This window comes from Streptomyces sp. NPDC107550 (assembly GCF_055639095.1).
In genome coordinates this window covers 457,033-514,703 of record NZ_JBVKBC010000001.1, presented here as the reverse complement: position 1 = coordinate 514,703, position 57,671 = coordinate 457,033, and the positions used below count along the sequence as shown (strand labels likewise).

Here is a 57,671-nt window from a genome sequence, read left to right as displayed (position 1 = left end):
TGACATCAAAATCGAACATCTATTCTTATGGGGTGTGCAGGGGCCCTCTCCCCAGTGTTTGCAAGGGTTTCCGGGAGAGCGTCCCGGCGAGGAGCCTCGAGTTATCCACAGGCGGACCGGCGTCGAGGCCGATTGTCAGTGGCAGGCGCTAGCGTCATTGACGTGAAGCGATCGACTCAAGCAAACCGGGTGGAACCCATGGCAGGAACCGACCGCGAGAAGGCGCTCGACGCCGCACTCGCACAGATTGAACGGCAATTCGGCAAGGGCGCGGTCATGCGCATGGGCGAGCGGACCCAGGAGCCCATCGAGGTCATCTCGACCGGCTCCACCGCGCTCGACGTGGCCCTCGGCGTCGGCGGCATCCCCCGCGGCCGTGTGGTGGAGATCTACGGCCCCGAGTCCTCGGGTAAGACGACCCTGACCCTGCACGCCGTGGCCAACGCGCAGAAGGCGGGCGGCGCGGTGGCCTTCGTGGACGCCGAGCACGCGCTCGACCCCGAGTACGCCAAGAAGCTCGGCGTGGACATCGACAACCTCATCCTGTCCCAGCCGGACAACGGTGAGCAGGCCCTCGAGATCGTCGACATGCTGGTCCGTTCCGGCGCCCTCGACCTCATCGTCATCGACTCCGTCGCCGCGCTCGTCCCGCGCGCGGAGATCGAGGGCGAGATGGGTGACAGTCACGTGGGTCTCCAGGCCCGCTTGATGTCGCAGGCGCTCCGGAAGATCACCAGTGCGCTCAACCAGTCGAAGACCACGGCGATCTTCATCAACCAGCTCCGCGAGAAGATCGGCGTGATGTTCGGCTCGCCCGAGACCACGACCGGTGGCCGCGCGCTGAAGTTCTACGCCTCAGTCCGTATGGACATCCGCCGTATCGAGACCCTGAAGGACGGCACGGACGCGGTGGGCAACCGCACCCGCGTCAAGGTCGTCAAGAACAAGGTCGCGCCGCCCTTCAAGCAGGCGGAGTTCGACATCCTCTACGGCCAGGGCATCTCCCGCGAGGGCGGCCTGATCGACATGGGCGTGGAGCACGGCTTCGTCCGCAAGGCCGGCGCCTGGTACACGTACGAGGGCGACCAGCTCGGCCAGGGCAAGGAGAACGCGCGCAACTTCTTGAAGGACAACCCCGACCTCGCCAACGAGATCGAGCGGAAGATCAAGGAGAAGCTGGGCGTCGGTGTCCGCCCGGCGGCGGAGCCGGCGGCCGAGCCGGGTGCCGACGCGGTGGCGGCCGCTCCCGTCGCCGAGGACGCGGCGAAGGCGGTGCCCGCGCCCAAGACGGCCAAGTCCAAGGCCACGGCGGCCAAGAGCTAGCCCGTGACCCGACGCACCGACTGGGCAGAGTACGACGCCGGCCCCGCCGCCCCCGGCAGCCGGGGGCGCGGTGGAGCACGGGCGTACGACGACGCGCACGAAGCAGCCGGGCCCTTCGGGGACGAGGACGCCGGGGCGGGGGAGGGCGCGGCGGACGGGCCCCGGCGGGGCGGCCGTACGCGGGGCGGCGCCGGACCCCGCGGACGCCGGCGCCGGGGCGGGTTCGGCGACCCGCCCGGCGCCGCCCAGGACGACGGCCCCCCTGACCTGTCGAGGGCCGGGCAGGGGGAGCCGTCCACCGACCCGGCGGAGCGCGCACGGAACATCTGCCTGCGGCTGCTCACCGGATCACCGCGCACCCGCAAGCAGTTGGGTGACGCGCTGCGCAAGCGGGAGATCCCGGACGAGGTCGCGGAGGAGGTGCTGTCCCGGTTCGAGGAAGTCGGACTGATCAACGACAGCGCCTTCGCCGACGCCTGGGTGGAGTCCCGCCATCACGGCAGAGGGCTCGCCCGGCGGGCGCTCGCCCGTGAGCTGCGGACCAAGGGCGTGGACTCCAAGGTGATCGACGAGGCCGTCGGTCAACTCGACGCCGAGCGCGAGGAGGAGACCGCCCGCGACCTGGTCGCCCGCAAGCTCCGCTCCACGCGCGGCCTCGACCGGGACAAGCGGTTGAGGCGACTCGCGGGGATGCTGGCCCGCAAGGGCTACCCCGAGGGCATGGCCCTCCGCGTCGTCCGCCAGGCGCTGGAGGAAGAGGGGGAGGACACGGAAGGCCTGGGCTTCGAGGAGTGACGGGGCAGGTTTCGGCCGCGCCGGTGGCTTGCGCAGGGGGCGTCCTTCGCCGCTGACGTCGGCGGCGCGTTTGCCTCGCCCGGCCGTCACGGCTTGGCTCCCCGCCCCGGCTCGGCTCCTCGCCCCGCCCCGGGTCTTCGCCTGACCCCGGCCCGCCCCGGTCCCTCGTCCCGACCCGTCCGGGCTCGAGGCGGCCCGTCCGTGTGCACCCCCAACTCCCCGCCCCAGGGGAGGGACCCCGTGACGCTTCCTCAACCCCCCGCCCCAGAGTGGGGGCTTATGACGCACCCTCAACTCCCTCACCCAGGGTGGAGTGACCCCGCGCGCACTCTCAACTCCCCGCCCCAGGATGGAGAGAAACCCCGCGCGCTCCCTCAACTCCCCGCCCCAGGATGGAGAGACCCCGCGCACTCTCAACACCCCGCCCCCGGTGGGGTTTTCCCCCGGGTGAGGATGCCGGGTCGCCGCAATGACCCGGGCGGGGGCGAGGGGCGACCGTAAGGGCATGACCTCGACGATGAGTTCGGCCCGAGCGGGTGGCGCCGCGTGATGACGCGCTACGCACTCCAGACCGTCCGGGACCGCAAAGGCGGCTTCCTCGGCGCTTTCCTCGCCCTGATGTGCGCCGCCGCCCTGATATCGGCCTGCGGCTCGCTGCTGGAGACGGGACTGCGCGGCACGGTGCGACCCGAGAGGTACGCCGCCGCGCCCGTCCTCGTCTCCGCCGATCAGAACGTGCACCAGACCGTCGTCAAGCACAAGAAGGGCAAGACGAAGGTCAAGCACAAGGCCAAGCCGCTCGCCGAGCGGGCCTGGCTGCCCGCGGACGTCGTCGCGCGGATCGCCGCCGTGCCCGGAGTGCGACGCGCCGTCCCCGAACTCACCTTCCCCGCGCAACCGCAGGCACCCGGCGCGTACGATCCCGCGCGACCGGGATACGGGCACGCGTGGGAGTCGGCGGCCCTCACCCCGTTCGTCCTGACGGAAGGGCAGGCCCCCCGCGCTGGCCACGACGTGGTCATCGACCAGGACCTCGCCCGTCGCGCCCACCTCGCCCCCGGCGACCGGCTCACCGTGCAGTCCACGAAGGACCCCCGCCGCTACCGGGTCACCGGCATCGTGGCCCCCGGCAACGGCAACGGCAACGCCACCGCCGCCGTCCCGCCCGCCGGCCGGCAGACGCAGGCCGGTGCCGGAGTGCCCGGCGTGCTGCGGCACCAGAGCGCCCTGTTCTTCGCGCCCGGCGAAGCCGCACGGCTGGCCGGGCACCCCGGGAAGGTCACCGCTGTCGGCGTGCTGCCCCGACCCGGCCAGGACGTCGGCGCGTTGAAACAGCCCGTCACCGAAGCCGTCGCCGGGACGGGTGCACAGGTGACCAGCGGCGACGCACGCGGCCCTGTCGAGTTCCTCGACGCCGCCGGCGCCCGGGTCAAGCTCGTCAGCATGGGCGGAGCGATGGGCGGCACGTCGCTGCTGGTCGCCGTGCTCGTGGTCGTCGGCACCTTCGCGCTCTCCGTCCGCCAGCGTCACCGCGAACTCGCCCTGCTCCGCGCCGTCGCCGCCACACCCCGTCAGGTCCGCGCGCTGCTAGGCCGGGAGGCGCTGGTGGTCGGCGCACTCGCCGGAGGCATCGGGGCGCTGCTCGGGCTGCCGCTCGGCGGATGGCTGCACGGACGGTTCGTCGCGCTCGGTGCCGTGCCGTCCACGCTGGAGCGCACGGTGAGCTTCCTCCCCGTGGCCGCCGCCGTCCTCGCCACGCTGCTCGGCGCCTGGGCCGCCGCCCGGATCGCCGCGCGCCGCATCGCCCGTATCCGCCCCGCCGAAGCGCTGTCCGAGGCGAGCACCGACGCGCCCCGGCCCGCCGTGACGCGGACGGTCGCCGGGCTTGTCGCCCTTGCGGGCGGTACCGTACTCGTCGTCGTGCTCGGCGGGCTGCGTACCGAGGCCGCCTCGACCCCTGTCACCTTCCTCACCGTCGTCGTTCTCGCCGTCGCCGTCTCCCTTCTCGGCCCGCTGCTGGTCCGGGCCGCACTGGCCGTCATCGGCCACCCGATGCGGCTGGCCGGCCCCGGCGCCCGGCTCGCCGCCGCCAACCTGCGCGGCAACGCCGTACGGATGGCCGCCGTCGTCACGCCGCTCACCCTGCTCACCGGCATGACCTGCACCGTTTTGTTCGCGCAGCCCACGCTCGGTGACGCCGCCCGCGCCCAGGCCACCGCCGGGGTTCGCGCGGACTGGGTGCTCGCCGCCCAGGGCCCCGGCGTCCCGGAAGGCGCCGTGCACGCCGTGCGGGGCCGGCTGCGCGGCGACTCCGGCGCCGTCGTCACCGAAGTCGTCCGGTCCACCGCACGCGTCGGCCTCGACAAGTACCCGGTCCAAGGCGTCACCGCGCGCGGTCTCGCCCGTACCTGGGACCCGGACGTCACCGCCGGCTCACTCGACCGGTTCGGGGCGCGCTCCGTCGCGGTCAGTGAACTCGCCGCCGATCACCTGCACGTCAGGCCCGGCAGCACACTCAAGGTGACCCTCGGGGACGGCACACCGGTCACCCTCAACGTCGTCGCCGTCTACGCCCGGGGTCTCGGCTTCGGCGATCTCACCGTCGCCCACGCTCTGCTCTCACGCCACATCGACAACCCGCTCGCCTCCTCCGTGCTCGTCACCACCGGCGCCGCCGACGCATCGACCGGCCGCTCGCCCGGCCCGTCACAGGAACAACTCGCGGACTGCCTCCGTGAGTTCCCGGCCGTGCGAGTTCTTTCGCCGGACGCCGCCGACGCGCTGCAAGAAACCGGCCGGCGGGCGAACGCCGAGGTGAACCTGCTGGCAATGGCGCTCGTCCTGGCGTTCACCGCCATCGCCGTCGTCAACACCCTGGCGATGTCGGTGTCCGAACGGCTCCGCGAGTTCGCCCTGCTCCGGCTGGCCGGTGCCACCCGGCGCCAAGTCCTGCGCATGCTCAGGGTCGAGGCGCTGACCGTCGTCCTCATGGGCGTGGTCCTGGGCAGCGGCATCGCGCTCGCCGTCCTCACCGCGTTCAGCGTCGGCATGACCGGCAGGCCGGCCCCGGCGGTGCTGCCCCTGGTGTACGTGGCGGTCGTCGCGGGCGCCGCACTGCTCGCGCTCACGGCGACCTCGCTGCCGGGCCGCGCGGCGCTCCGTGCCAGGCCCGTCACGGTGGCGACCGCCAGGGAGTGAGACCGAAAGCCGAACGCAGGCCCCCGGGTGCCCCCTTCCGCTCCTCGGGAGGGGGCACCCGGCACTCACCGCGGACCAGGAAACGCAGGCAGCCGGCACTCACCGCGGACCAGGAAACGCACCCGTCCCACCAGAACCGGAGCCCAGGCTCACGAGGCGACCCGCGTCCTCACAATCCGGTGACCGGCAGGCCCGCCGCCCGCCACGCCTGGAAGCCGCCCACCAGGTCGGTCGCCCGGTGCAGGCCCAACTGGTGCAGTGAGGCCGCCGCGAGGCTGGAGGCGTAGCCCTCGTTGCAGATGACGACCACGCGCAGATCGTGGCCCGTGGCCTCGGGCGCGCGGTGACTGCCCTGCGGGTCGAGGCGCCACTCCAGTTCGTTGCGCTCGATGACGAGGGCGCCGGGAATCAGCCCGTCACGCGCGCGTAGTGACGCGTAACGGATGTCCACGAGCAGCGCGTCGCCGGACACGGCAGCCTCGTACGCCTGTCGCGCCTCGACGCGGTCGAGACCTTCCCGTACGCGCTCCAGGTGCTCGTCGATGCCGACAGGACGCGGCCGCGGAGCCGGCGCGCTCACTGCCAGTCCTCCGGACGCTCGACCGTCTCCAGGCGCAGCACCGGCCCCGTGCGGCTGTAGCGGCGGATCCGGGGGAGCGGCGGGTAGTAGGCGTGGACGGAGACGGCGTGCTCGGTGGGGGACTCGTTGAGTACCTCGTGCACGTGGTGGCGGCCGAAGGCGCGGCCCTTGCCGGGCGTCAACCGGCGTACGCGGTCGAGCCCTTCGGAGAGTTCGAGGGTGCGCCAGCCGTCGGCGGGCAGCCGCGCGGCCAGCGCGTTCTCGGTGAGGGACCCGGCGGCCGTGACGAACGCGCCGACCGACTCGGCGTGGTCGTGCCAGCCGGTCCCGGTGCCGGGCGGCCAGCCGATGAGCCATGCCTCGCTGCCGCCGGGGCCGTCGAGGCGCACCCATGTGCGGCCCTCCGGGTCGAGCGGCAGGGAGGCGACGAGCCGGCGGTCGGCCGCGGCCCGGCGGACGAAGGCGAGCAGTTCGGCCTCGGTGGGCGCGGCGGAGGCGGCGGCCGACGCGGGCGCGGTGCCGAGGGCAGGCGTGGGTGACGTGGGTACGGACATGAGTACCGTCCTGGAGTTCGCTGGGAGCGCGCGGCGCGTCGGGGCACGCCGAGTCGGGGCCGGACCGGCCGGGCCGCGCGGAAGAGAGACAGGCGAATTCAGCAGGACGGGCGACACACACAGCCCGCGTAACGGACGAGGTCCATATGGACCCTCCGCCACAGGCGCACCGGGGTGTCGATCGTCGTCACGCTCCGGAGTACACCATGGCGGTGGGCGCCGGTCAACACGGTCCCGGCCCGCCCACCGTCCACGCGGTCAGCCCTTCGCGCCGCTCTCGGCGGGCTCGGTGTCCGGCACGGGACCGCCCAGCGCGGCCTGCGCAGCCTCGTACAGTTCGGCGGGGCGCACCCCGCTCAGGGCGGTGACCAGATGCCCGTCCGGACGGATCAGCAGCACCGAGTGCGCGGTCGCCCCCGGGTAACTCTCCGTCACGAGGATCTCGGCCTCGTGCGGCAGCGCCGCGACCGCCGTCGCCAGGCGCGGCATCAGGCCCGCCGACATCCAGTGCTTGCGCTCCCACACCCCGGTGCCGGGCGCGACCAGGACCACGAGCAGCCGCCCGAGGCCGAGCCGGTCCCGCAGCCGCGCGAACGAGCCGTCAGGGGCCGTCACCCGCACGTCCGTCACCGGGGCGCCCGGCGCCGTGTCCACGTCCACCTGCGAGGCCGTCGCGGCGGGCGCGAGCGGCGAGTCGGCGTACGCCCCCGGCGCGCCGAGCGGCCCGTGCCCCAGATGGCCGTCGGCGAGCAGCGCGTCGTGCCCGCGCGCGGACCCCGGCACGTACGCGCGCAGGCCGCCACCGCCCCGCAGTATCGGCAGCGCCTGATCGGCGGCGCGCAGCCGGGCGGCGACGACCGCGCGGCGCTCGGCCTGGTAGCTGTCGAGCAGCGCGTCCGGCGTCCGGCCGGGGCCGTCGTGCCAGGCCAGGGCCAGCTTCCAGGCGAGGTTGTCGGCGTCCCGCAGGCCCTCGTCCAGGCCCTGCGTGCCGAACGCGCCCAGCAGGTGGGCCGCGTCCCCGGCGAGGAAGACCCGGCCCACGCGCCAGCGCCGGGCGAGCCGGTGATGCACCGTGTGGACGCCGGTGTCCAGCAGCTCGTACGGCGGAGTGGAGCCCCCGCACCAGCCCGCGAGGGTCTCCCGGATGCGGGTCACGAGGACATCCGGGGTGACCAGATCGCTGCGGGGCGGCAGCAGCCAGTCCAGGCGCCAGACGCCGTCGGCGAGGGGGCGACCGACGATCTCCGCGCCCGAGGGGCCCGAGGTCCGCCACGGCGGGCTCCGATGGAGCAACGCTTCACCGGGCCACGGAAGTTCCGTACGCAGCGCGGCGACCGCGTACCGCTCGACCGCGGTGCGTCCGGGGAAGCGGATGTCGAGGAGCTTGCGGACGGTGGAGCGGGGGCCGTCGCAGCCCGCGAGGTAACTTCCGCGCCACCAGGTGCCCTTGGACCCGCGCGTGTGGGCGCTGACCCCGGAGGTCTCTTCCTGTACGGCGTCCACGCGGCTGTCGACGGCCACCTTGATCAGCCGTTCGGCGGCGACGGCGGCGCGCAGGGCGCCGGTCAGCTCGTGCTGCGCGATGTGCAGCGGCGCGGGCAGGTCCTCGTCGAAGACCAGGGCGCGCATCTCCTGCTTGCGGCGCATGGAACGCCAGCCGTGCCAGCGCAGACCGACACCGTCGAGAGACGCGCCCGCGAGGCGCTCCATGAGCGCGGCGGTGTCCTCGCGCAGGACGACCGTGCGGGCCGGCCGCTGTTCATCCTTGCCCGGCCCCTCGTCGAGCACCACGGACGGGACGCCGGCGCGGGCGAGGGAGAGGGCCAGCGTGAGCCCGACCGGGCCCGCGCCGACGACGATCACCGGGTCCACGGCGCGGCCCCTCCTGCCCCGGAAGGCGCGGCGCACAAACGTGCGAGCAACGTACTGGTCGTACAGAAAAGGGCAGTTGGAGCGGGGAGCGCGTTCACAGAGCGTATGCAACCCATTGCCGGTGCTTGCGTCAAGTGACGGAGGCAGTGGCGATCATGCCACTGCCTCCGTGTACCGGAACGGCGCACTGCCGCCCCACGCGCGCGGGCAGTTCGTCAGACCACGGTGCCCGTGGCGTCCGTACCGCCGACCGCCGCGGCGGTCAGTACCGCGCCCGTCGACTTCTTCGCCCGGCGCAGCCGCTTCTCCAGCCAGGACGCGAACGTCGTCAGGGCGAAGTTGATGGCGATGAAGATGACCGCGACGACCGTGAAGCAGGCGATGGTGTTCGCCCCGTACGCGGCGCTCATCGGCCGGACCGACGCCAGCAGCTCCGAGAAGGTGAGCATCGCGCCGCCGAGCGCCGTGTCCTTCACGATGACGACGAGCTGGCTGACGATCGCCGGGAGCATCGTGGTCACCGACTGCGGCAGCAGGATCGAGCGCATCGTCTGACCCTTGCGCAGACCGATCGCGTACGCCGCCTCGGACTGGCCCTTGGGCAGCGCCAGGATGCCCGCGCGGACGACCTCGGCGAGCACCGAGGCGTTGTAGAGCACCAGGCCCGTCACGACCGCGTACAGCGGCCGGTCGTCCGAGGACACGTTCGTGAACCGGGAGTACGCCTCGTTGGCGAACAGCATGAGGATCAGGACGGGGATGGCGCGGAAGAACTCGATCACCACGCCCGAGGGCAGCCGGACCGCGAAGTGGTCGGAGAGCCGGGCGATGCCGAAGAACGCGCCCAGCGGCAGCGCGATCACCATGGCGAACGCGGCCGCCAGCAGCGTGCTCTGCACGCCCGGCCAGATGTACGTACCCCAGGGGCGGGAGTCCGTGAAGAACGGCTTCCACTTCTCCCAGTCGAGCTGGTTCTTGTCGGCGAGCGCGCCGAGGACCCACCAGATCAGCGCCGCGAAGACGACGACGAAGACGATCGAGTAGAGGACGTTGCGCCGCTTGGCCCGGGGGCCGGGGGCGTCGTAGAGGACGGACGTCATCGCTTCACCGCCACCTTCTTGCTCACCCAGCCGAGGATCAGGCCGGTCGGAAGCGTCAGGCAGATGAAGCCGAACGCGAAGACGGCGGCGATCAGCAGGAGCTGGGCCTCGTTCTCGATCATGGACTTCATCAGCAGGGCCGCCTCGGCGACACCGATCGCGGAGGCCACCGTGGTGTTCTTGGTGAGCGCGATCAGCACGTTGGCCAGGGGCGTCACGACCGCGCGGAACGCCTGGGGCAGCACGATCAGCAGCAGTACCTGGTTGAAGCTCAGCCCGAGCGCGCGGGCCGCCTCCGCCTGTCCGACCGGCACCGTGTTGATGCCCGAGCGCAGCGCCTCACAGACGAACGCCGACGTGTAGGCGATCAGACCGAGCACCGCGAGCCGGAAGTTGGTGGTGTCGAACTGCGTCGAGCCCATGTTCATGCCCAGCGTCTGGAACAGGCCGAGCGAGGTGAACACGATGATGACGGTGAGCGGAATGTTCCGCACGATGTTGACGTACGCGGTGCCGAAGCCGCGCATCAGGGGGACGGGTCCGACTCGCATGCCGGCCAGCAGGGTTCCCCATATGAGGGAGCCGACGGCTGAGAAGGCGGTGAGTTTCACCGTCACCCAGAACGCTCCCAGCAGGTCGTAACCTTCAAGAAAGTCGAACACGATCTCCCGCGCTTCCGCGTGTGTGGAGGACTGCCGGACGAGCGCGGGGCGCGGCGGTTCGTCCGTACGGGAAGACCGCCGCGCCCCGCGTCACCACGTCACTTGACGATGTTGCCGATCTTCGGCGCGGGCTCGTTCTTGTAGTTCGCCGGGCCGAAGTTGGCCTCCACGGCCTTCTCCCACGAACCGTCCGAGACCATCTTCTCCAGGGCCTTGTTGATCTTGGCTTTGAGGTCGCTGCCCTTCTTGACGCCGATGCCGTAGTTCTCGTTGGTCATCTTGAAGCCGCCGAGCTTGAACTTGCCCTTGAACTCGGGCTGGGCGGCGTAACCGGCGAGGATCGAGTCATCGGTCGTCAGGGCGTCGATCGCCTTGTTCTCGACGCCGGTCAGGCACTCGGAGTAGCCGCCGTAGTTCTGGAGCTGAGCCTTGGGGGCGAGCTTGTCCTTGATGTTCTGCGCGGACGTCGAACCGGTCACCGAACACAGCTTCTTGCTGTTCAGGTCCTTCGGCGACTTGATCGTGCTGTCGTCGGCGCGGATCAGCACGTCCTGGTGGGCGAGCAGGTACGGGCCGGCGAAGTCGACCTTGGCGGCGCGCTCGTCGTTGATCGAGTACGAGGCGGCGATGAAGTCCACGTCACCGCGCTGGAGCATCGTCTCGCGGTCGGCGCTCTTGGCTTCCTTCCACTCGATGTCGCCGGCGCCGTAACCGAGCTGCTTGGCGACATAGGTGGCGACGTCGACGTCGAAGCCCTTGTACTTGCCGTCCGGCGTCTTCTGGCCGATGCCGGGCTGGTCGAACTTGATGCCGATGGTGATCTTCTTGCCGCCGCCGGAACCCTTGTCGTCCTTGCCGCCGCCACAGGCGGTGACGGAGACGGCGAGAGCGAGGGCGAGGGAGGCCGCCGCGGTGACCTTGCGGAGCTGCATGGTGAACATCCTTCTTGTCGACAGATTCGGCAGAGGAAAAGAGATCCAACGCGCGCGCGTGGGGCCTCGGTCCGAGGGCGCACGCGGGCCGCGCGTCAGTGGTGCAGGATCTTCGACAGGAAGTCCTTGGCCCGATCGCTGCGCGGGTTGCTGAAGAACTGGTCGGGAGTGGCCTCCTCGACGATCCGGCCGTCCGCCATGAAGACGACCCGGTTGGCCGCCGAGCGGGCGAAGCCCATCTCGTGCGTGACCACGACCATCGTCATGCCGTCGCGGGCGAGCTGCTGCATCACCTCGAGGACCTCATTGATCATCTCGGGGTCGAGCGCCGAGGTGGGCTCGTCGAAGAGCATCACCTTCGGATTCATCGCCAACGCGCGCGCGATGGCCACACGTTGCTGCTGGCCGCCCGAGAGCTGCGCGGGGTACTTGTCGGCCTGCGTACCGACACCGACCCGGTCCAGGAGGGCGCGCGCCTTCTCCTCGGCCTGCTTCTTGTCGGTCTTGCGGACCTTGATCTGACCCAGCATCACGTTCTCGAGCACCGTCTTGTGCGCGAAGAGGTTGAAGGACTGGAAGACCATGCCCACGTCCGCGCGCAGCCGCGCCAGCTCCTTGCCCTCCTGGGGCAGTGGCTTGCCGTCGATGGTGATCGAACCGGCGTCCACCGTCTCCAGGCGGTTGATCGTGCGGCACAGCGTCGACTTGCCTGAGCCCGACGGGCCGATGACGACGACGACCTCGCCTCGCGCGATGGTCAGGTCGATGTCCTGGAGCACGTGCAGCGCGCCGAAGTGCTTGTTGACTCCGCTCAGCGCGACCAGCGCGTCGCCCGCAGGGGGAGTGGCGTCCTTGGTCACCGAAACTTCGGTCATCGGGGTCTTGCTCCATCCTCCTCGGTTGGGAGGACAGTAGTGACGCCGTACGACCAGCGTCATTACATCTGAGCGGAAATTGAGCATAACGATACGGCCGCAACCGGACACTATGCGTGAACAGGGCACCGGACCGCGTACCGGCTGCATAACGGAACACGAAGGGAACCAGAACCCTCTTGACGACCTCCTTGTGCATCGGCATGGATGCCCTGTGAACCGGAAGCGGCCGACGGGCCGCGCGCACATGATCAGGAAGTGAGGGGGCCGGACATGAGACTGCTGCTCGTCGAGGACGACGACCATGTGGCCGCGGCCCTGTCGGCGGTCCTGACCCGGCACGGTTTCACCGTGCATCACGCGCGTAGCGGCGAGGAAGCCCTCCAGGCGCTCGTCCCCGAGGCCGCCGCGTTCGGCGTCGTCCTGCTCGACCTCGGCCTGCCCGACCAGGACGGCTACGAGGTCTGCGGCAAGATACGCAAGCGCACCTCCACCCCCGTCATCATGGTCACCGCGCGCGCGGACGTACGCAGCCGCATCCACGGCCTCAACCTCGGCGCCGACGACTACGTCGTGAAGCCCTACGACACGGGCGAGTTGCTGGCCCGCATCCACGCCGTCAGCCGGCGCAACGCCGGCGGCGAGAGCGCGCCCGCCGACGCCGAACCCGGCCTCCGCCTCGGTGGGGTCGTCATCGACCTGCCGACCCGTCAGGTCACCGTCGAGGGCAGCGCCGTACAGCTCACCCGCAAGGAGTTCGACCTGCTCGCGCTGCTCGCACAGCGGCCCGGCGTCGTCTTCCGCAGGGAGCAGATCATCAGCGAGGTGTGGCGTACGAGCTGGGAGGGCACCGGGCGCACCCTTGAGGTCCATGTGGCCTCCCTGCGCTCGAAGTTGCGCATGCCCGCCCTCATCGAGACGGTCCGCGGCGTCGGGTACCGGCTCGTCGCCCCGGCCGCGTGACGGCAGGGGAACCGGACCGAGGTGCGCGCTCGCCTGCTTCCGCTGCTCATCGTCCTGCTGGCCGGAGTGCTGCTCGCGCTGGGCTTCCCGCTCGCGGTGAGCGTCGCCTCCGCCCAGCAGCAGAAGGTCGTCGTCGACCGCATCGACGACACGGCCCGTTTCGCCTCGCTCGCCCAGTTCGTCACCAACCGCACCGCCGGCGGAGCGACCTACCTCATCGACGAGCGCCGCCAGACCCTCCAGAACGAGATCGACCGCTACCACGACACGTACGGCATCAGGGCGGGCGTCTTCTACCGCGACTGGGAGCCGATGGGACGCGCCCCCAGCGACTTCGCCGTACCCCGCTCCGGCCCGGTACGCGGCGCCTTCGACGAGGCCCTGTACTCGCGCGGCAGCCACGACCCGGCGCAGGTGTGGCCCTGGCAGCGCGGCCGGCTCGTCGTCGCGTCGCCGGTCATCAGGGACGGGGACGTCGTCGCCGTCGTCGTCACCGACTCGCCCACCGGTGCCATGCGCGCCAAGACCCTGCGCGGCTGGCTCCTCATCGCCGCCGGGGAGGTCGCCGCCATGCTGCTCGCCGTGGGCGCCGCCCTGCGCCTGACGGGCTGGGTGCTGCGCCCCGTACGGATCCTCGACGCCACCACCCACGACATCGCCACCGGCCGCCTCAAGTCGCGCGTCGCGGCCGCCGGCGGCCCGCCGGAACTCCAGCGCCTGGCCCGTTCGTTCAACGAGATGGCCGACCACGTCGAGGACGTGCTGGAGCAGCAGCGCGCCTTCGTCGCCGACGCCTCGCACCAACTGCGCAACCCGCTGTCCGCCCTGCTGCTGCGCATCGAAGTCCTGTCGTACGAACTGCCGGAGGGAAATGAGGAGATCGCGTCCGTCCAGGCCGAGGGCAAGCGCCTGGCCAGGGTCCTCGACGACCTGCTCGACCTCGCCCTGGCCGAGCACTCCGCCGCCGACCTGCGCCTGACCGACATCGGCCAGCTCGCCGCCGAGCGCGTCGCCGCTTGGCGCACGACCGCCGAGGACAAGGGCGTCCGCCTCGGCGGCGACTGCCCCGCGCTCACCGGCTGGGCCGACCCGGTCACCCTGTCCAGCGCCCTGGACGCGGTCGTCGACAACGCCCTGAAGTTCACGCCGGCGGGGCAGGAGGTCACCGTCACCGTCACCGCGAACGGCGCGCACACCACCGTCGAGGTCGCCGACGGCGGCCCCGGGCTGCGCGAGGACGAACTGGCCCGGATCGGCGACCGCTTCTGGCGCAGCGGCCGGCACCAGAACATCAAGGGCTCAGGGCTCGGCCTGTCCATCTCCCGCGCCCTGCTCACCGCCGGCGGCGGCTCCCTCGCCTTCGCCCCGAACGAGCCGCACGGCCTGAAGGTGACGGTCCGCGTGCCCCGCGACGCGCCCGCCGACCGGGATCAGGGGCCGGCGGAGCGGTAGATCCAGAGCGCGGGGGAGCGCTGGGCAGGGGGATGGCGGTGTCAGCGCGGCGCGACGGGGCGGCTCAGGGCTTGACCGAGCGGTAGTAGCGCCGCGCGCCCTCGTGCAGCGTCAGCGGGTCGGTGTAGATCGCCGTGCGCAGATCGACGAGCTGCGCCGCGTGCACCTGCGCGCCGATGTGGTCCCGGCTGTCGATGACGGTCCGCGTCATCGCCTCCGTCAGCTCCGGGCTCGTCCGGTCCGTGGTCACCAGCAGGTTCGCCACGGCCAGCGTGCTCACCGGCGTGCCCTGCTGCGCCGCCGGATACGCGTCCGCGGGCATCACGGCGGCCCGGTAGTAGCGCGCCGCGTCGTCCCCCTCGTGGTGCAGCCGGTCGACCAGGCTGCCCAGTTCCACCAGGCGGATCGGGAACTGCTCGGAGAGGGTCCGTACGTGGTTGGTGGGCAGGCCGCCCGACCAGAAGAACGCGTCGATCGAGCCCGAGCGCAGCGCGCGCGGCATGGCGTCGATGCCGATGCCGACCGGCTTCACGTCCTGGTTGATGTCGAGGCCGGCCGCACGCAGCACCTTGTTGGCGATGAGGCGTACGCCGGAGCGCTCGCCGCCCACCGCGACGCGCTTGCCGCGCAGGTCCGCGACCGACCGCACCGACGAGGAACGCGGCACCACGAGCTGCATGTAGTCGTCGTACAGGCGGGCGCAGCCGCGCAGCCGTGCCGCCCCTGGGCGGTCCTCGAACTGGTACTTGGCGACCGCGTCCGCCGCCGCGATGGTGAAGTCGGCCCTGCCGGTGGCGACCCGCTGCACGTTGTCCCAGGAGCCCTGGCTCTTGTCGAGCGTCACGTCGAGCCGGGGCAGGTCGCGCGAGATCGCCGTCTTCAGCAGATTCCCGTACCGCTCGTAGACGCCCGAGCGGGCGCCCGTGCTCAGCGTCACGTGCCCGCTGGGCTGCGCCGGACCGAGCGGCAGCACCCACCACAGCAGCAGCCCGCACACCACGAACCCGGCCAGCGCCCCCAGGAGGGCGTGGCGGCGCGTGGGACGGCGCGGGAGGCGGGGCATGGCCGAGATCCTGCCAGGTGGGACGGGTGGTGGCCAGGGGTGCGGGAGCGGCCCGGCGGCGGGCGTCTGCCGGGGCGGGGCCGAGGGGCGGGCGCAGGGCGCGGCGGGGGCCCGGGGGCGGGGCGCGGGACGGGGGCACGGGCCGCCTCGCGGACCCCATACCCTTGTTCCCATGAGCAGCAGTGACCCGCGTCCGTCCGCCGTGGACGATCGTTCACCGAAGACCTACGAAGTGCGCACCTACGGGTGCCAGATGAACGTCCACGACTCCGAGCGCCTGTCGGGACTCCTGGAGGACGCGGGGTACGTCCGCGCCCCCGAGGGCTCCGACGGCGACGCCGACGTCGTGGTGTTCAACACGTGCGCGGTGCGCGAGAACGCGGACAACAGGCTCTACGGCAACCTCGGCCGGCTCGCCCCCCGCAAGGCGTCCCGCCCGGGCATGCAGATCGCCGTCGGCGGCTGCCTCGCCCAGAAGGACCGTGACACCATCGTGAAGAAGGCGCCCTGGGTCGACGTCGTCTTCGGCACGCACAACATCGGCAAGCTGCCCGTCCTCCTGGAGCGCGCCCGCGTCCAGGAAGAGGCGCAGGTCGAGATCGCGGAGTCGCTGGAGGCGTTCCCCTCCACGCTGCCCACCCGGCGCGAGAGCGCCTACGCGGCCTGGGTCTCCATCTCGGTCGGCTGCAACAACACCTGCACCTTCTGCATCGTGCCGGCGCTGCGCGGCAAGGAGAAGGACCGCAGGACCGGCGACATCCTCGCCGAGATCGAGGCGCTCGTCGGCGAGGGCGTCAGCGAGATCACCCTGCTCGGCCAGAACGTCAACGCCTACGGCTCCGACATCGGCGACCGCGAGGCGTTCAGCAAGCTGCTGCGCGCGTGTGGTGGCATCGAGGGCCTGGAGCGCGTCCGCTTCACCTCCCCGCACCCGCGCGACTTCACCGACGACGTGATCGCCGCGATGGCCGAGACGCCGAACGTGATGCCGCAGCTCCACATGCCGCTCCAGTCCGGTTCGGACACCGTCCTGAAGGCGATGCGCCGCTCCTACCGCCAGGAGCGCTTCCTGAACATCATCAGGAAGGTCCGCGAGGCCATGCCGCACGCGGCCATCACCACGGACATCATCGTGGGCTTCCCCGGCGAGACCGAGGAGGACTTCGAGCAGACCATGCACGTCGTGCGCGAGGCCCGCTTCGCGCAGGCGTTCACCTTCCAGTACTCCAAGCGCCCCGGCACGCCCGCGGCCACCATGGAGGACCAGATCCCCAAGGAGGTCGTGCAGGCCCGTTACGAGCGCCTGGTCGCCCTCCAGGAGGAGATCTCCTGGGAGGAGAACAAGAAGCAGGTCGGCCGCACCCTGGAGCTGATGGTCGCCGAGGGCGAGGGCCGCAAGGACGGCGCCACGCACCGCCTGTCCGGCCGCGCCCCAGACAACCGCCTGGTCCACTTCACCAAGCCCGACCAGGACGTCCGCCCCGGCGACGTGGTCACCGTCGAGATCACCTACGCCGCCCCGCACCACCTGCTCGCCGAGGGCGCCGTCCTCGACGTGCGGCGCACGCGCGCGGGTGACGCGTGGGAGAAGCGCACCCAGGAGACGCAGGACAAGAAGCAGGGCGTTCTGCTGGGCCTGCCGAAGATCGGCGTCCCCGAGCCGCTGCCGGCCGTCACCGGGGGCTGCGCGATCGACTGACGCGGGCGGCCGGGGCGACAACGTACGCCTGCGGCCCCTCCGCGGAACGGAGCCTGCATAGAGGCCGTACCTCGGTCGTCCCGGCCACCGCGCCGCGCCCGGCGAGTAGGCTGCGGATCATGCTTGTCGCCGCCGCCGTCTGCCCCTGCCCGCCCCTGCTCGTCCCCGAGGTGGCCGCCGGAGCCGCCCCGGAACTGGACGACCTGCGCGCCGCGTGCGACGAGGCCCTGGAGGCCCTCGTCGCGGCCCGTCCCGACCTGATCGTCGTCGTCGGTGAGGGGCCGCGCTCCGGGTACCACGAGGCCGGCTCACGCGGCTCGTTCCGCCCCTTCGGCGTCGATCTCGACGTGACGCTCGGCAAGGGCGATGACGCGGGGGAGGAACCGCTGCCGTCGTCCCTCACCGTCGGGGCGTGGCTCCTCACGCGCGCGGGGTGGGACGGCCCCGTGAGGGGCTACGCGGTGGAGGGCGACCGGCCCTGGCCTGCCAACGGCGAGGACGGCGTGAACCTGGCGAACCGCCTCGCCGACCGTGTCGGCCTGCTCGTGATGGGCGACGGCACCGCCTGCCGCACGGTGAAGGCACCCGGTTACCTGGACGAGCGCGCGGAGGGCGTGGACGCCGCCATCGGCGCCGCCCTGCGCGCCGGAGACCGCGACGGCTATCTGGCGCAGCTCGACGCCGGCCTCGCGCGCGAGCTGAAGATCTCCGGCCGCTCGCCCTGGCAGGTCCTCTCGGCGGCCTGGGAGCGGGACGAGTGCGACGCGCGCGTGCTGTACGAGGACGCGCCTTACGGGGTGGGCTACTTCGTCGCCACCTGGGCCTGAGCGGGCCGTTCCGCGCCACCCGGCAACAGCGGTGGCGAGACCCGCACGACAGCACCGGCGCCGGCAACCACGTAGGACCACGGCAACGACGTAGGGCGACGGCACCTACGTACGACGACGGCCGCGAAGCCAAGAGGCTTCGCGGCCGTCCGCCGTCTGTGCCGAGGGGCTCAGGACCCCGGGGGAGGCGTGGGCGGCGTGCCGCCCTCCGTGCCCTCGGCGCCACCGGAGCCGGGGGCACCGTCGGGGCCCCGGGACCCCTGCGCGTAACGCCCGAGGGCGTCCTTCGCCTTGCCCGTGCCCTGCTGGATCTTGTCGCTGTACTTGCCCTGGGTCCGGTCGTCGACCTCCTTGGCGGCCCGGTCCAGGCCCTGGTCGATCTTGTCGCCGTGCTGCCGGGCGAGGTCGGAGACCTTGTCCTTGTTAGGGCCCAGCTTGGCCTTCAGGTTGTCCAGGAAGCCCATCGATTCACCATCCCTTGACGGAAACACTTCGCTCACCCGCGGTGTCCCGCCCGTGTTCCCCGGCGGGCCGTCGCTAGGCGCGGGCGCTCTCACCGGCCCCGCTGTCGGCCGCCTGCTCCGCGGACTGCTGCTTGGGGATCTCCACGCCCTCCGTGGCGACCGCCTCGGCGGCCTCGGTCTTCCCGGCCGTCTCGGTGGCGGCCGCGGCCTCGGCGCCCTTGCCGTTGGCCTCCGAAGCGGCCTGCGCGGCCTCATCCGACGCCTCGGGCGCCGACTGCGCCGCGGTCCCCTCAGGGGCGTCCGTCTCCGGCTCGGCCGTCAGCGTGGCGACCGGCGCGTCGGCGCCCGCAGCCTCCTCGGTGTTCTTGGCCTTGCGGCGAAACCTGGAAAAAACGCCCATTTCAACTCCATATAGTACTCGTGTGGGCGAAATCCCGCCCTTCCCGGAGCGTCCGATTGCGGCGCCCCGGGTCTCCGGTCCTCGCAACCGGCGGCCGGAACCTCGCAACAGGCAACGACCCCGCGAGGGCCGCGTCACGTAGCTCGTTCGTGAAGCGTGGCCGGGGTTTGCGAGACTGGGGCGGTGAGTAGCGCAGCTCCCGCCCCGCGGGTCATCGCCGTCGTCGGTCCCACCGCGGCGGGAAAGTCCGATCTCGGAGTCTTCCTGGCCAAGGAACTCGGCGGCGAAGTCGTCAACGCCGACTCCATGCAGTTGTACCGGGGGATGGACATCGGCACCGCCAAGCTGACGCCGCGGGAGCGCGCCGGCGTGCCGCATCACTTGCTCGACATCTGGGACGTCACGGTGACCGCGAGCGTCGCCGAGTACCAGAAGCTGGCCCGCGCCGAGATCGACCGCCTGCTCGCCGCCGGACGCTGGCCGATCCTCGTCGGCGGCTCGGGGCTCTACGTGCGCGGCGCGGTCGACAAGATGGAGTTCCCCGGCACCGACCCCGAGGTCCGTGCCCGGCTCGAGGACGAGCTGGAGCGGCACGGTTCCGGCGCCCTGCACGCCCGGCTCGCCGCCGCGGACCCCGAGGCCGCCGCCGCGATCCTGGCGAGCAACGGCCGCCGGATCGTACGCGCCCTCGAGGTCATCGAGATCACCGGCAAGCCGTTCACCGCCAACCTCCCCGGCCACGACTCCGTGTACGACACGCTCCAGATCGGCGTGGACGTCGAGCGCCCCGAGCTGGACGCGCGCATCACCGCGCGCGTGGACCGCATGTGGGAGGCCGGCCTCGTCGACGAGGTACGCGCCCTGGAGGGCGAGGGGCTGCGCGAGGGGCGTACGGCGTCGCGGGCGCTCGGCTACCAGCAGGTGCTCGCCGCGCTCGCCGGGGAGTGCACCGAGGACGAGGCGAGGGCCGAGACCGTCCGCGCCACCAAGCGCTTCGCGCGCCGCCAGGACTCCTGGTTCCGCCGTGATCCGCGTGTGCACTGGCTCAGCGGGGCACTCGCCGAACGCGGGGAACTTCCGGCCCGGGCAATGACGTTGGTCGAACGACCGGTTACAGCCTGATCACGTGATGGCATCGGGACGCCCGGGCGGTCATCCGGGCCTCCCGGGGCGTGCCATCATCGACCTTCGATCGACCAGTGGAGTCCGGAGTGGGAGGGCGCGTGGCGATGGAGGCCGGCCCTCGAGACACCGCACCAGGCGGCGAGCAACTGAGCTCCGACGGTCCTGAGGCGACCCCGGACGGCGTGATCGCCGACGGGCCCACCCCGGACGAGCTCGCCGCGCAGGACGAGGCGGCCGAGGTCGAGGTCGAGCTGCGGCCGCAGCGCAGGCTGCGCATCTGGCAGCTCGCCCCCATCGTCATGCTGGCCACGGTCGGCTCCCTGATGTTCGCCTTCCCGCTGTTCTTCGAGTTCGGGGACGGCGGCGCGGTCGTCGCCATGCTGGGCCTGCTGATCAGCTCCTGCGCCGCCGGCTGGGGCATGATGGCCGCCCGCCGCGTCGGCTACTCGCTGCCCGGCCTGCCCCCGAGGGGCTCCGGCCGCCGCCCGGACTGGCGGGTCGTCGGCGCGTACGTGGTCGTCGTGGCCGCCGCCGCCGTCCTCGCCGTGTGGCGCGTCGCCCGCCTGCGCTGACCCGCTCCTCACGGGCCCACCGGGGCACCCGCCGCCCGGGCAGCGCCGCGCGACCCGGCCCCGTACCGAGATCATTCCGCCGAATCGCTTCCACGTGCCGAACCCCTTCCGCGTACCGCGACACCCGTACGCGGCACCGGTGTCGGGCACGTCACCGGGCTCCGGCGACGGAGTTGTCGTAGCCATCTCGTACGATCGAGAAATGACCACCTTCCTCAAGGGTCACGGGACCGAGAACGACTTCGTGATCATCCCCGACCCGGAGAACGCGATCCCGCTCGCGCCGGAGACCGTCGCCGCCCTGTGCGACCGGCGGGCCGGCATCGGCGGGGACGGCGTGCTGCACGTCGTGCGCTCCGCCGCCCACCCGGAGGCCCGGGACCAGGCGGCCGAGGCGGAGTGGTTCATGGACTACCGCAACGCGGACGGCTCCATCGCCGAGATGTGCGGCAATGGCGTGCGGGTCTTCGCCCGTTACCTCCAGCACGCCGGACACATCGGCGAGGGGGACGTCGCCGTCGCCACGCGCGGCGGCGTCAAGACCGTCCACATCGACAAGGAAGGGCTCATCACGGTCGGTATGGGCAAGGCCCGGCTGCCCGAGGGAGAGGTCACGGTCAGCGTCGAGGAGCGCACCTGGCCCGCGACGAACGTGAACATGGGCAACCCGCACGCGGTCGCCTTCGTCGACGACCTCGCGCACGCGGGCAAGCTGCTCGACCCGCCGCCCTTCGCACCGGCGAACGCGTACCCCGACGGGGTCAACGTGGAGTTCGTCGTCGACCGGGGACCGCGCCACGTCGCCATGCGCGTGCACGAGCGCGGCTCCGGCGAGACTCGTTCCTGCGGCACCGGCGCCTGCGCCGTCGCCGTCGCCACGGCACGCCGGGACGGGCTCGACCCGGCAGTGACCGGGGCCCCTGTCACATACGAGATCGACCTGCCCGGCGGACGGCTCACCATCACGGAGCGGCCCGACGGGGAGATCGAGATGACCGGACCGGCGGAGATCGTCGCCCAGGGTGAACTCGACGCGGACTGGTTCGCGTCGATCGAAACCGTAAACCCGTGAACGTTCGCTCGAATGGGTGATCCGTTTCACGCTGGGCGAGAGCGGGACAGCGGCACGTGATGGGCTCGGTAGCATCAAGCACCGGTCCGGACGGGTGCGCCCGCCAGCCCGCCACCGGTCGACCAAGCCGGAGGTGCTCATGAGTGCGGAGGCGACCGACCCCGCGACGCCGGGGCCGCTCACGCCCGCGTCCACCCGCCGACGTGGCCGCCCCCGGCTCGATCTGCGCCGCCTGGGCCGTGCCGCGCTGCTCGGCCCGGCCACCCGCGACCGGCTGCCCGACGCCATCAGCCACGTCGTCGAGGCCCACCGCGCCCACCACCCGGACGCGGACCTGGACCCGCTGCGCCGCGCCTATGTGCTCGCCGAGTCCTCGCACCGCGGCCAGATGCGCAAGAGCGGCGAGCCCTACATCACGCACCCGCTCGCCGTGACGCTGATCCTGGCCGAGCTGGGCGCCGAGACGACGACACTGACCGCCTCCCTGCTGCACGACACGGTCGAGGACACCGACGTCACCCTCGACCAGGTGCGCACCGAGTTCGGCGAGGAGGTCGCCTACCTCGTCGACGGCGTCACCAAGCTGGAGAAGGTCGACTACGGCGCCGCCGCCGAGCCCGAGACGTTCCGCAAGATGCTCGTCGCCACCGGAAACGACGTACGCGTCATGTCCATCAAGCTCGCCGACCGCCTGCACAACATGCGCACCCTCGGCGTCATGCGCCAGGAGAAGCAGGAACGGATCGCCAAGGTCACCCGCGACGTCCTCATCCCGCTCGCCGAGCGCCTGGGCGTGCAGGCCCTCAAGACCGAGCTGGAAGACCTCGTCTTCGCCATCCTGCATCCTGAGGAGTACGCCCGTACCCGCGCCCTCATGGCGGCCAACGCGGCACGCGGCGACGACTCGCTGACCGCCATGGCCGACGAGGTACGCGGCGTGCTGCGCGAGGCCGGCATCAGCGCCGAGGTCCTCATCCGGCCCCGCCACTTCGTCTCCGTGCACCGGGTCTCCCGTAAACGCGGCGACCTGCGCGGCGCCGACTTCGGCCGCATCCTCGTCCTCGTCGCGGAGGACGCGGACTGTTACGCCGTCCTCGGCGAGCTGCACACCTGTTTCACGCCGGTGGTCTCCGAGTTCAAGGACTTCATCGCCGTACCCAAGTTCAACCTCTACCAGTCGCTGCACACCGCCGTGGCCCGCCCCGACGGCGAGGTCGCCGAAGTCCTCATCCGCACCCACCAGATGCACAAGGTCGCCGAGGCGGGTGTCGTCGCCCTCGGCAACCCCTACGCTCCCTCCGGCGAGGAGCCCCAGGACACCGTCGGCGAGCGCGCCGACCCCACCCGCCCCGGCTGGCTCTCCCGCCTCCTCGACTGGCAGCGCTCGGCCCCCGACGCCGACACGTTCTGGTCGACCCTGCGCGAGGACCTGGCCCAGGACCGCGAGATCACCGTCTTCCGCACCGACGGCGGCACCCTCGGCCTGCCCGCGGGCGCGAGCTGCGTCGACGCCGCCTACGCGCAGTACGGCGAGGACGCCCACGCCGTCATCGGCGCCCGGGTCAACGGGCGGCTCGCCACGCTCAGCACCGTCCTCAGCGACGGCGACACCGTGCAGCTCCTCATGGCCCGCGCCGACGGCGCCACCCCCTCCGAACCGTCCCGCGACTGGCTCGACCACGCCCGCACCCCCGCCGCCCGGATCGCCATCCGCCGCTGGCTCGCCACGCACCCGGAGCGGCCCCGCACCGCCGAGCCCGCCCCGCGCGCTCCCTACAGCGGCCCCTCCGCGCGGCTCGCCGCGGCCAACGCCGTGGTCGACCGCCCCGGCGCCGTCGTCCGGCTCGCCGGCTGCTGCACCCCCGTACCGCCCGACGCGATCACCGCGTTCGCCGTGCGCGGCGGTGTCGTCACCGTGCACCGCGTCGAATGCTCCGGCGTCACCCGCATGAAGGACGACGGCCGTCCCGAGGTCGGCGTGCACTGGGCGGACGCGCGGAGCGCCGAGTTCCGCGTCACGCTCGTCGCCGAGTCGTTCAGCCGCCCCCACCTGCTCGCCGATCTCACCGAGGCCATAGCGCTGGAGGGCGTCGCCATCGTCTCCGCGACCGTCGAGCCCCCCGCCCAGGGCCGTGTCCGGCACACCTACACGCTCCAACTGCCCGACGCCGCCCACCTCCAGGGCCTCATGCGCGCCATGCGCAACGTGCCGGGGGTGTACGACGTAGGGCGTACGCAGCACGCGGCGGCCAAAGCACTCTAGGGGCTCTCGTTCGGGTGGGAGCGGCGCGTGTCGCGGCGGGGGAGGGGCCCGCGCTGGTAGCCGTAGATCATGCTGCTCCGCTCCAGAACGCCCCGCACCGCCGCCCTGCTCGCCACCGGCGCCTGCGTCGCCCTGCTCTCCGCCGCCGCGCCCGCCCCGGCCCCGCTCGGCATCGGCGACCGCCTCTTCCCGCACCTCGGCAACCCCGGGTACGACGTGCAGTCGTACGACATCGACTTCACCTACGGCGGCCACAACGACAAGCCGCTCGACGCCGTCACCCGCATCGACGCCCGCGCCCTGACCCCGCTCGACCGCCTCAACCTCGACTTCGCCCACGGAACCGTCCGTTCCGTCGAGGTCAACGGCGCGCCCGCCGACTTCGCCACCGCCGACGAGGACCTCGTCGTCACCCCGCGCGAGCCGATCGGGCAGGGCGAGCCGCTGCACATCACCGTGCGGCACACCAGCGACCCGCGGCCCGACAAGAACGCCGAGGGCGGCTGGGTCCGCACCAAGGACGGCCTCGCCATGGCCAACCAGGCGGACGCAGGACACCGCGTCTTCCCGTCCAACGACCACCCCGCCGACAAGGCGTACTTCACCTTCCGCGTCACCGCACCCGAAGGGCTGACCGTCGTCGCCAACGGCACGCCCGTCCCCACCACCCGCCAGGGCGGCGCCGTCCGCTGGGCCTACCGCACCGCCCACCCCATGGCCACCGAACTCGCCCAGGTCTCCATCGGCCGCTCCGCGATCGTCCACCACGAGGGCCCGCACGGCCTGCCCGTACGCGACGTCGTCCCCGCCAAGGACCGCGACAAGCTGCGCCCCTGGCTGAACCGCACGCCCGACCAGCTCGCCTGGATGGAGAGCAAGGTGGGCCGCTACCCGTTCGAGAACTACGGCGTCCTCATGGCCGACGCCAGCACCGGCTTCGAACTGGAGACACAGACACTGTCCCTGTTCGAACGCGGCCTGTTCACCGAGCCCGCCTACCCCAAGCGGTACGTCGAGTCGGTCATGGTCCACGAACTGGCCCACCAGTGGTTCGGCGACAGCGTCAGCCCGCGCACCTGGTCCGACCTGTGGCTCAACGAGGGCCACGCCACCTGGTACGAGTCGCTGTACGCGCAGGAGAAGGCCGGCCGCCCGATGGAGAAGCGGATGCGCGAGGCGTACAAGGCGTCCGACAGGTGGCGCACGTCCGACGGACCGCCCGCCGCGCCCAAGAAGCCCACCCCCGGCGAGAAGATCAGCATCTTCCGGCCCATGGTCTACGACGGCAGCGCCCTCGTCCTGTACGCGCTGCGCGAGGAGATCGGCACGCCCGCGTTCGAGCGCCTGGAGCGCGTGTGGGTGCACAAGTACCGCGACAGGAACGCGACCACCGCCGACTTCACGACCCTCGCCTCCCGGCTCTCCGGCCGCGACCTGAGCGGCTTCTTCGACGCCTGGCTGTACGGCAAGAAGACGCCGCCGATGCCGGGGCACCCGGACTGGAAGACCGAGAGCTGACCCGCCCCTGCTCCCGGCCCCTTCCGGGAGCGCGCGCGGCCGTCCGGCGAGGCCCAGTGGCCGCACGGGAAAACCCGCGTGACGAGACGCCCCGTACCGTGCGACCATCGACAGGTCGACGCCGAAGGGCGGCCCGGAGGACCCGCGCGGGAATCCTGGGGGCCCGTGAGGCGTTGACCACCATGACGGGCTCCACGCTCGTCCTGTTACCGGCACTCCACTGACGTAAGGATCCAATGACCTCCTCTTCTTCCTTTTCCCAGGACGCACAGAGCTTCGCGCAGAACTACCCCGAAGGTCTTCGGGCCGATGCCCTGATGGAAGAGGACGTCGCCTGGAGCCACGAGATCGACGGAGCGCGGGACGGCGAGCAGCACGACCGTTCCGACCGTGCCGCGCTGCGGCGTGTCGCGGGCCTCTCCACCGAGCTCGAGGACGTCACCGAGGTCGAGTACCGGCAGCTCCGCCTGGAGCGCGTGGTCCTCGTCGGCGTGTGGACGTCGGGAACGGTCGACGACGCGGAGAACTCCCTCGCGGAGCTGGCCGCCCTCGCCGAGACCGCGGGCGCGCTCGTGCTCGACGGCGTCATCCAGCGCCGGGACAAGCCCGACGCGGCGACGTACATCGGCTCGGGCAAGGCCCTCGAACTACGGGACATCGTCCTGGAGACCGGCGCCGACACCGTCGTGTGCGACGGTGAGCTGAGCCCCGGCCAGCTCATCCACCTCGAAGACGTCGTCAAGGTCAAGGTGGTCGACCGGACCGCGCTGATCCTCGACATCTTCGCCCAGCACGCCAAGTCCCGAGAGGGCAAGGCGCAGGTCGCGCTCGCACAGATGCAGTACATGCTGCCGCGGCTGCGCGGCTGGGGTCAGTCGCTGTCCCGGCAGATGGGTGGCGGCGGCGGTGGCGGCATGGCCACCCGCGGTCCCGGTGAGACCAAGATCGAGACGGACCGGCGCCGTATCCGCGAGAAGATGGCGAAGATGCGCCGGGAGATCGCGGAGATGAAGACCGGCCGCGACATCAAGCGCCAGGAACGCAAGCGCAACAAGGTGCCCTCGGTCGCCATCGCCGGCTACACCAACGCCGGCAAGTCGTCCCTGCTCAACCGCCTCACGGGCGCCGGCGTCCTGGTGGAGAACGCGCTGTTCGCCACCCTCGACCCCACCGTCCGCCGGGCCGAGACGCCCTCGGGCCGCCTGTACACGCTGGCCGACACGGTCGGTTTCGTACGGCACCTGCCGCACCACCTCGTCGAGGCGTTCCGCTCCACGATGGAGGAGGTCGCCGACTCCGACCTCATCCTGCACGTGGTCGACGGTTCGCACCCGGCGCCGGAGGAGCAGCTCGCTTCCGTGCGCGAGGTCATCCGTGACGTCGGGGCCACCCAGGTCCCGGAGATCGTGGTGATCAACAAGGCGGACGCGGCCAATCCCGAGGTGCTGCGGCGCCTGATGCGCCAGGAGAAGCACGCCATCGCCGTCTCCGCCCGTACGGGCGCGGGCATCGAGGAACTGCTCGCCCTCATCGACGTGGAACTGCCGCGTCCCGAGGTCGAGATCGAGGCGCTCGTGCCGTACACGCACGGCCAGTTGGTCGCGCGGGCGCACGCCGACGGCGACGTGATCTCCGAGGAGCACACCCCGGAGGGCACGCTCCTGAAGGCCCGCGTCCACGAGGAACTGGCGGCGGAACTGGCGCCGTACGTCCCCGCCGCGACAGCCTGACGTACGCCCCACCGAGCAGAAAGAGGGCCCGCCCCGGATGTGCCCGGGGCGGGCCCTCTTCCTGCCGTACGGGGTTGTCGCCGGCGCCTCCCGTGCGGGGCGGAGGGCGCCGGACGCGTCACTGGCTGCCGTACTTCTCGCTCATCGTGTCGAAGACCTGCTGCGCCTCGCGGCCCAACTGCGGCCCCGCGAGCCAGGTGTTGTCGGCCGGGCCGATCGACGTGTTCGACACCAGCACGGTCTTGCCGCCGTCGTTGCGGAACCAGCCGCCGCCGGACGAACCGCCCGTCATCGTGCAGCCGATCCGGTACATCGTCGGCTGGCCGGCGCTGATCGACAGCCGCCCGGGCCGGTCCACGCACTTGTGCATGAGCTGCCCGTCGAACGGCGGCGCCGCCGGGTAGCCCCACGCGCCCATCGAGCCCACCGACTGGACGGCGGGCGCGGAGAAGTCGACGGTCAGCGCGTTGCCGACGGTCTCCTCCAGGGACTTCGTGCCCCGCTCCGGCTTCACGTGCAGCACGGCGAAGTCGTACGGCGCGCCCGCACCACCGGACGCCGCGCCGTTGCTGATCCACTCGTTGGACGTCGACGCCCAGTCCGCCCAGTACGTGCCGTACGGGGCGACCTCCTGCTGCGCGGCGTTACGCAGCGCGTCGGGGGACTTGCCGAGGTCGTTGTAGGACGGCACGAACGCGATGTTGCGGTACCAGCCGCCCGAGCCGCCCGCGTGCACGCAGTGGCCCGCCGTCCACACGAGGTTCGAACGGCCCGGGTTGCGCGGGTCCTTGACGACCGTGCCCGAGCAGACCATCGAGCCCTCGGGGGAGTCGAAGAAGACCTTGCCGACCGGCGCCGCGTGCTGGTGGTACGGCGTCTTCTCGGGCTGCGCCTTCACGGGCGCCGGCTCCGGGTCGGTGACGCCCTGGTCCTGCGCGTAGTCCTTGGCGGCGATCGTCTTGTCGGGCTCCTTCGCGGACTTCATCCGCTCCGGCTTCCACAGCCCCGCGATGACCGGGTTGACGAAGTCCTTCGCCTCGCGCAGCCAGTCGTCCTTGTTCCAGTTCTTCCAGGCGCCGTTCTTCCACTTGTCAGGGTCGATGCCGTGCTTCTTGAGCTGCCCGGCGATGTCGCCGGGCAGCTTCGCGCCGGTGTCGGAGCCCTGCGAGGTGGTGGCGGCCGGCTTGTCGCCGGCCTCGTCCTTGCCGTCGTCGCACGCGGTGGCGGTGAGCGCCAGCGTCGCGGCGAGTGCGGTCGCGGCGAGGACGGAACTCCGTCCCCGGCCGCGTGCGAAGGACGGACGTGTGGAACGCATCGTACGAATACCCCCGATGGTATCTGTCATGAACGTGTCATTCCGGAAGCGGTCCGCCCGGCCGACGACAAGAGCCGACCTGCGGGGCGGGCCCACGGACCGGACATCCCTGGAAGGGCCGTCGATCCTGTGGACCCCGCGAGGCCGTCGAACCCGAGAGCCTGGCGAGGCCGTCGAGCCCGCGGGCCTGGCACGGCTGTCGGGCCCGCCCGACCTGCTGCGACGGGCGAACCTGTGCGCTCCCTGAGACACGGACCCCCACTATGCCTGTGAAAGCGGGGGTGAACTGCGGCGGGGTGGTGAAGAAACCTCCACCCCGCCGCCCCGCCTCACTGTCCGGCGTACTTCTTGCTCACCGCGTCGTAGATCCCCTTGGCCTCCTTACCGAGCCGCGGGCCGGCGAGCCAGCCCGTCGTCACCGGGCCGATGGAGGTGTTGGAGACCAGCGCCGGCTTGCCGTCCGCGCCCTGACCGACCCAGCCGCCGCCGGACGAACCGCCCGTCATCGTGCAGCCGATCCGGTACATCGTCGGGTCCGTCGCCTTCAGCGACAGCCGGCCCGGCTTGTCCGCGCACTGGAACAGCTTCTGCCCGTCGAACGGCGGCGCCGCCGGGTACCCCTTCGCCGTGAGCCGGGAGATCTTCGGCACCGCCGGCGCGTTGAAGTTCACCGGAAGCGCCGAGCCGACCGTCTCCTGCAACGACTTGCCCGTGCTGCCCTTCTCCGGCGTCACATGGATCACCGCGAAGTCGTACGGCGCGCCCGCACCGCCCGTCTTGCCGCCCTGCTCGATCCACTGGTCGGACGTCTGCGCCCAGTCGCCCCACCACACGCCGTACGGAGCGACCTCGGACTTGGGCGCGCCCTGGAGGTCCGCCGCCGACTTGCCCGCGTCGTTGTAGGACGGAACGAACGCGATGTTGCGGTACCAGCCGCCGCTCTTGCCCGCGTGCACACAGTGGCCGGCCGTCCAGATCATGTTGGACTTGCCGGGGTGCGCCGGGTCGGTCACGACCGTCGCCGAGCACACCATCGACCCCTCGGGCCCGTCGAAGAACAGCTTGCCCGCGTAGGGCGCGCTGCCGTGGTACGGGCTCGGCAGGGCCGCCGCCTTCACCGGCTGCGGCGTCGGGTCGGTCACGCCCTGGTCGCCACTGATGTCGTTGTCGTCGACCTCGTGGTCCGGGTTCTTGTCCGCGTCCCGCATCCGGTCCGAGTCCCACAGGCCGTCGATGATCGGGTTGACGAAGTCCTTCGCCTCACGCAGCCACTTGTCGCGGTCCCAGTTCTTCCACTCGCCGTTCTTCCACTTGTCCGGATCGATCCCGTGCTGCTTCAGCTTGTCCTTGATGTCGTCCGGGATGTGGAACTTGTCGCCGCCCGCCGCGGCCGACGCCGACGGCTTGTCGTTCGCGTCGTCCTCGCCCGGGCCGCACGCCGTGGCGGTCAGGGCCAGCGCCGCGCCGAGCGCAACGGCCGCCGCCACGGGGGTGGTTCTGCCGCGCACGCTCCGCGAGCGGCGAGCGGCGAACAACGGGCGTATGGGTCGCATGTCGTGAATCCCCCTGGGCTTCGAGATCGTTGCAAGGCCGTACGTGCCGTACGTGCCGTACGTGCCGTACGTGCCGTACGTGCCGTACGTGCCGGCCGTGAGGCGCCGTGAGCCCCTGGCCGAACGGCACCCCACACTATGCCGGTGCCGTCGGCACCGGCCGACGGAACAGCAACGGTTCCGTCACGGCGGGATCTTGCGGTCCCTGAGCACCGTCCGGGGCGGGTGATGGGCGGGCGGCGGGCGGGCGCCTCGGGCCCTGGGCGGGGGCCGGGGCCGTGAGCGGTGGTGGCCGACGGCCGGTGGGGAGAGGTGGTCCGCGAGGGCCGGGGTAAGCGGGGAGGCTTCGGTGGCTGACGACGGCGCGCGGGGCACAAGGGGGCGCAGGGACACGGGCCGTGCGCTGTCCCGTGCCGTGACCCGTCGTCATCTGACGCCCCCCGACCCGTGTTCCCCGGGCGTCACCGTCGTTGGTACGTACGGGGGACACGCACGCGGCGGTCACGTCCTCGAACCGCCCCGGTGCGCGCCGGGGCGGTTCCGGCGGTCTGAGGCCGCGGACTTCCCCCGCCCACAGACGGGCCGGCGCACCCCGCCGGCCGTATACGCAGCGGGAGGACCAACAGCCGTGGCCGTGACCGATCCTGCGCCCGTGCCGGTGCCCGCCCCGTACGACGGGGAGGCGCACGAGAGCGCCGTACGGGACAGCGCCGCACACGACGGCGCCGCGCACGAAGGAATCCTGCGCCGCCAGTCCGCGCGCGAGTCCGCGGCACGCACCTACGCGCGCTCGCTGCCCATCGTGCCGGTGCGCGCCCGGGGACTCACCATCGAGGGCGCCGACGGCCGCCGCTACCTCGACTGCCTCTCCGGGGCGGGCACTCTCGCCCTCGGCCACAACCACCCCGTGGTCCTCGAAGCGATCCGCGCGGTCCTCGACTCCGGCGCCCCCCTTCACGTCCTGGACCTGGCGACCCCGGTCAAGGACGACTTCACCACCGAACTGTTCCGCACGCTGCCGCCCGCGCTCGCCGACCGGGCCCGCATCCAGTTCTGCGGGCCTGCCGGTACCGACGCCGTCGAAGCCGCCCTCAAACTCGTCCGCGCCGCCACCGGCCGCACCGGTCTGCTCGCCTTCACCGGCGCCTACCACGGGATGACCGCGGGCGCGCTCGAAGCCTCCGGCGGCGCCCAGGACGTCCGTGTCACCCGCCTGCCCTACCCGCAGGACTACCGCTGCCCCTTCGGAATCGGTGGCCCGCGCGGCGCCGAACTCGCCGCCCGCTGGACCGAGTCGCTCCTCGACGACACCAAGTCCGGAGTGCTGCAGCCCGCCAGCCTCATCCTCGAACCCGTCCAAGGCGAAGGCGGCGTCATCCCTGCCCCGGACGCGTGGCTGCGCCGGATGCGTGCGATCACCGAACAGCGCTCCATCCCGCTGATCGCCGACGAGGTGCAGACGGGCGTCGGCCGGACCGGCGCCTTCTGGGCCGTCGACCACAGCGGCGTCGTCCCCGACGTCATGGTCCTGTCCAAAGCCATCGGCGGCAGCCTTCCGCTCGCCGTGATCGTCTACCGCGACGACCTCGACGTCTGGCCGCCGGGCGCCCACGCCGGCACCTTCCGAGGCAACCAGCTCGCCATGGCCGCCGGCGCCGCCACCCTCGCCTTCGTCCGCGAGAACGGCCTCGCCGACCGCGCGGCCACCCTCGGCAGCCGCATGCTCCGGCAACTCGGCGCTCTCAAGGACGCGTTGCCCTGCGTCGGAGACGTGCGAGGGCGGGGTCTCATGATCGGCGTCGAACTCGTCGACCCCGCCGCCCCGGCCTCCGTCCCCGCCGAGGCGCAGCCGCTCGGCGTCCCGGAGACCGCCCCGCGACCGGCCGCGCCCAAACTCGCCGCCGCCGAGGCGCCGCTGCTCGGCGTCCCGGAGACCGCCCCGCGACCGGCTGCGCCCAAACTCGCCGCCGCCGTTCGGGACGCCTGCCTGGACCGGGGCCTCATCGTCGAACTCGGCGGCCGGCACTCCAGCGTCGTACGCCTCCTGCCGCCTCTGACCATCACCGACGAACAGGCCACCGCCGTGATCGACCGCCTCACGGACGCCATCGCGGCCGTGGCCCGCGCCCATCACGACTAGGGCCTGTCCTTCCCCGGCGGCCGGCCCACCGTCCGGCCGCCGTCCGTGCCCCGGGCCTTCGGCCCACCGGCGCCCCACCCGCCGGAGCCCGCCACCCCCACCTGAGGAAGCCGCCTTGAACGCCACTCCCGCACCCGACGGCCCGCCCCACCCCGCCGCCGGCGGCACCTGTGACACCCAGCCGCCGCGCACCGGTCGGCACGAGCCCGCCGTGCCGCACCAGACGAGCGCCGCGACGACCACGCTGACGGGCGCCCACCAGCAGGCACCCCACCAGGCGCACGGGCGTCCCTCCCTTGCCGACGCCGACCTCCTCCACCACCCCGACGCCCCGACCGCCGCGCAGAGCGCCGCCGTCGAGAACCTGCTGCGCTGCTGGATCCGCGAGAACGCCATCGCCGCTCCTCCCTCTCCCTCGGCCGGCACCGCCGGCACGCCTGGAACCTGCGGGACCCTGCACATCCCGCTCCCCGCCAGCGGCACCGCCCTCCTCGTCCCCGTCCACTACTGGTCGGCCACCGGCTGGCATCGGCTCGGCCTGCCCTGCCTCGCGGACGGCCCGAGCGGCGCCCCCTACGTCGACGCCGTCACCCTCGCCGCGCTCCTGACCCGCGAATCAGCGACCGGAGCGGCCCCGGAAACCGCACCGGCGGACGCTGCGGAGGCCGCTGAGGGCCCCGACGCCGGCTCCAGCCCCGACTCCGACTCCGGGCCTGGCCCCGACGCCGGACCCGGCCCTGACGCAGGCGCGGCAAGCACGCCGCTGCCTTCCGGCGACGGCGGCGATCTGGTCGCCCGGGTCGCCGACTCCGTACGCCGCACCGCCGAATTCATCACCGACCGGCGCCGCCGGCCCACCGACACCCCCGACCGTTTCCTCGCGGCGGAACAGTCCCTCCTTCTCGGCCATCCCCTGCACCCGACCCCCAAGAGCCGCGAAGGTCTCTCCGAGGCCGAAGCCCGTCTCTACTCACCCGAGTTGCGCGGCTCCTTCCCCCTGCACTGGGTCGCTGTGGCCCCCGACGTACTCGCCCAGGACTCGGCCTGGACCGAGAGCGGCCGTGCCGTCCCCGCGGACCGACTCACCGCCCGCCTCGCCGGCCCCGGCGTTCCGGTCCCGGCCGGGCACGCCCTCCTGCCCGTCCACCCCTGGCAACTCCGCGAACTGCGGCACCGCCCCGAGACCGCCGCCCTCTTCGACGCCGGTCACCTGCGTGACCTCGGCCCGCACGGCGAGCCCTGGCACCCCACCTCCTCCGTCCGCACCCTCTACCATCCCGGCGCCCCGGCCATGCTCAAGCTCTCCCTCGGCCTCCGCATCACCAACTCCCGCCGGGAGAACCTCCGCAAGGAACTCCAGCGCGGCGTCGAAGTGCACCGCCTGCTGCGCAGCGGCCTCGCCGACCAGTGGCACGCCGCGCACCCGGGCTTCGACATCGTCCGCGACCCGGCTTGGCTCGCGGTCGACGCCCTCAACGGCGAACCCGTCACCGGCCTCGACGTCGTGATCCGCAACAACCCCTTCAGCCCGGACGACGACGTCGCCTGCGTCGCGGGCCTCGTCTCGCCGCGCCCGCCCGCCGACCCCGAGCACCGCCAGGACGACCCCGGCCGACGTACGCCGGGCGCCCCGATGCGGTCACGGCTCGCCGACCTCATCGACCGCCTCGCCGCCCGCACCGGCCGGGCCCGGGGCGCCGTGGCCGCCGAGTGGTTCCTGCGCTACCTCGAACACGTCGTCCGGCCTGTGCTCTGGCTCGACGGAGAAGCCGGCGTGGCTCTCGAAGCCCATCAGCAGAACACGCTGCTCCTGCTCGACGCCGACGGCTGGCCCAGCGGCGGCCGCTACCGCGACAACCAGGGCTACTACTTCCGCGAGTCCCGGCGCGACGAACTCGGCGCAAGGCTGCCCGGCATCGGCACGCTCAGCGACACGTTCGTCTCCGACGAGGTCACCGACGAACGGTTCGCCTACTACCTCGCCATCAACAACGTGCTCGGCCTGATCGGCGCCTTCGGCTCCCAACGGCTCGCCGACGAAGCGCTGTTGATCGCCGCATTCCGCCGTTTCCTGCTCGACGCCGCCGGAGGGCCGCGCCGACTGCGCAGCCCCCTGCCCAGCCGCCTTCTCGACACGCCCAGGCTGCGCTGCAAGGCGAACCTGCTCACCCGGCTGCACGGCCTCGACGAGCTCGTCGGCCCGGTCGACACCCAGTCCGTCTACGTCACCATCGCCAACCCCCTCCATTCCTGAGCCAGTTCCCGACCACTCCGAACCCGTCCCCCTGCTCTCCGACCCCGCTCTCATGGCCTCCGGAGTGCCTCCGGCGCCTCTGCCCGAGTCCACCGGAGTCGCTCCTGTCCAGTCCGGAGCCGTCTCCCGAGGCCCCACTGTCCAAGGACCGCCCTACTTCCACCTACAGCCCTCCCCGTCCTCCTGAGAGGAGCGTCGCGTGTCCCCCAGCGATGCGAGCACCCACGTCGGCACAGCGGCCGGCACCCACACAGACGAACGCCGCACCGACGAGCGCCGCACCGGTCAACTCCCAGCCGGCCAGCCCCGAGCCGATCAGCTCCCTGCCGACCAGCTCCGTACCGGCCAACCGAGCGTCGCCGGCGCCCGCTCCGTGGCCGCCCGAGCGAACGAGGACGGCACCGAGAACACCGGGGCCAACGGCTCTGGTACCGACGCCTCCGGTACCGACGCCCCCGGTACCGACGGCTCCAGGGCCGGCGACACCAGGACACGCGACGCCGAGCCCGACGACGAGGTGAGCGCCGACTGCCAGGACACGCTCGACCTGCGCCTCCCGGACGAACTCCTCGCCCTCATCGCCGCCCAGGAAGCCGTCCCGCTCACCGCCTCCTCGACCGCGCACGACCTGCTCGACAACGTGGGGGAGTGGGGACCGGTCACCACTCCCTCCGGCGTCTTCCAGCTCGTGCCCGTCCGTCTCGACCGCGACCTGGCGCTCATCAGCCGCTGGATGAACGACCCGGCCGTCGCCGCCTTCTGGGAACTAGAAGGACCCGAGTCCGTCACCGCCGATCATCTGCGCCCGCAGCTCGACGAGGGCGACGGACGCAGCGTCCCCTGCCTCGGCGTCCTCGATGGCACCCGCATGAGCTACTGGGAGATCTACCGCGCCGATCTGGACCCCCTGGCCCGCCATTACCCCGCCCGCCCACACGACACCGGCATTCACCTCCTCATCGGTGGCGTCGCCAACCGGGGACGAGGACTCGGCACCACCCTGCTCCGAGCCGTCGCCGATCACGTCCTCGACCATCGCCCGTCCTGCGCACGCGTCGTCGCAGAACCCGACCTTCGCAACACCCCCTCCGTATCCGCCTTCCTGAGCGCCGGCTTCCGCTTCTTCGCCGAGATCGATCTTCCCGACAAGCGGGCCGCACTCATGGTCCGTGACCGAGCCCTGCGCGCCGTGCTGTGACCCAATCACTCTCTGTAACGAAGCTCGATTCGATCCAGTTCCCCCGCGAGGAGTCCCTGTGCCGAATAAGTCCGTCCCCGATGTGGCCGAGCCGCCCGCGCTGCACGACCCGCCCGAGCTGACCTGCGAGAACTGGGAACGGGCCGGCGCCCGCCTGCTGGCGAAACTCATCGGGGAATTCGCGTACGAGGAGATCCTGCGCCCCCTCCCCGTCGAGCCCGGCACGGCAGCTGACCGCGACGCAGCCCCCACTACCGAGCCCAGCCGACACCTCTACTCCCTGACCGTCCCGGCGGAGAAAGAGGGCGCCCCCGGCGGGGAGCTGCGCTTCCGGGCCCGGCGCGGGGCGTACGGGAGCTGGCAGGTCGCCCCCGAGAGCATGACCTGGGAGCCCGGGCCCGACAGTGGCCCCGCCCACCCACGGCCGGTGCAGCATCCGCGCGAGCCGGACACGGACACCGACCGCGCCCGCCGCGCCGAGCCTCTGACCGACCCCCTCGTCTTCCTCCTGCGTACCAGGCACATCCTCGGCCTCGACGGCACCACCCTCGGCCACCTCATCAGGGAACTGACCGTCACCCTCGCCGCCGACACCCGCCTCGACGCCACCGCGCTCCCCGCGGCCGAACTCGCCGACCTCGGCTACGCGGAGCTCGAAGGCCACCAGACGGGACACCCCTGGCTCATCCTCAACAAGGGACGTCTCGGCTTCTCCGCCACCGACACGGCCCGCTGGGCCCCCGAAGCGCGCCGCCCCACCAGCCTCCCCTGGATCGCCGTGCACACCGGCCTCGCCACGTACCGCGGGGTGCGCGAGCTCGACGCCCCCGACACGCTCTACGGCCGTGAACTCGACGCGCCGACCCGCGACTTGTTCGCCGACACTCTCCGCGCGCGCGGGCTCGACCCGTCGGCGTACCTCTTCCTCCCCGTACACCCCTGGCAGTGGGACGACATCGTGCTACCGCTCTTCGCGCCCTCCGTCGCCGCGCAGGCCATCGTCCCGCTCCCGGCCGACGGCGACCTGCGCCTGCCGCAGCAGTCGATCCGTACGTTCCTCAACATCACGCGGCCGGACCGGCACACCGTCAAACTGCCGCTGTCCGTCCTCAACACCCTCGTCTGGCGCGGCCTGCCCACCGAACGCACGCTCGCCGCCCCCGCGGTGACGTCATGGATGCACGGCCTCAGGGACGCCGACCCCTTCCTCAAGGAGGAATGCGGCGTCATCCTCCTGGGTGAAGTCGCGTCCGTGAGCGTGCGACATCCCTTGTACGACGGACTCGACGAAGTGCCCTACCAGTACAAGGAACTGCTCGGAGCCATCTGGCGCGAACCGCTGACCCGCCACCTCCGCCCCGGCGAACGCGCCCGGACGCTCGCCTCCTTGTTGCACGTCGACCCTCAGGGCCGCGCGTTCACGGCGGAGCTGGTGGCCCGCTCCGGGCTCACCCCCCGCACGTGGCTGCGCCGGTTGTTCGCCGCGCTGCTGCCCCCCTTGCTGCGCTTCCTGTACCGCTACGGGACGGTCTTCTCGCCGCACGGGGAGAACGCCATCGTGGTCTTCGACGACCAGGACGTGCCCGTCCGGCTCGCGGTCAAGGACTTCGTCGACGACGTGAACGTCAGTGCCGAACCACTGCCGGAACACGCCTCCATGCCACAGGATGTACGGGAGGTGCTGCTCACGGAGAGTCCCGACTTCCTCACCCAGTTCATCCACTCGGGGCTTTTCGTCGGTGTCTTCCGCTACCTCGCGCCTCTGTGCGAGGACCAACTCGGCGTCCCGGAGCACGACTTCTGGCAGCTCGTACGCGAGGAGATCCTGTGCCACCACGCCCGGTTCCCCGAGCTGAAGGAGCGCTACGAGATGTTCGACCTGCTCACCCCGCGCATCGAGCGGCTCTGCCTCAACCGCAACAGGCTGCACCTCGACGGTTACCGCGACCGCGCCCACCGTCCGCACGCGGCCGTGCACGGCACCGTCGCCAACCCCCTCCACCAACCGTGACCACAGGATTGTCAGTGGCGCCGTTTAGGGTGGTCGAGCTATGACGAAGCCCTCACTCCCCGAGCTCCTGCACGCCGCCGTCGCCGCTGTCGGCGGCACGGAGCGCCCTGGCCAGGTGACCATGGCCGAGACCGTCGGCGAGGCGATCGACGACGGTTCCCACCTGCTCGTCCAGGCAGGGACCGGCACCGGTAAGTCCCTCGGCTACCTCGTGCCCGCGCTGGCGCACGGGGAGCGGGTGGTCGTGGCGACGGCCACGCTGGCCCTCCAGCGGCAGCTCGTGGAACGCGACCTGCCGCGTACGGTCGACGCGCTGCACCCCCTGCTGCGCCGCCGGCCGAACTTCGCCATGCTCAAGGGCCGGTCGAACTATCTCTGCCTGCACCGCCTCCACGAGGGCGTCCCGCAGGACGAGGAGGAGGGCCTTTTCGACCAGTTCGAGGCGGCGGCCCCGACCAGCAAGCTCGGCCAGGACCTGCTGCGCATGCGGGACTGGGCGGACGAGACGGAGACCGGCGACCGCGACGACCTGACCCCCGGCGTCTCCGACAAGGCGTGGGCCCAGGTCTCCGTCTCCTCCCGCGAGTGCCTGGGCGCGTCCAAATGCGCGTACGGAGCGGAGTGCTTCGCGGAGATGTCCCGCGAGCGCGCGAAGCTCGCCGACGTCATCGTCACCAACCACGCCTTGCTGGCGATCGACGCCATCGAGGGCGCGCCGGTGCTGCCGCAGCACGAGGTGCTGATCGTGGACGAGGCCCACGAGCTGGTCTCCCGCGTCACCGGCGTGGCCACGGGCGAGCTGACCCCCGGCCAGGTCAACCGGGCGGTGCGCCGCGCGGCCAAACTCGTCAACGAGAAGGCCGCCGACCAGCTCCAGACCGCAGCCGAGGGCTTCGAGCGGCTCATGGAGCTGGCCCTGCCGGGGCGCCTGGAGGAGATCCCCGAAGACCTCGGGTACGCCCTCATGGCGCTGCGTGACGCGGCCCGCACGGTCATCACGGCCCTGGGGAACACGCGCGACAAGTCCGTCCAGGACGAGGACGCGGTCCGCAAGCAGGCGCTCGCCTCCGTGGAGACGATCCACGACGTGTCCGAGCGGATCACGAACGGCTCGGAGTGGGACGTCGTCTGGTACGAGCGGCACGACCGTTTCGGCGCCTCCCTGCGCGTCGCCCCCATGTCCGTGTCGGGACTGCTGCGCGAGAAGCTGTTCACGGACCGCTCCGTGATCCTCACTTCGGCGACCCTGAAGCTCGGCGGCGACTTCAACGGCGTGGGGGCGTCCCTCGGCCTCGCCCCCGAAGGGACCACCGGCGACGACCTGCCGGTGTGGAAGGGCATCGACGTCGGCTCCCCGTTCGACTACCGCAGGCAGGGCATCCTCTACGTCGCCAAGCACCTGGCCCGCCCCGCGCGCGAAGGCGTCCGCACCGACATGCTGGACGAACTGACCGAGCTGATGCAGGCCGCCGGTGGGCGCACTCTCGGCCTGTTCTCGTCCATGCGGGCGGCGCAGGCGGCGGCGGAGGAGCTGCGGACGCGTATCCCGGAGTTCCCGATCCTGTTGCAGGGCGAGGACACCCTCGGTGAGCTGATCAAGAACTTCGCGGCGGACGCCAAGACCTGCCTGTTCGGCACGCTGTCCCTGTGGCAGGGCGTCGACGTCCCCGGGCCGAACTGCCAGCTCGTGGTGATGGACAAGATCCCCTTCCCCCGCCCCGACGACCCGCTGATGAGCGCCCGCCAGAAGGCCGTCGAGGAGGCCGGGGGCAACGGCTTCATGGCGGTCGCCGCCACCCACTCGGCACTGCTCATGGCACAGGGCGCCGGCCGTCTCGTCCGCGCCATGGGCGACCGGGGCGTCGTCGCTGTGCTCGACCCGCGGCTGGAGACGGCCCGCTACGGCAGTTACCTGCGCGCCTCCATGCCGGACTTCTGGTACACGACGGACCGCAATCAGGTCCGGCGCTCCCTCGCGGCGATCGACGCGTCGGCGCAGGCCGCCGATAAGTAGCCGCAACGGCGGCCGGAGAGACGCGGAAGCCCCCGCTCAGGGCGAGGGCTTTTACGTACATGCTCTGTGGCGGGTGTCGCCGGTCAGGGAGGGGCGGGAGACAGCGCAAGGCCCCGGAACCGGCGCAGTAGGTTCCGGGGCCCGATCAGGGAGGGTCACACCCGGCGCAGTACGGCGACCACCTTGCCGAGGATGGTCGCCTCGTCACCGGCGATCGGCTGGTACGCGGAGTTGTGCGGGAGGAGCCAGACGTGGCCGTCCTCGCGCTTGAAGCGCTTGACGGTGGCCTCGCCGTCGAGCATGGCGGCGACGATGTCGCCGTTCTCCGCGACGGGCTGGCGGCGGACCGTGACCCAGTCACCGTCGCAGATCGCGGCCTCGATCATCGAGTCGCCCACGACCTTGAGCACGAACAGCTCACCGTCGCCGACGAGCTGCCGGGGGAGGGGGAAGACATCCTCGACGGACTCCTCGGCGAGGATCGGGCCACCGGCCGCGATCCGGCCGACCAGCGGCACGTACGAGGCGGCCGGCTTGCCCGTGGTGTCCGTGGGCTGCGCGGCGGGCTGGTCGGAGCCGCGGACCTCGTAGGCGCGGGGGCGGTGCGGGTCGCGGCGCAGGAAGCCCTTGCGCTCCAGCGCCATCAGCTGGTGGGCGACCGACGACGTGCTGGAGAGACCGACCGCCTGGCCGATCTCCCGCATGGACGGCGGGTACCCCCGGCGCTGCACCGAGTCGCGGATGACCTCGATCACGCGCCGCTGGCGGTCGGTGAGGCCCGAGCTGTCCGCGCGGATCCCTGGAGGTCGGCCGGGCAGGGAGCGCCCGGGCTTGGGGCCCTCATGGCTCATGGCTGCGTCATTCATGGCATGCACCGGCTCGAGTCGGCCCTGGGCGCGTCCCTGGGCAGTGATGGTGGCACTGTCTGCGGCGGTCGTGGTCACGTCGTAAGGCCCCTCTCGAGTATGTCTCCCTAGCTAGCCAACGGTAGTTGCTTTCGAAAGGTTGCGCCAAACACACGTTCGAGTGAAAAACCGCAGATTACTTGTTGTGATCATGCGCCTGGGTGTATGGCCCCCGATCGGGCAGCGAGACATATCGGTTGAATCCGGTACGCTTCAGCGCCGGGGCCGAGGCCCGCTCCGTGGGTGCCCTCAGTGTGCCACCCCTCCCCTCGTGGGGGCGTCACCGCCCCCTCCCGCCGTGCGTCGCGCCGGTCGGGGCCTGTGGCCTGGGGGGTTCACCGAGCGTTTCCGGACGCGACGCGCCGTACGACACGCTCTAGGGCTCAATAAGCAGCGAAACCCTACATGTAGTGGTTGGATTGCATCAGCAGCCCAGAAGTAGTGGTCCCGCGTCATCCGGCGGCGCGACCATCACCTATGCTGGGGGCTGCTTCGAGGGGCGGTTCCAGCCTCTCGGGGCTATCGAGTCGTGCCGTGAAGGAGGGTTGGGAGTTCATGCACTGCCCCTTCTGCAGGCATCCCGACAGCCGTGTCGTCGACAGCCGCACCACGGACGACGGCACGTCGATCCGCCGGCGCCGTCAGTGCCCGGACTGCTCCCGTCGTTTCACGACGGTGGAGACGTGCTCACTGATGGTGGTCAAGCGGAGCGGGGTGACCGAGCCCTTCAGCCGCACCAAGGTCATCAACGGCGTACGCAAGGCGTGCCAGGGGCGCCCCGTCACGGAGGACGCCCTCGCCCTTCTCGGCCAGCGGGTCGAAGAGGCCGTGCGTGCCACCGGAAGCGCCGAGCTGACCACCCATGACGTGGGCCTGGCCATACTGGGCCCGCTTCAGGAGCTCGACCTCGTGGCCTACCTGCGGTTCGCGTCCGTGTACCGGGCGTTCGACTCGCTGGAGGACTTCGAGTCGGCCATCGCGGAACTGAGGGAACAAGCGCCCGGCGCGCAGGCGGCCGACGCGGGCGCGGAACGTGCGCAGGACGACGGCGGGCCCGGCGGGACGGTGGAGGTCCCCGTGCCCGCTCACGCCGCCGACTGACCGGCCCAGGGCCGGACGGCGGCACCACAGACCTGTCGCGGGCGACGCGAGCGGCGACCGCGACACAAGACACACATCGTGCCCCGGGAAGAACGAGGCACTTTAGGGCGTTTTAGCCCGGTATATGGGAGGCGGCATGACAGAGACGGCGAGCGGCCCGGCACGAGGTTCCCGCGCCAAGGGAGCCAAGGCCACCAAGGGTCTGCGCATCGAGCGCATCCACACCACCCCCGGAGTGCATCCGTACGACGAGGTGGAGTGGGCGCGTCGTGACGTCGTCATGACCAATTGGCGCGACGGCTCGGTCAATTTCGAGCAGCGTGGCGTCGAGTTCCCCGAGTTCTGGTCGGTGAACGCGGTCAACATCGTCACCAGCAAGTACTTCCGTGGTGCTGTCGGCACCCCGCAGCGAGAGGTGAGCCTCAAGCAGCTCATCGACCGCATCGTGAAGACGTACCGGAAGGCTGGTGAGGACTACAAGTACTTCGCCTCGCCCGCCGATGCCGAGATCTTCGAGCACGAGCTGGCGTACGCCCTCCTGCACCAGATCTTCAGCTTCAACTCGCCGGTCTGGTTCAACGTCGGCACACCGCAGCCCCAGCAGGTTTCCGCCTGCTTCATCCTGTCCGTCGACGACTCCATGGAGTCGATCCTCGACTGGTACAAGGAAGAGGGCATGATCTTCAAGGGCGGCTCCGGCGCCGGCCTGAACCTCTCCCGTATCCGCTCCTCCAAGGAACTGCTCTCCTCCGGCGGCAACGCCTCGGGTCCCGTGTCCTTCATGCGCGGTGCCGACGCCTCTGCAGGAACGATCAAGTCGGGTGGCGCCACGCGCCGCGCGGCCAAGATGGTCATCCTGGACGTCGACCACCCCGACATCGAGGACTTCATCGAGACCAAGGTGAAGGAGGAGGAGAAGATCCGCGCCCTGCGTGATGCGGGCTTCGACATGGACCTGGGCGGCGACGACATCACGTCCGTCCAGTACCAGAACGCCAACAACTCGGTCCGCGTCAACGACGCCTTCATGAAGGCGGTCGAGGAGGGCGGCAAGTTCGGCCTCACCTCGCGCATGACCGGCGAGGTCATCGAGGAGGTCGACGCCAAGTCGCTCTTCCGCAAGATGGCCGAGGCCGCCTGGGCCTGCGCCGACCCGGGCATCCAGTACGACGACACCATCAACCACTGGCACACGTGCCCGGAGTCCGGCCGCATCAACGGCTCGAACCCGTGCAGCGAGTACATGCACCTGGACAACACGTCCTGCAACCTCGCCTCGCTGAACCTGATGAAGTTCCTGAAGGACGACGGCAAGGGCAACCAGTCCTTCGACGTCGAGCGCTTCTCGAAGGTCGTCGAGCTGGTCATCACCGCGATGGACATTTCCATCTGCTTCGCGGACTTCCCGACGCAGAAGATCGGCGAGAACACCCGCGCCTTCCGTCAGCTCGGCATCGGCTACGCGAACCTGGGCGCCCTGCTCATGGCGACCGGCCACGCCTACGACTCCGACGGCGGTCGCGCCCTCGCCGGCGCCATCACGTCGTTGATGACGGGCACCTCGTACAAGCGTTCCGCCGAGCTGGCCGCGGTCGTCGGCCCGTACGACGGCTACGCGAAGAACGCCACGCCGCACAACCGCGTCATGAAGCAGCACGCCGACGCGAACGCCGTGGCCGTCCGCGTGGACGACCTGGACACCCCGATCTGGGCCGCCGCGACGGAGGCCTGGCAGGACGTCGTCCGCCTCGGCGAGAAGAACGGTTTCCGTAACTCTCAGGCGTCCGTCATCGCGCCGACCGGCACCATCGGTCTCGCGATGTCCTGTGACACCACCGGCCTGGAGCCCGACCTCGCCCTGGTCAAGTTCAAGAAGCTGGTCGGCGGCGGCTCGATGCAGATCGTCAACGGCACCGTGCCGCAGGCCCTGCGCCGGCTCGGCTACCAGGAGGAGCAGATCGAGGCGATCGTCGCCCACATCGCCGAGAACGGCAATGTGATCGACGCCCCCGGTCTCAAGCCCGAGCACTACGAGGTGTTCGACTGCGCCATGGGCGAGCGCTCCATCTCCGCGATGGGCCACGTCCGCATGATGGCCGCCATCCAGCCCTGGATCTCCGGCGCGCTGTCCAAGACGGTCAACCTGCCGGAGACGGCGACCGTCGAGGACGTCGAAGAGGTCTACTTCGAGGCGTGGAAGATGGGCGTCAAGGCGCTCGCCATCTACCGCGACAACTGCAAGGTCGGCCAGCCCCTCTCCGCCAAGAAGAAGGAGCAGGAGAAGACCGAGGTCACGGAGAAGACCGAGGCGACGATCCGCGAGGCCGTCGAGAAGGTCGTCGAGTACCGCCCGGTCCGCAAGCGTCTGCCGAAGGGCCGTCCCGGGATCACCACCTCCTTCACGGTGGGCGGCGCCGAGGGCTACATGACCGCCAACTCCTACCCGGACGACGGTCTCGGCGAGGTCTTCCTCAAGATGTCGAAGCAGGGCTCCACGCTCGCGGGCATGATGGACGCCTTCTCCATCGCCGTCTCGGTCGGCCTCCAGTACGGCGTGCCGCTGGAGACCTACGTCTCGAAGTTCACCAACATGCGCTTCGAGCCGGCCGGCATGACGGACGACCCGGACGTGCGGATGGCGCAGTCGATCGTCGACTACATCTTCCGCCGCCTGGCGCTCGACTTCCTGCCCTTCGAGACGCGCTCCGCGCTCGGCATCCACTCCGCCGAGGAGCGTCAGCGTCACCTGGAGACGGGCTCGTACGAGCCCTCCGAGGACGAGGTGGACGTCGAGGGCCTGGCCCAGTCGGCCCCCCGCGCCCAGGAGTTGAATGCCGTCGAGACGCCGAAGGCCGAGTCGCCCGCCGCGGCGCCCGCTCCGCAGCAGGCGCACACCAGCGCCGAACTCGTCGAGATGCAGCTCGGCATCCAGGCCGACGCCCCGCTCTGCTTCTCCTGCGGTACGAAGATGCAGCGCGCCGGCTCCTGCTACATCTGCGAGGGCTGCGGCTCGACCAGCGGTTGCAGCTGAGTCGCCTTGTAGGCGACCGTAGTTGACGGGGGAGGGGATCGGCCGTCCGGTCGGTCCCCTCCGTGCGTTCAGCGGTGGGGTGCTCGGAGGGCGGGCGTGCGGCGCCGGGTCGGCAGATGGCGCGTGGTCACAGGGCACCCATCGCCGCCGAGAACGCATCCATGTCCCCGTCGAACCCGCGCACCAGGTCGCGGAACGTCCACTCGCCGTCCGCGTCTCGCACGAACTCCGCGACTGTGGCCGCCGTACTGGTTCCCACCGCCGAGAAATCGTGCAGCGACAGCTCTGTGTAGCCTTCGCGCACCCGCACCCCTGCATTGGCCACATCGGCGAACACCGTGGTCCGGTCCGGGTGTTGAGCGTCCTGCTGGATGGCGGCGCCGACCACCACGCGCGCGTAGCGTGACGCGAGGCGGTCCAGTTCGAGCGTCATGAGCTCGTCGTAGCCGAACCCCTGCCCGGTCCTGCTGTCCCGGTTCAGCGTGATGGTCCCGTCGGGGGACCGGCTGTCGAAGTGGACGAGGTAGGCGGGTCGGCCGTGCGGATCGTCGTCGGTGTACGTCGCGGCTACGAGGTCCAGATCGTGCGGAGGCGAACCGAGCGGGCTCGGGTCCCATTTCAGCCCGACCTCGACCTTCTCGATGCCCTTGCGAAGACTGCTCACCGAACTCCCCCTCCTCGGTACGGCGTTGGGCTCCACGCCCCGGGTCTGTCTGCTACGAACACGCTACGTCCTCCCACTGACAACGGGCTGTCGAGACCGTTCACAGCGGAGAGTGACCCGGCGTGACGCACCGCGCCGTACGATGGCGCGGTGCTGGTCAAGTGGATTCGCTGCACTGTGGTGGACCGTCCGGGGTTCGAGCGGGGACAGCGGAAATGGGCAGGGCTCCTGGGGGAGCCGGGGTTCCGGGGGCAGGGCGGGGGCTGGAGCAGGAAACGGCCCGGAGTGGCGCATGTCTTCGGCTTCTGGGAGAGCCGTACGTTCTACGACTCCTTCATGGCGCGTTCTCACGACCGGCTCGCGGCTGCCCAGACGGGCACCTACACGGGGGCAGAGGTGAAACTGTTCGACCACCTCTTCGACGTGAAGACGGGTTTCGAGCCGAAGTTCACCGACGCCGACGTCGTCCGGGTCGCTCACTGCCGGATCAACGCCGAGCGCGCGGAACACTTCACTTTGATGCAGCAGAAAGTCTGGAACCCGGCGATGGCCGGCTCACCCGGAATGGTCCGCGGACTGTTCGGCGAGGCCCCCGGCGACGAGTTCCTCGTGCTTTCGATGTGGCGCGCGGCGGCCGAGCGCGGCAAGTATCAGGCGGAGCGCGTGGAGCGGCTCTCGCTCCGCGCCCAGACCGAGGCTGATGTCGCCGCCATCACCGGCGACATCGTGGAACTCGAACCGGCCTGGACCGTGTGAACGAGCCCATGTGAACGAGCCGCTACGCGCGCGTATCTGGAGCGTCGTGGCGGCTGCCGGGCGGCGGGCCTTCAGTGTGATCTGACTCCGGATCGAGCGCGTACGGGTGCTCGAAATCGGCCAGATCGATCTAGGGTCTCGTCATGGCACGACCGAGGCGCATCGTTCTTGTCCGGCACGGCGAATCAGAGGGCAACGCCGACGACACCGTGTACGAGCGTGAACCCGACCACGCCCTGGCACTCACCGACCAGGGCTGGCGGCAGGCCGAGGAAACCGGCACGTATCTGAGAGACCTGTTCGGCAACGAGCGCGTGAGCGTCTATGTGTCCCCCTATCGGCGTACACACGAGACGTTCCGCGCGTTCCGGCTCGACCCCGACCGGGTCCGGGTGCGGGAGGAGCCGCGCCTGCGGGAGCAGGACTGGGGGAACTGGCAGGACCGCGACGACGTGCGGCTGCAGAAGGCGTACCGCGACGCCTACGGGCACTTCTTCTACCGCTTCGCCCAAGGCGAGTCCGGCGCCGATGTCTACGACCGGGTGGGCGCCTTCCTGGAGAGCCTGTTCCGCAGCTTCGAAGCGCCCGACCACCCGCCGAACGTGCTGCTGGTGACCCACGGGCTCACCATGCGCCTGTTCTGCATGCGCTGGTTCCACTGGTCGGTCGCGGACTTCGAGTCCCTGTCGAACCCCGGGAACGGCGAGAGCCGCATGCTCGTTCTCGGGGAGGACGGCAAGTACACCTTGGATCGAGAATTCGAGCGCTGGCGTGAACCTGAGCCTTACGGAATCACCGGTTAGAGTGGCCGAGCGATGACCCCTGACTCCTCTCCCACTGCCCGCCTGAGCCGCGCCCTGGCCAGCCTGCGCGGGCTGTCCGTGGGAGACGCCCTCGGCTCACAGTTCTTCGTCCCGGTGAACTATCCGCTGCTCAAGCGCCGTGAGCTGCCCGAGGGCGACTGGCAGTGGACCGACGACACCGAGATGGCCTGTTCCGTCGTGGCCGTCCTCGCGGAGCACGGGCGTATCGACCAGGACGCCCTCGCGCAGTCCTTCGCCGAGCACCACGACTTCGACCGGGGCTACGGGCCCGCGGTGAACCGGATGCTGCGGCAGATCCGCGAGGGCGGCGACTGGCGCGTGCTCGCGGCCTGCCTCTTCAACGGGCAAGGGTCGTGGGGGAACGGCGCGGCGATGCGGATCGCCCCGCTCGGCGCGTACTACGCCGACGATCCCGAGCAGGCCACCCGCCAGGCCGAGATCTCCGCCTACCCCACCCATCAGCACCGAGAGGCCGTCGTCGGCGCCATGGCCGTGGCGGCGGCCGCCGCGCTCGCGTCCGGTCCTGAGGGCCCGCCGGCGCCGCAGGATCTGCTGGACGGCGTGATCGCGCTCGTGCCGCGCAGCGCGGTCGGCGCGGGGCTGCGCCGAGCCAAGGACATGCTGGACTACGACGACCCCGGGACGGTCGCCGCCGTCCTCGGCTGCGGCAGGCGGACCACCGCCCATGACACCGTCCCCTTCGCGCTCTGGTCGGCCGCGCGCGGCCTCGGGGACTATGCAGGCGCCTTCTGGAGCACCGCCCAGGTGGGCGGCGACATGGACACCACGTGCGCGATCGTGGGTGGCGTCCTCGCCGCGGGGAAGGGCGGCGCCCCCGGCGCCACCTGGGTGGAACGGACCGAGGCCCTTCCCGCCTGGGCCCCGACCCTCCCCGCCTGACGGTCTTCCCGCGCCCGGGGCGTCCGGTACCTGCGCGGGGCCGGCGGCAGACCCCGGCCAGGAATCAGCCGGCGGCAGGCCTGGCCGTGCCCGCGAGGGCGTCCAAGTCGCTCTTGCGGACCTTGATCACGGTGGCCGCGACCAGCAGGGCGAGGATCGCCATGGCCGCCGCAGGAAGGAAGGCCGTGGATATCCCCTGCGCCAGGACCTCATGGCTCCAGCGCGCCGGCAGTTGGTGGGTCCGGGCGAACACCGCCTTCTGCTCCGGCGTCCCGTGCGCAAGGAAGTCGCCCAGTTGACGTCTGCCCTCGTCCCGGCTCGCCGTGCCGAAGACCGTGGTGAGAATCGACAGCCCGAGCGAGCCTCCGACCTGCTGGGTCGTATTGAGCAGGCCCGACGCGGCACCCGCCTCGTGCGGGGCGACACCGGAGACGGCGGTCACGGTCACGGCGACGAAGTTCAGGCCCATCCCGAAGCCGAAGACCAGCATCGGGCCGAGCACCCCGCCCACGTACGGGCTGTCGGGACTGATGAACGTCTGCCAGACCAGTCCGAGCACCGCCAGCAGCGACCCGCCCGCCATGAACGGCTTCGGCCCGAGTACCGGAAGGAACCGCTGCGACAGGCCCGCGCCGACCGCGATGGCGGCTGTCACCGGAAGGAAGGCTAGGCCCGCCTTGATCGGCGAGTAGCCCAGCACGTTCTGTACGAAGAGGACGATGAAGAAGAACATGCCGAACATCGCGGCCGCGAGGCTCAGCATGATCACGTACGTGCCGGAACGGTTGCGGTCGGCGAACATCCGCAACGGTGTGATGGGCTCCTTGGCCCGGCTCTCGACCGCCACGAACAGCAGCAGAAGCACCACGGAAGCGCCGAACGACCCCAGGGTCAGACTGTCCCGCCACCCCGCCTCGGACGCGCGGATGAACCCGTACACGAGCGCCGCCATGCCCAGCGTGGACGTGAGCGCGCCGGCTATGTCGAAGCTGCCCGGGTGACGCTGCGACTCGCTGATGAAGCGAGGCGTCAGAGCCGCGATGAGCAGGCCGATGGGTACGTTCACGAAGAGGACCCAGCGCCAGTCCAGCCACTCGGTGAGCATGCCGCCCGCGAGCAGCCCGACCGCGCCGCCACCCGCGGAGACCGCCGCGAACACACCGAACGCGCGGTTGCGCTCGGGACCCTCAGGGAACGTCGTGGTGATCAGGGCCAGGGAGGTGGGCGACGCGATCGCCCCGCCGACTCCCTGGAGGGCACGCGCGGCGAGCAACTGCCAGGGCTCCTGGGCGAGTCCGCCGAGCAGCGAGGCGAAGGTGAAGAGCAGGATGCCGGCCATGAAGACCCGGCGGCGGCCGATGATTACTTCGCGCTTGACGGGCGCATCCGGCGAGGCTGCCACCTCCATGCGCAGGCGCGGCCCCGTGCTGGAACGGGCCATCCTCGACGCCGCGCTCGACCAGCTCAGTACGGTCGGCTGGAACGGTCTGACGATGGAGGGTGTCGCCGCCGGAGCGCAGACGGGAAAGGCGGCGGTGTACCGCCGCTGGCCCTCGAAGGAGGACCTCGTCGTCGACGCGCTCCAGGCGGGCCTGCCGTCCTTCGACTCGGTCCCCGATCTGGGCAGCCTCCGCGAGGATCTGCTGGAGCTGTGCCGTCAGGCGCGGGAAGCGATGTACTCCCGGCCCGGCTTCGCGCTGCGGTCCGTCCTTCACGAATGCGATGCGGTCACCGCGGAACGGTTCCACGGCGTGATCGTCGACGGTGTCGTCGCGCCGAGCGTCCGCAGGATCAAGGAAGTCCTACGTCGCGGGATCGAGCGGGGTGAGGTCCGGCCGGATGCCGCCTGCGACTACGTGTGCGACGTCATCCCGGCCATGATGATGTACCGCTCCAAGGTGTGCGGAAGCGAATGGGAGGAGCCGGATCTGGTCGAGATGATCGATCAGGTGATGCTGCCTCTGCTGAGGCGGCCGACGGTTTGACCCGGGCGGGTGTCGCGGCGGGCCTTTGGCGGCGTACGCTGTATGCCGCCATGCCGTACGAAGCACCCACCCACACCGTCGAGCGCTCACTGCGCGCCACCACCGGTGCCAAGATCGTCGCCGGTGTCGACGAGGTCGGCCGCGGTGCCTGGGCCGGCCCGGTCACCGTCTGCGCCGCCGTCACCGGACTGCGCCGCCCCCCTGAGGGGCTGACCGACTCCAAGCTCATCAGCCCCAAGCGCCGCGAGACGCTCGCCGTGGAACTGGAGAGCTGGGTGACGGCGCACGCGCTCGGGCACGCCTCGCACGAGGAGATCGACGAACTCGGGATGACGGCCGCGCTCCGGCTCGCCGCCGTCCGCGCCTTGGAGGGCCTGCCCGTACGGCCGGACGCGGTGATCCTCGACGGGAAGCACGACTACCTGGGTGCTCCCTGGCAGGTCCGCACCGTGATCAAGGGGGACCGGTCCTGCATCGCCGTGGCCGCGGCCTCGGTGATCGCCAAGGTCCGCCGCGACAAAATGATGGCCGAACTGGGCATCGACCATGCAGACTTCGGGTTTGCGGCCAACGCCGGATACCCGTCGCCGGTGCATCGCGCCGCGCTGGAGGAGCGGGGGCCCACCCCGTACCACCGGCTCACGTGGGCGTATCTTGATGCGCTGCCCCAGTGGCGGCACCTCAAGAAAGCCCGTAGTTGGGCGGAGGTCAGCGTTCCGGAGATCGAGGGCCAGCTCGGCTTCGACTTCTGATCACTGCGCTTCGCACTGACGTGCCACCCGCCGACGCGAGTCGCACCCGCGTTTGATAGATATCAGCTCATGCCTCTCATTCCCGAGGAGCCTCAGATTCACGAGAGTGCCCAGGGTCCCCGCGCCACCCCGGCCAGCAGCCGTACCGCGCCGACCCCTCGCCCCGTACCCGGCCCGCGTTCCGCGGCGCCGTCACGACCCGCCCGGCCGGGTCCCGCAAGGCCCACGCCGCCCGCGCAGCGCACCCCGCGCGAGCCGGCCGCCGCCTCCAAGCCAGGGCCCGGCACCCCGGCCGCCCCGTCGGCCTCGCAGCCGCAGATCCAGCTCATCCCGGCTTCGGCCGAGGGTGCCCTGGACGCGGCCGAGGAAGCCGTCGACCTGCTCCTCGACGCGGGCCGCGCGCCCGGCGACGTCCTCGTGATCACCACAGGCGACCCGCACCCGTGGGCCGCGCACGAGCTGTCGTTCGGCGAGGACGCCTACTGGGCGCAGCACGACGCGAAGGACGACGTCTTCTACGCCGACGCCTCCGCCCTCAGCCGGGCCGCCGCCCGGCCGGTGGTCGTCGTCGCGGTGAACGGCGGCGTCGACGAGAGGGCCGTCACCGCCCTGCCGCTCGCGCTCGGCCGGGCCTCCACCCTGCTGATCGTGTGCGGCGACCCGCAGCGCATCAACTCGCTGCTGGGCGCCGGAGTCTGACGCACCGCTTGCCGGCTGCCCGCCCCGCCCGCAGGCGGGGCTCGGGGAGTCCGGCAGGCCGGTGCGGTCCCCGGTACCTCCCGCTCAACGGGCCGCCGCGCGGCGGAGCATCTCCGTCGCGGCGCCTCCGGTCCGTGGCGCCGGCTCCTCGTCGCTCCCCAGCTCCCGTGCGACCGAACCCACGCTCGGGCGTCGGCCGCCCCGCCCCTCGCCGAGGACCTGCCACCCGTCACGCGTCATCGTGATGTACGCCCCACAGCGCAGCCCGTGCAGGGTGCAGGCGTCCCGCAGGCCCCACATCCAGGCTCCGTCCTCTTCCGTCCAACGGGCGTCGCCCTCGCGGCAGTAGAGCAGGACCGCCGTCCGCACCGGTGTACGCCGACGCAGATCGTGCGGCACGACCCGGCGCAACTGCGACAGCAGCGCGTTACGGAACGTCCAGCCGTCCGCCGGAGTGTCTCGCCGGGCGAACGAGGCGCTGGCCCGCAGCCGCTCCTCCGCGTCGAGGACAGCCACCACGGCTGTCCTGGCCGGGGGCCGGTGGCGGCTGTGCAGGCCGCTGACGACCTCCCGCGGGTTACGCAGGAGCGGGATGCCGGCCGCCGCCCACTCGGCGGGTTCGAGCAGCCTGGTCGGACGGTCGACGGAGTCGGCGGACCTCTCGGCCCGTCTCGACGGCGGCAGCGACGCGGCAGAGGACGGAGCGAATCCGAAGGTCACGGTCCTCCCTTCGGCTACACGCCCTCACGGAGGGCGAGGGTCTGACTGGGGGAGCGCACCGCGGCACAGCCCTACTGGACCACCGGAGCCGCGCGGGGAGCGCTTCCAATTCTTCCCGTCGCGCCCGCGCACGGCAACGAGCAATTGAGGCGCCGGACCGGTATCTGGCGATGCGTCTCCTATATCCCTGCCCACAGGCCGGGGCCTGACGCGTCGATCAGCCCTGTACCGCCAGGACCAGCGGCAACACCCCCTGGGCACCTGCCCGGCGCAGCAGGCGCGCGGCCATCGCCAGCGTCCAGCCGGTCTCCGTGTAGTCATCGACGAGGAGCACCGGGCCACCCGCGCGCGTGAGGGCTTCTCGAAGCTCGGCGGAGAGGGTGAGCGTGCCGTCCAGGGCGCGCAGACGCTGCGCGCTGTTGCTTCGCGGCATGTGCGCCGTGTCGCCGCCCGGCGCGTACGCGACCTCGCCCAGCACGGGCATGCGCCCGACCTGAGCGATGCCGGCTCCGAGCGAACGGATCAGCTCCGGGCGCGTGTGCGAGGCCATCGTGACCACTCCCACCGGCCGCGGCAGGGCGTCGGCGCCGCCGGAGGCCCAACCCCCGGGGCCCTTCGCCCAGTCGGCGAGCACCTCGACGACGGCCCGCGCCACATCCTCGGGCACCGGCCCGTCCGGTGCCTGCGGAGCGAGCATCGGGCGCAGCCGGTTGCCCCACCCGATGTCCGACAGGCGCCCCAGCGCCCGGCCCGGCCCCGCCTGCTCGCCCGCCGGGATACGGCCCTTGAGGTCGATGCCGACCGCCGCGAGCCCCGTGGGCCACATCTTGCGGGGCTCCACCTCGACGCCCGGTCGGCCCAGCTCGCCGCGCGCCGAGTCGAGCGCCGCCCGCGACACCGACGCCTCGAAACGCGGCCCCGCGCAGTTGTCGCAGCGTCCGCACGGGGCCGCTTCCTCGTCGTCCAACTGACGGCGCAGGAACTCCATCCGGCAACCCGAGGTCGTCGCGTACTCGCGCATCGCCTGCTGTTCGGCCTCCCGCTGCTTGGCGACCCACGCGTACCGCTCGGTGTCGTAGACCCATGGCCGGCCCGTGGCGATCCAGCCGCCCTTCACGCGGTGGACCGCGCCGTCCACGTCCAGGACCTTCAGCATGGTCTCCAGGCGCGAACGCCGCAGTTCCACGAGCGGTTCCAGCGCGGGCAGGGAGAGCGGGCGTTCGGCGGCGGCGAGGACGTCCAGAGTGCGGCGTACCTGCTCCTCGGGCGGGAAGGCCAGCGAGGCGAAGTACCGCCAGATCGCCTCGTCCTCCTTGCCGGGCAGCAGCAGGACCTCCGCGTGCTCGACCCCGCGCCCCGCACGCCCCACCTGCTGGTAGTACGCGATGGGGGACGACGGCGAGCCCAGGTGCACGACGAAGCCCAGGTCGGGCTTGTCGAAGCCCATGCCGAGCGCGGACGTGGCCACGAGCGCCTTCACCCGGTTGGCGAGAAGATCGTCCTCCGCCTGCTGGCGGTCCGCGTTCTCCGTCTTGCCCGTGTACGAGAGCACCGTGTGCCCGCACTGACGCAGATACGCGGTGACTTCCTCGGCCGCGGCGACCGTAAGGGTGTAGATGATGCCCGAGCCCGGCAACTCGTTCAGGTGATCCGCGAGCCATGCCAACCGGTGCGCCGCGTCCGGAAGCGGCAGCACTCCGAGGCTCAGGCTCTCCCGGTCGAGGGGGCCGCGCAGCACCAGGGCGTCGCTGCCGCCGCCCGTGCCGAGCTGCTCGGCGACGTCCGCCGTCACGCGTGCGTTCGCCGTGGCCGTCGTGGCGAGGACCGGGACGCCCGAGGGGAGGTCGGCGAGCATCGTGCGCAGGCGGCGGTAGTCGGGCCGGAAGTCGTGGCCCCAGTCCGAGATGCAGTGCGCCTCGTCCACCACGAGCAGCCCCGTCGCGGCGGCCAGCTGCGGCAGCACGTTGTCCCGGAAATCAGGGTTGTTCAGGCGCTCCGGACTGACCAGCAGGACGTCGACCTCTCCCCCCGCGACCTCGGCGCGGACGGTGTCCCACTCCTCCGCATTGGACGAGTTGATCGTGCGGGCGCGGATGCCCGCCCGCTCCGCCGCCTCCACCTGGTTACGCATCAGCGCGAGCAGCGGGGAGACGATCACGGTCGGTCCGCTGCCGCGCTCCCGCAGCAGGGCCGTGGCGACGAAGTACACCGCGGACTTGCCCCAGCCCGTGCGCTGCACGACGAGGGCGCGTCTGTGATCGGCGACCAGGGCCTCGATCGCGCGCCACTGATCCTCACGCAGACGGGCCGTACCGCTCGGGTCCCCGACGAGGCGGGCGAGTACGGCGTCGGCTGCCGTCCGCAGGTCTTCGTTGCTCATGCCCCCATGCAACCTGATGCCACTGACATCGCGCGAACGAGACCGCCAGTCTGTGGATAACTCCTGTCGTGTCCCTGGTGAGGGTTATCCACAGGGTGAACGGGGACAGGTCGATCCGGTGCATGGTCATCGCATGACGAATCACAGCGAGCCCGTCGGCGTGACCGGCGAGGCAAAGATCACTCTGCGCAGCGCCGGTGAACTCGCCGAGGCGCTCCCGTACTTGCTTGGCTTCCGACCGCAGGACAGCGTCGTCCTCGTCGCGTTGAAACAGGGCCGATTCGGCGGACGCGTACGTGTCGGCATCCCCGCCAGGCCGGAGGACTGGCCCTCGCTCGCCCGCCAGGTGGCCGGCTGCCTGATCGGGGAGTGCGAGCGCCGGGACGGTCGCCCCGACAGCGTGATCGCCTTTCTTTGCCAGGACGGGGTGGACGCGGGGCCCTTCGCCGGAAAGTGGCTGATGGAGAGGTTGCGGCCGCTGGCCCAGAAGCTCCGTACCGAGTGCGGGGCGCTGGACGTGCCGGTGACGGAGGCGCTCTGCATCTCCGACGGCCGCTACTGGTCCTACTGCTGCCCGCGTACCGAATGCTGCCCGCCGGAAGGGAACGTCGTGGCCCGTAAGGGCACCTCGGTGATGGCGGCGACAGCGGCCTTCGCGGGCATCCGGGTACGGGAGTCCGTCCGGGAGATCAGGGGGCGGCTGGCCCCCTTGGAGACCGGGCTCGTCACAGAGCAGACCCGTGCGTTGAATGCCGCCGCGGCGGACATCCTCCCCAGGATCTTCGGCGAGACCGCCCGTGAGGTCGTCGCGGCCGAGACGCTGGACCTGGCCCGCGTGATCATGCGCCGCTTCGCCGGCGCTCCCGAGACCGAGGACCGGCTCGGCGCCGACCTCCAGGACGACGAACTGCTCGCCCATGACGAGGCCGCGACGCTCATTCTCGGTCTCCAGGACCGGGAGACCCGCGACCGGGCGGCGGAATGGATGGAAGGCGACGAAGGCGCGTCGGCGCTGCGCCTGTGGCGATCACTCGCCCGCCGCTGCGTCGGCCCTTTCGGTGAGTACGCCGCAGCCCCGCTGACCCTTGCAGGGTGGGTCGCCTGGTCCCTCGACGACCCGGTGGAAGCGGACGAGGCCTTCGAGATGGCCCTGCTGGCCGACCCCCACTACATCTTCGCCCGCCTGCTCAACGCGGCGCGGGCCGACGGCCTCGATCCGGAACTGGTGCGGCGGTCCTTGCGCGGGCTCCGGACGGACCGGGTCGAAGAGGCGCAGGGCGTCGACGCGGAAGTGGCCGAGGCTCCGGCGGGCGGCGAACTCGCCGGCCGCTCGCGTGCCGCCGGCGCTACCGAAACGGGTGAGCCGGAGAAAGCCGCCGATCCGGCCGCGACCGCCGACGACACTGATCCGGCAGAGGCGGTCGACGCCGGGTCCTCGCGTGCTGCTCGAAGTCTGGAAGCCGCGCTACGACGCCGAGGCGAGCGGCGACGTCCTGGTGCGGGCACGCACCCCGCGCGGGCCGGATCACGGGCGCCGCGGCACCCCGCGGGCCGGCGCCGCGTGGGACGCCAGCGGACCCGGGGCGACGGATGAGCACCGCTGCCCTCGTCGTCCTGGCGCCTGTACGCGGGCCGTGGCGACGGTACTTCGATGCCCTGTGGCGTTACTTGAGGCGGCGCGGTCCCGTTCATCTGGTAGGCGGGAGCGACGGCCGGGCCTCGCCGTCGAGCAGCGCAGCACATCCCGGCGTGAAGCCGGCGCCTCGCGCGACCGTGCGCGAAAGGAGGGGCTCCATGGGGGAACTGGAGTCACTGTGGGAGACCGGAACCGGCACAGGCGCCGCCGGGGCCGGCACAGGGAGCGGGACAGGCGTCGGAATCAGGGCAGGCGTCGGAATCAGGGCAGGCGTCGGGACCAGGGGAGGCGTCGGGGCCGGAATCGGGGCAGGAACGGCGGCAGGATCCGGGCCAGGCACCGCTCGCGTCCGTGACCGAGGATCCGGCCGGCCTTCCACGGCGGCCGGGGCGTCGGCGCCGGCCCCTCGACGCGGTACCGGACTCCCGGCAGTGCACCGGTCGTTGATGTGCCTAGCCCTGCCGGGCCTGGTGGTCTCCGACGAGCGGGGCCAGCTCGCGGCGCAGGGGCTCGACGGCTTCTACCTGGCTGGTCGGCGTCTGCTGTCGCGCTGCCAGATCAAAGTCGCGGGGCGCGAGCCCGTCCCCGTGCTGGCGCACATGGTGGCCGCCGATCGCGCCCGCTTCGTGGGGACGGTCAGAGCCTCGCCGGACAGCGGGCCCGACCCTGACATCACCGTCGAGCGGGCCCGTCACGCGGACGGCGTCGAGCGGATCACCCTGCACAGTGCGGCACCGAGACCACTGCGTCTGCCCCTGGAGGTCTCCCTCGGCACCGACCTGGCCGAACTGGGAGCCGTGGCGGCGGGCCTGCCCGGCCGGGAACTGCCCGCGACCGTCCACGGGGCAGGAATGCGGTGGTCCACGGCGACAGCGCAGGCCGTCGTCATCGCGACACCACCACCGACCGACGCGCTCGCCTCCGCCGGCCTGTTGCGCTGGGAACTCGACCTGCCCCCGGGCGGCACGCGCACGGTGGAACTGCATGTCCGCGCCGACTCCCCGGGTGGGGGAGGGGCCAAATCCGCCAGATCCGCCGGGGCCGCCGGGGCCGCCGGCCGGACGTTCGCCTCGGCGCAGGCGCACGGCGACGATCCGCGCGTAGGGGCGTTGTTGCGCACCTGTGTCGATGACCTTCAGGCGCTCCTGGTGCGCGACCCGGCACGGCCATCGGACCTCATCCTCGCGGCAGGCGCCCCATGGCGCTGTGGCCCGGCCCCCGCTGAGGCGCTGGCCGCCGCGCGGATGGCGCTGCCGCTCGGGACGAAGGCAGCCGTCGGCACGCTGCGCGCCCTCGCCCGCACCCAGCACGAGCAGCGGGGGAGGGACTTCGGCCGACTGCCCGGGCCGCTGCGGCAGGCCGGGGCGCATCTGCCGCCCAGTTGCACCGGTATCGAAGCCACCTTGCTGTTCCCGGTGTTGCTGGCGGAGGCCCGCCGGTGGGGCCTGGTCGAACAAGAGGCACTGGAACTGCTCCCCGCAGCCGAGCGTTGCCTCAGATGGCTGCGCGAGACGACCGCCGAGCGCACATATCTGCCCGACCCCGGGCCGGGCGCGCCGCTCCGCTGCGAGACCCAGGCCCACGCCCATCGCGCGGCCCTGCTCGGAGCCGACCTCCTCGACGCGTACGGGAGACCTGGCGGCACCGAGCTGCGGCAATGGGCGGAAGCTCTGCGGCAGCGCTTACGGGCGGACTTCTGGGTCGAGGACCGTAGCGGCGGCAGACCGGCCGCCGCGCTCACCTCCGACGGGCGCCCGATCCCGAGCCTCGGCAGCAGCGCGGCCCACCTCCTCG

General features: G+C 71.7%; 45 protein-coding genes and 1 pseudogene (1 of these 46 running past the window's edge). 28 read left to right on the top strand and 18 right to left on the bottom strand.

Features of this window, described 5'->3' with window-relative positions; translation table 11 throughout:
- The first annotated feature begins 198 nt into the window (after nt 1-198).
- The 3 genes from recA to ACZ7LY_RS02150 all read left to right on the top strand — a co-directional run bounded on the left by recA (nt 199) and on the right by ACZ7LY_RS02150 (nt 5,316).
- Nucleotides 199-1,323, top strand: a complete 1,125-nt coding sequence (recA, locus tag ACZ7LY_RS02160; protein WP_471622545.1) for a recombinase RecA — start codon at nt 199-201, stop codon at nt 1,321-1,323.
- Nucleotides 1,324-1,326: 3 nt separating this feature from the next.
- Complete coding sequence (gene recX, locus ACZ7LY_RS02155) at nt 1,327-2,118, top strand: recombination regulator RecX (protein ID WP_471622544.1); 792 nt, start codon at nt 1,327-1,329, stop codon at nt 2,116-2,118.
- A gap of 546 nt (nt 2,119-2,664) precedes the next feature.
- On the top strand, nt 2,665-5,316 hold the full coding sequence (locus ACZ7LY_RS02150; RefSeq protein WP_471622543.1) for an FtsX-like permease family protein: 2,652 nt from the start codon (nt 2,665-2,667) through the stop codon (nt 5,314-5,316).
- Nucleotides 5,317-5,485: 169 nt separating this feature from the next.
- Here the strand turns inward: ACZ7LY_RS02150 and ACZ7LY_RS02145 are convergent, their stop codons facing one another.
- From ACZ7LY_RS02145 to ACZ7LY_RS02110, 8 genes are all read right to left on the bottom strand, one after another.
- Complete coding sequence (locus ACZ7LY_RS02145; RefSeq protein WP_471622628.1) at nt 5,486-5,902, bottom strand: rhodanese-like domain-containing protein; 417 nt, start codon at nt 5,900-5,902, stop codon at nt 5,486-5,488.
- Nucleotides 5,893-6,450 (bottom strand): cupin domain-containing protein, encoded by a 558-nt coding sequence (locus tag ACZ7LY_RS02140; protein WP_471622542.1) that lies wholly within the window; start codon nt 6,448-6,450, stop codon nt 5,893-5,895. The genes ACZ7LY_RS02145 and ACZ7LY_RS02140 overlap by 10 nt, the downstream gene beginning before the upstream one ends.
- A gap of 98 nt (nt 6,451-6,548) precedes the next feature.
- On the bottom strand, nt 6,549-6,620 hold the full coding sequence (locus ACZ7LY_RS02135; RefSeq protein WP_309544753.1) for a putative leader peptide: 72 nt from the start codon (nt 6,618-6,620) through the stop codon (nt 6,549-6,551).
- Nucleotides 6,621-6,708: 88 nt separating this feature from the next.
- A complete protein-coding gene (locus tag ACZ7LY_RS02130; protein ID WP_471622541.1) occupies nt 6,709-8,322 on the bottom strand; it encodes an FAD-dependent monooxygenase in 1,614 nt (537 codons plus the stop codon).
- Nucleotides 8,323-8,537: 215 nt separating this feature from the next.
- The gene (locus ACZ7LY_RS02125; RefSeq protein WP_471622540.1) at nt 8,538-9,422 is read right to left on the bottom strand and encodes an amino acid ABC transporter permease; all 885 of its coding nucleotides are present in this window, start codon (nt 9,420-9,422) and stop codon (nt 8,538-8,540) included.
- Nucleotides 9,419-10,084 (bottom strand): amino acid ABC transporter permease, encoded by a 666-nt coding sequence (locus tag ACZ7LY_RS02120; RefSeq protein WP_471622539.1) that lies wholly within the window; start codon nt 10,082-10,084, stop codon nt 9,419-9,421. Before ACZ7LY_RS02120 ends, ACZ7LY_RS02125 begins: the two co-directional genes overlap by 4 nt.
- 98 nt (nt 10,085-10,182) lie before the next feature.
- The gene (locus ACZ7LY_RS02115; protein ID WP_471622538.1) at nt 10,183-11,016 is read right to left on the bottom strand and encodes a glutamate ABC transporter substrate-binding protein; all 834 of its coding nucleotides are present in this window, start codon (nt 11,014-11,016) and stop codon (nt 10,183-10,185) included.
- Between the two features lie 95 nt (nt 11,017-11,111).
- Nucleotides 11,112-11,891, bottom strand: coding sequence for an amino acid ABC transporter ATP-binding protein (locus tag ACZ7LY_RS02110; RefSeq protein WP_471622537.1), 780 nt, complete (start codon nt 11,889-11,891; stop codon nt 11,112-11,114).
- A 273-nt stretch (nt 11,892-12,164) separates the two neighbouring features.
- Between ACZ7LY_RS02110 and ACZ7LY_RS02105 the strand changes: the two genes are divergently transcribed.
- On the top strand, nt 12,165-12,854 hold the full coding sequence (locus ACZ7LY_RS02105) for a response regulator transcription factor (protein ID WP_471622536.1): 690 nt from the start codon (nt 12,165-12,167) through the stop codon (nt 12,852-12,854).
- 21 nt (nt 12,855-12,875) lie between these two features.
- Nucleotides 12,876-14,306 carry a sensor histidine kinase gene (locus ACZ7LY_RS02100; protein ID WP_471622535.1) on the top strand — a complete coding sequence of 477 codons (1,431 nt, stop codon included), beginning with the start codon at nt 12,876-12,878 and terminating at the stop codon, nt 14,304-14,306.
- A gap of 64 nt (nt 14,307-14,370) precedes the next feature.
- Here the strand turns inward: ACZ7LY_RS02100 and ACZ7LY_RS02095 are convergent, their stop codons facing one another.
- Nucleotides 14,371-15,369, bottom strand: coding sequence for a TAXI family TRAP transporter solute-binding subunit (locus tag ACZ7LY_RS02095; RefSeq protein ID WP_471622534.1), 999 nt, complete (start codon nt 15,367-15,369; stop codon nt 14,371-14,373).
- Nucleotides 15,370-15,541: 172 nt separating this feature from the next.
- On the opposite strand from ACZ7LY_RS02095, the gene miaB reads away from it, so the two are divergent.
- Nucleotides 15,542-17,068 (top strand): tRNA (N6-isopentenyl adenosine(37)-C2)-methylthiotransferase MiaB, encoded by a 1,527-nt coding sequence (gene miaB, locus ACZ7LY_RS02090; RefSeq protein WP_471622533.1) that lies wholly within the window; start codon nt 15,542-15,544, stop codon nt 17,066-17,068.
- Between the two features lie 119 nt (nt 17,069-17,187).
- Nucleotides 17,188-17,895 carry a class III extradiol dioxygenase subunit B-like domain-containing protein gene (locus tag ACZ7LY_RS02085; RefSeq protein WP_471622532.1) on the top strand — a complete coding sequence of 236 codons (708 nt, stop codon included), beginning with the start codon at nt 17,188-17,190 and terminating at the stop codon, nt 17,893-17,895.
- A gap of 170 nt (nt 17,896-18,065) precedes the next feature.
- Here ACZ7LY_RS02085 and ACZ7LY_RS02080 read toward each other — a convergent pair whose 3' ends face one another.
- Both ACZ7LY_RS02080 and ACZ7LY_RS02075 read right to left on the bottom strand, forming a co-directional pair.
- Nucleotides 18,066-18,359, bottom strand: coding sequence for an antitoxin (locus ACZ7LY_RS02080; RefSeq protein WP_471622531.1), 294 nt, complete (start codon nt 18,357-18,359; stop codon nt 18,066-18,068).
- 73 nt (nt 18,360-18,432) lie between these two features.
- Nucleotides 18,433-18,759 (bottom strand): hypothetical protein, encoded by a 327-nt coding sequence (locus ACZ7LY_RS02075; RefSeq protein WP_471622530.1) that lies wholly within the window; start codon nt 18,757-18,759, stop codon nt 18,433-18,435.
- Nucleotides 18,760-18,942: 183 nt separating this feature from the next.
- Here ACZ7LY_RS02075 and miaA point away from each other — a divergent pair, with 183 nt between their 5' ends.
- From miaA to hflX, 6 genes are all read left to right on the top strand, one after another.
- Nucleotides 18,943-19,881: a tRNA (adenosine(37)-N6)-dimethylallyltransferase MiaA gene (miaA, locus tag ACZ7LY_RS02070; RefSeq protein WP_471622529.1), complete on the top strand. Its 939-nt coding sequence runs from the start codon at nt 18,943-18,945 to the stop codon at nt 19,879-19,881.
- Nucleotides 19,882-19,988: 107 nt separating this feature from the next.
- The gene (locus ACZ7LY_RS02065; protein ID WP_471622528.1) at nt 19,989-20,456 is read left to right on the top strand and encodes a hypothetical protein; all 468 of its coding nucleotides are present in this window, start codon (nt 19,989-19,991) and stop codon (nt 20,454-20,456) included.
- A gap of 202 nt (nt 20,457-20,658) precedes the next feature.
- The gene (gene dapF, locus ACZ7LY_RS02060; RefSeq protein ID WP_471622527.1) at nt 20,659-21,528 is read left to right on the top strand and encodes a diaminopimelate epimerase; all 870 of its coding nucleotides are present in this window, start codon (nt 20,659-20,661) and stop codon (nt 21,526-21,528) included.
- A 139-nt stretch (nt 21,529-21,667) separates the two neighbouring features.
- Nucleotides 21,668-23,791 (top strand): RelA/SpoT family protein, encoded by a 2,124-nt coding sequence (locus ACZ7LY_RS02055; protein WP_471622526.1) that lies wholly within the window; start codon nt 21,668-21,670, stop codon nt 23,789-23,791.
- Nucleotides 23,792-23,860: 69 nt separating this feature from the next.
- Nucleotides 23,861-25,309: a M1 family metallopeptidase gene (locus ACZ7LY_RS02050; RefSeq protein ID WP_471622525.1), complete on the top strand. Its 1,449-nt coding sequence runs from the start codon at nt 23,861-23,863 to the stop codon at nt 25,307-25,309.
- A 236-nt stretch (nt 25,310-25,545) separates the two neighbouring features.
- Entirely contained in the window at nt 25,546-27,039 is a 1,494-nt protein-coding gene (gene hflX / locus ACZ7LY_RS02045; protein WP_471622524.1) for a GTPase HflX, read from the top strand.
- A 118-nt stretch (nt 27,040-27,157) separates the two neighbouring features.
- Here the strand turns inward: hflX and ACZ7LY_RS02040 are convergent, their stop codons facing one another.
- Together ACZ7LY_RS02040 and ACZ7LY_RS02035 are read right to left on the bottom strand one after the other, a co-directional pair.
- Nucleotides 27,158-28,354 carry a trypsin-like serine peptidase gene (locus ACZ7LY_RS02040; RefSeq protein ID WP_471622523.1) on the bottom strand — a complete coding sequence of 399 codons (1,197 nt, stop codon included), beginning with the start codon at nt 28,352-28,354 and terminating at the stop codon, nt 27,158-27,160.
- 329 nt (nt 28,355-28,683) lie between these two features.
- On the bottom strand, nt 28,684-29,907 hold the full coding sequence (locus ACZ7LY_RS02035) for a trypsin-like serine peptidase (RefSeq protein ID WP_471622522.1): 1,224 nt from the start codon (nt 29,905-29,907) through the stop codon (nt 28,684-28,686).
- Nucleotides 29,908-30,535: 628 nt separating this feature from the next.
- On the opposite strand from ACZ7LY_RS02035, the gene ACZ7LY_RS02030 reads away from it, so the two are divergent.
- The 5 genes from ACZ7LY_RS02030 to ACZ7LY_RS02010 all read left to right on the top strand — a co-directional run bounded on the left by ACZ7LY_RS02030 (nt 30,536) and on the right by ACZ7LY_RS02010 (nt 39,524).
- On the top strand, nt 30,536-32,047 hold the full coding sequence (locus ACZ7LY_RS02030) for a diaminobutyrate--2-oxoglutarate transaminase family protein (protein ID WP_471622521.1): 1,512 nt from the start codon (nt 30,536-30,538) through the stop codon (nt 32,045-32,047).
- A 115-nt stretch (nt 32,048-32,162) separates the two neighbouring features.
- Nucleotides 32,163-34,301, top strand: a complete 2,139-nt coding sequence (locus ACZ7LY_RS02025; protein WP_471622520.1) for an IucA/IucC family protein — start codon at nt 32,163-32,165, stop codon at nt 34,299-34,301.
- Nucleotides 34,302-34,818: 517 nt separating this feature from the next.
- Nucleotides 34,819-35,499, top strand: coding sequence for a GNAT family N-acetyltransferase (locus tag ACZ7LY_RS02020; RefSeq protein WP_471622627.1), 681 nt, complete (start codon nt 34,819-34,821; stop codon nt 35,497-35,499).
- 58 nt (nt 35,500-35,557) lie between these two features.
- Nucleotides 35,558-37,510, top strand: a complete 1,953-nt coding sequence (locus tag ACZ7LY_RS02015; RefSeq protein ID WP_471622519.1) for an IucA/IucC family protein — start codon at nt 35,558-35,560, stop codon at nt 37,508-37,510.
- Between the two features lie 40 nt (nt 37,511-37,550).
- Nucleotides 37,551-39,524, top strand: coding sequence for an ATP-dependent DNA helicase (locus tag ACZ7LY_RS02010; RefSeq protein ID WP_471622518.1), 1,974 nt, complete (start codon nt 37,551-37,553; stop codon nt 39,522-39,524).
- A gap of 155 nt (nt 39,525-39,679) precedes the next feature.
- On the opposite strand, the gene lexA is transcribed toward ACZ7LY_RS02010, so the two are convergent.
- Nucleotides 39,680-40,468 carry a transcriptional repressor LexA gene (lexA, locus tag ACZ7LY_RS02005; RefSeq protein WP_471622517.1) on the bottom strand — a complete coding sequence of 263 codons (789 nt, stop codon included), beginning with the start codon at nt 40,466-40,468 and terminating at the stop codon, nt 39,680-39,682.
- A gap of 516 nt (nt 40,469-40,984) precedes the next feature.
- On the opposite strand from lexA, the gene nrdR reads away from it, so the two are divergent.
- Entirely contained in the window at nt 40,985-41,530 is a 546-nt protein-coding gene (gene nrdR, locus ACZ7LY_RS02000) for a transcriptional regulator NrdR (protein ID WP_471622516.1), read from the top strand.
- A 136-nt stretch (nt 41,531-41,666) separates the two neighbouring features.
- Nucleotides 41,667-44,561 carry a vitamin B12-dependent ribonucleotide reductase gene (locus ACZ7LY_RS01995; RefSeq protein ID WP_471622515.1) on the top strand — a complete coding sequence of 965 codons (2,895 nt, stop codon included), beginning with the start codon at nt 41,667-41,669 and terminating at the stop codon, nt 44,559-44,561.
- Nucleotides 44,562-44,688: 127 nt separating this feature from the next.
- On the opposite strand, the gene ACZ7LY_RS01990 is transcribed toward ACZ7LY_RS01995, so the two are convergent.
- Complete coding sequence (locus ACZ7LY_RS01990) at nt 44,689-45,225, bottom strand: TerD family protein (RefSeq protein ID WP_471622514.1); 537 nt, start codon at nt 45,223-45,225, stop codon at nt 44,689-44,691.
- Between the two features lie 150 nt (nt 45,226-45,375).
- Between ACZ7LY_RS01990 and ACZ7LY_RS01985 the strand changes: the two genes are divergently transcribed.
- From ACZ7LY_RS01985 to ACZ7LY_RS01975, 3 genes are all read left to right on the top strand, one after another.
- Complete coding sequence (locus ACZ7LY_RS01985) at nt 45,376-45,981, top strand: YdbC family protein (protein ID WP_471622513.1); 606 nt, start codon at nt 45,376-45,378, stop codon at nt 45,979-45,981.
- A 143-nt stretch (nt 45,982-46,124) separates the two neighbouring features.
- Nucleotides 46,125-46,784 (top strand): histidine phosphatase family protein, encoded by a 660-nt coding sequence (locus ACZ7LY_RS01980; protein WP_471622512.1) that lies wholly within the window; start codon nt 46,125-46,127, stop codon nt 46,782-46,784.
- 12 nt (nt 46,785-46,796) lie between these two features.
- Nucleotides 46,797-47,705 carry an ADP-ribosylglycohydrolase family protein gene (locus tag ACZ7LY_RS01975; RefSeq protein WP_471622511.1) on the top strand — a complete coding sequence of 303 codons (909 nt, stop codon included), beginning with the start codon at nt 46,797-46,799 and terminating at the stop codon, nt 47,703-47,705.
- Between the two features lie 64 nt (nt 47,706-47,769).
- Here the strand turns inward: ACZ7LY_RS01975 and ACZ7LY_RS01970 are convergent.
- Nucleotides 47,770-49,068: pseudogene (locus ACZ7LY_RS01970) on the bottom strand (MFS transporter); the annotation flags it as partial.
- Between ACZ7LY_RS01970 and ACZ7LY_RS01965 the strand changes: the two are divergent.
- The 3 genes from ACZ7LY_RS01965 (at nt 49,064) to ACZ7LY_RS01955 (ending at nt 51,141) form a co-directional block, all read left to right on the top strand.
- Nucleotides 49,064-49,690 (top strand): TetR/AcrR family transcriptional regulator, encoded by a 627-nt coding sequence (locus ACZ7LY_RS01965; RefSeq protein ID WP_471622626.1) that lies wholly within the window; start codon nt 49,064-49,066, stop codon nt 49,688-49,690. The pseudogene ACZ7LY_RS01970 and the gene ACZ7LY_RS01965 sit on opposite strands and share 5 nt — an antisense overlap.
- A gap of 50 nt (nt 49,691-49,740) precedes the next feature.
- Nucleotides 49,741-50,442: a ribonuclease HII gene (locus tag ACZ7LY_RS01960; RefSeq protein WP_471622510.1), complete on the top strand. Its 702-nt coding sequence runs from the start codon at nt 49,741-49,743 to the stop codon at nt 50,440-50,442.
- 69 nt (nt 50,443-50,511) lie between these two features.
- The gene (locus ACZ7LY_RS01955) at nt 50,512-51,141 is read left to right on the top strand and encodes a hypothetical protein (protein ID WP_471622509.1); all 630 of its coding nucleotides are present in this window, start codon (nt 50,512-50,514) and stop codon (nt 51,139-51,141) included.
- An 84-nt stretch (nt 51,142-51,225) separates the two neighbouring features.
- Here ACZ7LY_RS01955 and ACZ7LY_RS01950 read toward each other — a convergent pair whose 3' ends face one another.
- Together ACZ7LY_RS01950 and ACZ7LY_RS01945 are read right to left on the bottom strand one after the other, a co-directional pair.
- Nucleotides 51,226-51,861 carry a hypothetical protein gene (locus ACZ7LY_RS01950; RefSeq protein WP_471622508.1) on the bottom strand — a complete coding sequence of 212 codons (636 nt, stop codon included), beginning with the start codon at nt 51,859-51,861 and terminating at the stop codon, nt 51,226-51,228.
- Between the two features lie 217 nt (nt 51,862-52,078).
- The gene (locus ACZ7LY_RS01945) at nt 52,079-54,241 is read right to left on the bottom strand and encodes a RecQ family ATP-dependent DNA helicase (RefSeq protein WP_471622507.1); all 2,163 of its coding nucleotides are present in this window, start codon (nt 54,239-54,241) and stop codon (nt 52,079-52,081) included.
- A 133-nt stretch (nt 54,242-54,374) separates the two neighbouring features.
- Between ACZ7LY_RS01945 and ACZ7LY_RS01940 the strand changes: the two genes are divergently transcribed.
- Complete coding sequence (locus ACZ7LY_RS01940; RefSeq protein ID WP_471622506.1) at nt 54,375-55,835, top strand: DUF4192 domain-containing protein; 1,461 nt, start codon at nt 54,375-54,377, stop codon at nt 55,833-55,835.
- 488 nt (nt 55,836-56,323) lie between these two features.
- A protein-coding gene (locus ACZ7LY_RS01935; RefSeq protein ID WP_471622505.1) for a glycogen debranching N-terminal domain-containing protein crosses the window boundary here: on the top strand, nt 56,324-57,671 show its 5' portion. It continues 590 nt past the right edge of the window; only the first 1,348 of its 1,938 coding nucleotides appear in the window; its start codon is at nt 56,324-56,326; the stop codon falls past the right edge of the window.

Bases quoted from the DNA above. Each gene is read 5' to 3' on its own strand.
- recA (WP_471622545.1), top strand. From the start codon at position 199: ATGGCAGGAACCGACCGCGAGAAGGCGCTCGACGCCGCACTCGCACAG.
- ACZ7LY_RS02140 (WP_471622542.1), bottom strand. From the start codon at position 6,450: ATGTCCGTACCCACGTCACCCACGCCTGCCCTCGGCACCGCGCCCGCG.
- ACZ7LY_RS02125 (WP_471622540.1), bottom strand. From the start codon at position 9,422: ATGACGTCCGTCCTCTACGACGCCCCCGGCCCCCGGGCCAAGCGGCGC.
- ACZ7LY_RS02115 (WP_471622538.1), bottom strand. From the start codon at position 11,016: ATGCAGCTCCGCAAGGTCACCGCGGCGGCCTCCCTCGCCCTCGCTCTC.
- ACZ7LY_RS02110 (WP_471622537.1), bottom strand. From the start codon at position 11,891: ATGACCGAAGTTTCGGTGACCAAGGACGCCACTCCCCCTGCGGGCGAC.
- ACZ7LY_RS02105 (WP_471622536.1), top strand. From the start codon at position 12,165: ATGAGACTGCTGCTCGTCGAGGACGACGACCATGTGGCCGCGGCCCTG.
- ACZ7LY_RS02095 (WP_471622534.1), bottom strand. From the start codon at position 15,369: ATGCCCCGCCTCCCGCGCCGTCCCACGCGCCGCCACGCCCTCCTGGGG.
- miaB (WP_471622533.1), top strand. From the start codon at position 15,542: ATGAGCAGCAGTGACCCGCGTCCGTCCGCCGTGGACGATCGTTCACCG.
- ACZ7LY_RS02085 (WP_471622532.1), top strand. From the start codon at position 17,188: ATGCTTGTCGCCGCCGCCGTCTGCCCCTGCCCGCCCCTGCTCGTCCCC.
- ACZ7LY_RS02080 (WP_471622531.1), bottom strand. From the start codon at position 18,359: ATGGGCTTCCTGGACAACCTGAAGGCCAAGCTGGGCCCTAACAAGGAC.
- ACZ7LY_RS02075 (WP_471622530.1), bottom strand. From the start codon at position 18,759: ATGGGCGTTTTTTCCAGGTTTCGCCGCAAGGCCAAGAACACCGAGGAG.
- ACZ7LY_RS02065 (WP_471622528.1), top strand. From the start codon at position 19,989: ATGGAGGCCGGCCCTCGAGACACCGCACCAGGCGGCGAGCAACTGAGC.
- dapF (WP_471622527.1), top strand. From the start codon at position 20,659: ATGACCACCTTCCTCAAGGGTCACGGGACCGAGAACGACTTCGTGATC.
- ACZ7LY_RS02055 (WP_471622526.1), top strand. From the start codon at position 21,668: ATGAGTGCGGAGGCGACCGACCCCGCGACGCCGGGGCCGCTCACGCCC.
- ACZ7LY_RS02050 (WP_471622525.1), top strand. From the start codon at position 23,861: ATGCTGCTCCGCTCCAGAACGCCCCGCACCGCCGCCCTGCTCGCCACC.
- hflX (WP_471622524.1), top strand. From the start codon at position 25,546: ATGACCTCCTCTTCTTCCTTTTCCCAGGACGCACAGAGCTTCGCGCAG.
- ACZ7LY_RS02040 (WP_471622523.1), bottom strand. From the start codon at position 28,354: ATGCGTTCCACACGTCCGTCCTTCGCACGCGGCCGGGGACGGAGTTCC.
- ACZ7LY_RS02035 (WP_471622522.1), bottom strand. From the start codon at position 29,907: ATGCGACCCATACGCCCGTTGTTCGCCGCTCGCCGCTCGCGGAGCGTG.
- ACZ7LY_RS02010 (WP_471622518.1), top strand. From the start codon at position 37,551: ATGACGAAGCCCTCACTCCCCGAGCTCCTGCACGCCGCCGTCGCCGCT.
- nrdR (WP_471622516.1), top strand. From the start codon at position 40,985: ATGCACTGCCCCTTCTGCAGGCATCCCGACAGCCGTGTCGTCGACAGC.
- ACZ7LY_RS01995 (WP_471622515.1), top strand. From the start codon at position 41,667: ATGACAGAGACGGCGAGCGGCCCGGCACGAGGTTCCCGCGCCAAGGGA.
- ACZ7LY_RS01980 (WP_471622512.1), top strand. From the start codon at position 46,125: ATGGCACGACCGAGGCGCATCGTTCTTGTCCGGCACGGCGAATCAGAG.
- ACZ7LY_RS01975 (WP_471622511.1), top strand. From the start codon at position 46,797: ATGACCCCTGACTCCTCTCCCACTGCCCGCCTGAGCCGCGCCCTGGCC.
- ACZ7LY_RS01965 (WP_471622626.1), top strand. From the start codon at position 49,064: ATGATTACTTCGCGCTTGACGGGCGCATCCGGCGAGGCTGCCACCTCC.
- ACZ7LY_RS01960 (WP_471622510.1), top strand. From the start codon at position 49,741: ATGCCGTACGAAGCACCCACCCACACCGTCGAGCGCTCACTGCGCGCC.
- ACZ7LY_RS01955 (WP_471622509.1), top strand. From the start codon at position 50,512: ATGCCTCTCATTCCCGAGGAGCCTCAGATTCACGAGAGTGCCCAGGGT.
- ACZ7LY_RS01945 (WP_471622507.1), bottom strand. From the start codon at position 54,241: ATGAGCAACGAAGACCTGCGGACGGCAGCCGACGCCGTACTCGCCCGC.
- ACZ7LY_RS01940 (WP_471622506.1), top strand. From the start codon at position 54,375: ATGACGAATCACAGCGAGCCCGTCGGCGTGACCGGCGAGGCAAAGATC.